This window comes from Methylobacterium sp. GC_Met_2 (assembly GCF_026540795.1).
Lineage (GTDB): Bacteria > Pseudomonadota > Alphaproteobacteria > Rhizobiales > Beijerinckiaceae > Methylobacterium.
The window spans coordinates 1-56,261 of sequence record NZ_JALNUM010000022.1; the positions used below are offsets into that span (position 1 = coordinate 1).

General features: G+C 69.0%; 50 protein-coding genes (1 of these 50 running past the window's edge). 34 read left to right on the top strand and 16 right to left on the bottom strand.

Features of this window, described 5'->3' with window-relative positions; translation table 11 throughout:
* Both ffh and OXS49_RS10380 read right to left on the bottom strand, forming a co-directional pair.
* Positions 1-1,277: signal recognition particle protein (ffh, locus tag OXS49_RS10375; protein WP_267423944.1), on the bottom strand; the 1,277-nt coding region annotated here is incomplete at its 3' end.
* Between the two features lie 15 nt (positions 1,278-1,292).
* Positions 1,293-1,511, bottom strand: coding sequence for a glutathione S-transferase (locus OXS49_RS10380; RefSeq protein WP_267423945.1), 219 nt, complete (start codon positions 1,509-1,511; stop codon positions 1,293-1,295).
* 278 nt (positions 1,512-1,789) lie between these two features.
* On the opposite strand from OXS49_RS10380, the gene OXS49_RS10385 reads away from it, so the two are divergent.
* The 8 genes from OXS49_RS10385 to OXS49_RS10420 all read left to right on the top strand — a co-directional run bounded on the left by OXS49_RS10385 (position 1,790) and on the right by OXS49_RS10420 (position 8,666).
* Positions 1,790-2,356 carry an ATPase gene (locus OXS49_RS10385; RefSeq protein ID WP_244007428.1) on the top strand — a complete coding sequence of 189 codons (567 nt, stop codon included), beginning with the start codon at positions 1,790-1,792 and terminating at the stop codon, positions 2,354-2,356.
* A gap of 412 nt (positions 2,357-2,768) precedes the next feature.
* Complete coding sequence (locus tag OXS49_RS10390) at positions 2,769-3,806, top strand: aromatic ring-hydroxylating dioxygenase subunit alpha (RefSeq protein ID WP_244007523.1); 1,038 nt, start codon at positions 2,769-2,771, stop codon at positions 3,804-3,806.
* A gap of 322 nt (positions 3,807-4,128) precedes the next feature.
* Entirely contained in the window at positions 4,129-4,365 is a 237-nt protein-coding gene (locus OXS49_RS10395; protein ID WP_244007425.1) for a hypothetical protein, read from the top strand.
* A 60-nt stretch (positions 4,366-4,425) separates the two neighbouring features.
* A complete protein-coding gene (locus OXS49_RS10400) occupies positions 4,426-5,487 on the top strand; it encodes an MBL fold metallo-hydrolase (protein WP_244007423.1) in 1,062 nt (353 codons plus the stop codon).
* A gap of 147 nt (positions 5,488-5,634) precedes the next feature.
* A complete protein-coding gene (locus tag OXS49_RS10405) occupies positions 5,635-7,254 on the top strand; it encodes an ABC transporter substrate-binding protein (protein WP_267423946.1) in 1,620 nt (539 codons plus the stop codon).
* A 99-nt stretch (positions 7,255-7,353) separates the two neighbouring features.
* Positions 7,354-7,596, top strand: coding sequence for a hypothetical protein (locus OXS49_RS10410; RefSeq protein ID WP_267423947.1), 243 nt, complete (start codon positions 7,354-7,356; stop codon positions 7,594-7,596).
* Between the two features lie 198 nt (positions 7,597-7,794).
* Positions 7,795-8,208 carry an EF-hand domain-containing protein gene (locus OXS49_RS10415; protein WP_244007521.1) on the top strand — a complete coding sequence of 138 codons (414 nt, stop codon included), beginning with the start codon at positions 7,795-7,797 and terminating at the stop codon, positions 8,206-8,208.
* A gap of 188 nt (positions 8,209-8,396) precedes the next feature.
* Positions 8,397-8,666, top strand: a complete 270-nt coding sequence (locus OXS49_RS10420) for a hypothetical protein (protein ID WP_267423948.1) — start codon at positions 8,397-8,399, stop codon at positions 8,664-8,666.
* Positions 8,667-8,683: 17 nt separating this feature from the next.
* On the opposite strand, the gene OXS49_RS10425 is transcribed toward OXS49_RS10420, so the two are convergent.
* Positions 8,684-9,046, bottom strand: coding sequence for a hypothetical protein (locus OXS49_RS10425; RefSeq protein ID WP_267423949.1), 363 nt, complete (start codon positions 9,044-9,046; stop codon positions 8,684-8,686).
* Positions 9,047-9,141: 95 nt separating this feature from the next.
* Here OXS49_RS10425 and OXS49_RS10430 point away from each other — a divergent pair, with 95 nt between their 5' ends.
* Positions 9,142-9,570: a DUF1810 domain-containing protein gene (locus OXS49_RS10430; RefSeq protein WP_267423950.1), complete on the top strand. Its 429-nt coding sequence runs from the start codon at positions 9,142-9,144 to the stop codon at positions 9,568-9,570.
* Positions 9,571-9,574: 4 nt separating this feature from the next.
* Here the strand turns inward: OXS49_RS10430 and OXS49_RS10435 are convergent, their stop codons facing one another.
* A complete protein-coding gene (locus OXS49_RS10435) occupies positions 9,575-12,049 on the bottom strand; it encodes a PBP1A family penicillin-binding protein (RefSeq protein ID WP_267423951.1) in 2,475 nt (824 codons plus the stop codon).
* A gap of 105 nt (positions 12,050-12,154) precedes the next feature.
* Positions 12,155-12,808, bottom strand: coding sequence for an HdeD family acid-resistance protein (locus OXS49_RS10440; protein ID WP_267423952.1), 654 nt, complete (start codon positions 12,806-12,808; stop codon positions 12,155-12,157).
* A 195-nt stretch (positions 12,809-13,003) separates the two neighbouring features.
* On the opposite strand from OXS49_RS10440, the gene OXS49_RS10445 reads away from it, so the two are divergent.
* Positions 13,004-14,269 (top strand): HlyD family secretion protein, encoded by a 1,266-nt coding sequence (locus tag OXS49_RS10445; RefSeq protein ID WP_267423954.1) that lies wholly within the window; start codon positions 13,004-13,006, stop codon positions 14,267-14,269.
* A gap of 5 nt (positions 14,270-14,274) precedes the next feature.
* Positions 14,275-15,903: a DHA2 family efflux MFS transporter permease subunit gene (locus OXS49_RS10450; protein ID WP_267423956.1), complete on the top strand. Its 1,629-nt coding sequence runs from the start codon at positions 14,275-14,277 to the stop codon at positions 15,901-15,903.
* Positions 15,904-15,916: 13 nt separating this feature from the next.
* Here OXS49_RS10450 and OXS49_RS10455 read toward each other — a convergent pair whose 3' ends face one another.
* Positions 15,917-17,218 carry a transglycosylase SLT domain-containing protein gene (locus OXS49_RS10455; protein ID WP_267424011.1) on the bottom strand — a complete coding sequence of 434 codons (1,302 nt, stop codon included), beginning with the start codon at positions 17,216-17,218 and terminating at the stop codon, positions 15,917-15,919.
* A gap of 437 nt (positions 17,219-17,655) precedes the next feature.
* On the opposite strand from OXS49_RS10455, the gene OXS49_RS10460 reads away from it, so the two are divergent.
* The 11 genes from OXS49_RS10460 (at position 17,656) to OXS49_RS10510 (ending at position 30,606) form a co-directional block, all read left to right on the top strand.
* Entirely contained in the window at positions 17,656-18,846 is a 1,191-nt protein-coding gene (locus tag OXS49_RS10460) for an inositol-3-phosphate synthase (protein ID WP_244007406.1), read from the top strand.
* Positions 18,847-19,074: 228 nt separating this feature from the next.
* The gene (locus OXS49_RS10465; protein WP_267423960.1) at positions 19,075-20,004 is read left to right on the top strand and encodes a hypothetical protein; all 930 of its coding nucleotides are present in this window, start codon (positions 19,075-19,077) and stop codon (positions 20,002-20,004) included.
* Positions 20,005-20,081: 77 nt separating this feature from the next.
* Positions 20,082-21,263 carry a methyltransferase domain-containing protein gene (locus tag OXS49_RS10470; RefSeq protein WP_267423961.1) on the top strand — a complete coding sequence of 394 codons (1,182 nt, stop codon included), beginning with the start codon at positions 20,082-20,084 and terminating at the stop codon, positions 21,261-21,263.
* A complete protein-coding gene (locus OXS49_RS10475) occupies positions 21,263-22,258 on the top strand; it encodes a Gfo/Idh/MocA family oxidoreductase (RefSeq protein WP_267423963.1) in 996 nt (331 codons plus the stop codon). Before OXS49_RS10470 ends, OXS49_RS10475 begins: the two co-directional genes overlap by 1 nt.
* 218 nt (positions 22,259-22,476) lie before the next feature.
* A complete protein-coding gene (locus OXS49_RS10480) occupies positions 22,477-24,078 on the top strand; it encodes a YcaO-like family protein (protein ID WP_267423965.1) in 1,602 nt (533 codons plus the stop codon).
* Entirely contained in the window at positions 24,075-24,947 is an 873-nt protein-coding gene (locus tag OXS49_RS10485) for a sugar phosphate isomerase/epimerase family protein (RefSeq protein ID WP_267423967.1), read from the top strand. The genes OXS49_RS10480 and OXS49_RS10485 overlap by 4 nt, the downstream gene beginning before the upstream one ends.
* Before the next feature lie 325 nt (positions 24,948-25,272).
* The gene (locus tag OXS49_RS10490; protein WP_267423969.1) at positions 25,273-26,511 is read left to right on the top strand and encodes a glycosyltransferase family 4 protein; all 1,239 of its coding nucleotides are present in this window, start codon (positions 25,273-25,275) and stop codon (positions 26,509-26,511) included.
* Between the two features lie 186 nt (positions 26,512-26,697).
* On the top strand, positions 26,698-27,456 hold the full coding sequence (locus OXS49_RS10495; RefSeq protein ID WP_267423971.1) for a PIG-L family deacetylase: 759 nt from the start codon (positions 26,698-26,700) through the stop codon (positions 27,454-27,456).
* A complete protein-coding gene (locus OXS49_RS10500; RefSeq protein ID WP_244007390.1) occupies positions 27,446-28,075 on the top strand; it encodes a uracil-DNA glycosylase in 630 nt (209 codons plus the stop codon). The genes OXS49_RS10495 and OXS49_RS10500 overlap by 11 nt, the downstream gene beginning before the upstream one ends.
* A 151-nt stretch (positions 28,076-28,226) precedes the next feature.
* Positions 28,227-29,312, top strand: coding sequence for a lysylphosphatidylglycerol synthase domain-containing protein (locus tag OXS49_RS10505; RefSeq protein WP_244007515.1), 1,086 nt, complete (start codon positions 28,227-28,229; stop codon positions 29,310-29,312).
* Positions 29,313-29,331: 19 nt separating this feature from the next.
* A complete protein-coding gene (locus tag OXS49_RS10510; RefSeq protein WP_267423973.1) occupies positions 29,332-30,606 on the top strand; it encodes an ATP-binding protein in 1,275 nt (424 codons plus the stop codon).
* On the opposite strand, the gene OXS49_RS10515 is transcribed toward OXS49_RS10510, so the two are convergent.
* Positions 30,588-31,199, bottom strand: a complete 612-nt coding sequence (locus OXS49_RS10515) for a glutathione S-transferase family protein (RefSeq protein WP_267423974.1) — start codon at positions 31,197-31,199, stop codon at positions 30,588-30,590. The two genes, OXS49_RS10510 and OXS49_RS10515, sit on opposite strands and share 19 nt — an antisense overlap.
* A gap of 534 nt (positions 31,200-31,733) precedes the next feature.
* Here OXS49_RS10515 and OXS49_RS10520 point away from each other — a divergent pair.
* Positions 31,734-34,214 (top strand): heavy metal translocating P-type ATPase, encoded by a 2,481-nt coding sequence (locus tag OXS49_RS10520; protein WP_267424014.1) that lies wholly within the window; start codon positions 31,734-31,736, stop codon positions 34,212-34,214.
* Here the strand turns inward: OXS49_RS10520 and OXS49_RS10525 are convergent.
* Together OXS49_RS10525 and OXS49_RS10530 are read right to left on the bottom strand one after the other, a co-directional pair.
* A complete protein-coding gene (locus tag OXS49_RS10525; RefSeq protein ID WP_267423976.1) occupies positions 34,189-36,066 on the bottom strand; it encodes a hypothetical protein in 1,878 nt (625 codons plus the stop codon). The genes OXS49_RS10520 and OXS49_RS10525 overlap by 26 nt on opposite strands.
* Before the next feature lie 435 nt (positions 36,067-36,501).
* Positions 36,502-36,858 (bottom strand): helix-turn-helix domain-containing protein, encoded by a 357-nt coding sequence (locus tag OXS49_RS10530; RefSeq protein WP_244007384.1) that lies wholly within the window; start codon positions 36,856-36,858, stop codon positions 36,502-36,504.
* 104 nt (positions 36,859-36,962) lie between these two features.
* On the opposite strand from OXS49_RS10530, the gene OXS49_RS10535 reads away from it, so the two are divergent.
* Positions 36,963-37,709 carry a glucose 1-dehydrogenase gene (locus OXS49_RS10535; RefSeq protein ID WP_244007382.1) on the top strand — a complete coding sequence of 249 codons (747 nt, stop codon included), beginning with the start codon at positions 36,963-36,965 and terminating at the stop codon, positions 37,707-37,709.
* Between the two features lie 252 nt (positions 37,710-37,961).
* Here the strand turns inward: OXS49_RS10535 and OXS49_RS10540 are convergent, their stop codons facing one another.
* On the bottom strand, positions 37,962-38,315 hold the full coding sequence (locus OXS49_RS10540; protein ID WP_244007379.1) for a DUF3761 domain-containing protein: 354 nt from the start codon (positions 38,313-38,315) through the stop codon (positions 37,962-37,964).
* Between the two features lie 403 nt (positions 38,316-38,718).
* On the opposite strand from OXS49_RS10540, the gene OXS49_RS10545 reads away from it, so the two are divergent.
* Positions 38,719-39,891 carry a M20 aminoacylase family protein gene (locus tag OXS49_RS10545; RefSeq protein ID WP_244007377.1) on the top strand — a complete coding sequence of 391 codons (1,173 nt, stop codon included), beginning with the start codon at positions 38,719-38,721 and terminating at the stop codon, positions 39,889-39,891.
* A complete protein-coding gene (gene chrA / locus OXS49_RS10550) occupies positions 39,849-41,216 on the top strand; it encodes a chromate efflux transporter (RefSeq protein ID WP_267423981.1) in 1,368 nt (455 codons plus the stop codon). The genes OXS49_RS10545 and chrA overlap by 43 nt, the downstream gene beginning before the upstream one ends.
* A gap of 8 nt (positions 41,217-41,224) precedes the next feature.
* On the opposite strand, the gene OXS49_RS10555 is transcribed toward chrA, so the two are convergent.
* Positions 41,225-42,625 carry a leucyl aminopeptidase family protein gene (locus OXS49_RS10555; RefSeq protein ID WP_267423983.1) on the bottom strand — a complete coding sequence of 467 codons (1,401 nt, stop codon included), beginning with the start codon at positions 42,623-42,625 and terminating at the stop codon, positions 41,225-41,227.
* Positions 42,626-42,743: 118 nt separating this feature from the next.
* On the opposite strand from OXS49_RS10555, the gene OXS49_RS10560 reads away from it, so the two are divergent.
* The 3 genes from OXS49_RS10560 (at position 42,744) to OXS49_RS10570 (ending at position 47,582) form a co-directional block, all read left to right on the top strand.
* Positions 42,744-43,544 (top strand): CDC27 family protein, encoded by an 801-nt coding sequence (locus OXS49_RS10560; RefSeq protein ID WP_267423985.1) that lies wholly within the window; start codon positions 42,744-42,746, stop codon positions 43,542-43,544.
* Positions 43,545-44,033: 489 nt separating this feature from the next.
* Positions 44,034-46,733, top strand: coding sequence for an aconitate hydratase AcnA (gene acnA / locus OXS49_RS10565; RefSeq protein ID WP_244007371.1), 2,700 nt, complete (start codon positions 44,034-44,036; stop codon positions 46,731-46,733).
* A gap of 162 nt (positions 46,734-46,895) precedes the next feature.
* Complete coding sequence (locus tag OXS49_RS10570; RefSeq protein WP_244007369.1) at positions 46,896-47,582, top strand: metal ABC transporter permease; 687 nt, start codon at positions 46,896-46,898, stop codon at positions 47,580-47,582.
* A 90-nt stretch (positions 47,583-47,672) separates the two neighbouring features.
* Here OXS49_RS10570 and OXS49_RS10575 read toward each other — a convergent pair whose 3' ends face one another.
* Both OXS49_RS10575 and OXS49_RS10580 read right to left on the bottom strand, forming a co-directional pair.
* The gene (locus tag OXS49_RS10575) at positions 47,673-48,335 is read right to left on the bottom strand and encodes a 3-oxoacid CoA-transferase subunit B (protein WP_267423989.1); all 663 of its coding nucleotides are present in this window, start codon (positions 48,333-48,335) and stop codon (positions 47,673-47,675) included.
* A 118-nt stretch (positions 48,336-48,453) separates the two neighbouring features.
* Positions 48,454-49,194, bottom strand: coding sequence for a CoA transferase subunit A (locus tag OXS49_RS10580; protein ID WP_267423990.1), 741 nt, complete (start codon positions 49,192-49,194; stop codon positions 48,454-48,456).
* A 331-nt stretch (positions 49,195-49,525) separates the two neighbouring features.
* On the opposite strand from OXS49_RS10580, the gene OXS49_RS10585 reads away from it, so the two are divergent.
* Both OXS49_RS10585 and OXS49_RS10590 read left to right on the top strand, forming a co-directional pair.
* On the top strand, positions 49,526-51,376 hold the full coding sequence (locus tag OXS49_RS10585) for an AsmA-like C-terminal region-containing protein (RefSeq protein ID WP_267423991.1): 1,851 nt from the start codon (positions 49,526-49,528) through the stop codon (positions 51,374-51,376).
* Between the two features lie 223 nt (positions 51,377-51,599).
* Positions 51,600-52,379, top strand: a complete 780-nt coding sequence (locus OXS49_RS10590; RefSeq protein ID WP_267423992.1) for a DUF1499 domain-containing protein — start codon at positions 51,600-51,602, stop codon at positions 52,377-52,379.
* A gap of 21 nt (positions 52,380-52,400) precedes the next feature.
* On the opposite strand, the gene OXS49_RS10595 is transcribed toward OXS49_RS10590, so the two are convergent.
* Together OXS49_RS10595 and OXS49_RS10600 are read right to left on the bottom strand one after the other, a co-directional pair.
* Positions 52,401-53,321 carry an MBL fold metallo-hydrolase gene (locus OXS49_RS10595; RefSeq protein ID WP_267423993.1) on the bottom strand — a complete coding sequence of 307 codons (921 nt, stop codon included), beginning with the start codon at positions 53,319-53,321 and terminating at the stop codon, positions 52,401-52,403.
* Positions 53,322-53,473: 152 nt separating this feature from the next.
* Positions 53,474-53,644, bottom strand: coding sequence for a hypothetical protein (locus tag OXS49_RS10600; RefSeq protein WP_244007356.1), 171 nt, complete (start codon positions 53,642-53,644; stop codon positions 53,474-53,476).
* Positions 53,645-53,851: 207 nt separating this feature from the next.
* Here OXS49_RS10600 and OXS49_RS10605 point away from each other — a divergent pair, with 207 nt between their 5' ends.
* Positions 53,852-54,028 (top strand): DUF1328 domain-containing protein, encoded by a 177-nt coding sequence (locus OXS49_RS10605; RefSeq protein ID WP_003599466.1) that lies wholly within the window; start codon positions 53,852-53,854, stop codon positions 54,026-54,028.
* Positions 54,029-54,162: 134 nt separating this feature from the next.
* On the opposite strand, the gene OXS49_RS10610 is transcribed toward OXS49_RS10605, so the two are convergent.
* Entirely contained in the window at positions 54,163-54,498 is a 336-nt protein-coding gene (locus OXS49_RS10610; RefSeq protein WP_244007353.1) for a NepR family anti-sigma factor, read from the bottom strand.
* Positions 54,499-54,670: 172 nt separating this feature from the next.
* Between OXS49_RS10610 and OXS49_RS10615 the strand changes: the two genes are divergently transcribed.
* Both OXS49_RS10615 and OXS49_RS10620 read left to right on the top strand, forming a co-directional pair.
* Positions 54,671-55,477, top strand: coding sequence for a response regulator (locus tag OXS49_RS10615; protein ID WP_243919026.1), 807 nt, complete (start codon positions 54,671-54,673; stop codon positions 55,475-55,477).
* 457 nt (positions 55,478-55,934) lie between these two features.
* Positions 55,935-56,261 carry the 5' portion of a hypothetical protein gene (locus OXS49_RS10620; protein ID WP_267423997.1) on the top strand. It continues 12 nt past the right edge of the window, so the window shows 327 of its 339 coding nt (coding positions 1-327); the start codon lies at positions 55,935-55,937; the stop codon falls past the right edge of the window.

Sequence of the window (56,261 nt, forward strand, 5' to 3'; positions counted from 1 at the left end):
ATGTCGGCCATGGTCCGGTGCATCTTCAGGAGCTTGTTGATCTCCGAGACGTCGACGCCCGAGCCCGCCGCGATGCGCTTCTTGCGGCTGTTCTTGAGCAGATCGGGGTTCTTGCGCTCCTGCGGGGTCATGGACGAGATGATCGCCCGCTGGCGCTTGAACATCTTCTCGTCGAGGTTGGCGCCCTCGACCTGCTTCTTGATCGCGCCCATCCCGGGCAGCATACCCATCAGGCCGCCGATGCCGCCCATCTTCTCCATCTGGGCGAGCTGCATGGACAGGTCTTCGAGATCGAACTTGCCCTTGCGCATCTTCTCCGCGGTGCGGAGCGCCTGCTCGTGGTCGATGGTCTCGGCCGCCTTCTCGACCAGCGAGACGATGTCGCCCATGCCGAGGATGCGGTTGGCGACGCGGGACGGGTGGAACTCCTCGAGCGCGTCGACCTTCTCGCCGACGCCGACGAGCTTGATCGGCTTGCCGGTAACGGCGCGCATGGAGAGCGCCGCGCCGCCGCGAGAATCGCCGTCCATCCGGGTCAGTACGATGCCGGTGACACCCAGCCGCTCGTCGAAGGCCCGAGCGGTGTTGACCGCGTCCTGGCCGGTGAGCGCGTCGGCGACCAGCAGCACCTCGTGGGGCCGCGTCGCGGCCTTCACCTCGGCGGCCTCGGCCATCAGGGCCTCGTCCACGGTGGTGCGGCCGGCGGTGTCGAGCATGACCACGTCGAAGCCGCCGAGTCGGGCCGCCTCCATGGCGCGCTTGGCGATCTGCACCGCGGACTGACCGGCCACGATCGGTAGGCTCTCGACGCCGACCTGCTTGGCCAGCACCGCGAGCTGCTCCATCGCGGCTGGGCGGCGCGTGTCGAGGGAGGCGAGCAGCACCTTGCGCTTCTCGCGATCGGAGAGGCGCCGGGCGATCTTGGCGGTGGTGGTGGTCTTGCCCGAGCCCTGCAGGCCGACCATCAGGATCGGCACCGGGGCGGGTGCGTTGAGGTCGACGGTCTCGGCATCGGTACCGAGCATCGCCACCAGCTCGTCGTTGACGATCTTCACGACCATCTGGCCGGGCGTCACCGATTTGAGCACAACGGCGCCGACCGCCTTTTCCTTCACCTTGTCGGTGAAGCCGCGCACCACTTCGAGGGCGACGTCGGCCTCCAGCAGGGCACGACGCACCTCGCGCATGGCGGCGGTGACGTCGGCCTCGGTGAGCGCACCGCGGCGGGTGAGCCCCGAGAGGATGCCGGAGAGGCGATCGGACAGGCCTTCGAACATGCTCTGAACCCGCGCTTACTGTTCGAGCCCGGCGCGCTCGACCCGGCGCGCCTGGAGATCGGCCTCGAAGCCGCGGACAGCCTTGGCGAATTTGTCTCGGCAATCCGGGTTGCAGAAGCCCACCACGGCACCGTTGTAGAGCGTCAGCGAGTCGGCCGAGATCGGCTTGCCCGACCACGGGCAGATCTCGTTGATCGCGTCCTCGATGTTCAACGCTTCTTGATCTCGCGTCATGGGGGTGCCTCGGCCGGCGGATCCCGTCATCGCACATCGGCCAACACCTATCGCGCCCGAGGGCGCACACGCGCTGTCGGGCGTTGACCTCCGGTCTCACGGGACCGGTCGGCTTGGCATCGGTCGATCTGCGAAGGATCGGGAGCGCGGGGCGTAGCCGCGATGGCGCGGAAAGTCAATTTCCGGGTTGCGGCTCCCGTCGTGGCCACTGCCACCTTTACCGATCGTTAAGCATGTTCCGATTGTCTACGAGGCGAATTCGTTCAGGACGCCGCCCCATGTCGGAACCCGCCCGCTCCCTGCCGCCCGAGTCCAGCGGCCGCCCCGCGCCCGGGCCGCTTCGGGACTGGCTCTCGGCGATGAAGACCCACAGCCCGGCTGACGCAGCGCGCCCGGACCAGAAGGCCGGCCCCGGTGCCGCCGAGACCGCGTGGTCGCCGCGGGTCGTGGCGCCCGCTGGGCCGTCGCAGGCAGCCGAGACCGAGGATGCCGACATCTCCGAGCTGATGGCCGAGAACCTGATGCTGAAGGCCAAGCTCCGCCTGGAGGCCGAGCACCAGGACCAGCTGCAGGCGCTCCTCGCCGAGGAGATCCGCACCCTGCGCGCGCATATCCAGGACGAGATCGGCTCCCTCGACGATCTGCGGGCGGAACAGGCAGAGATCCGCGCGGAGCGCGAGCGCTTCAAGACCGAGCGCGCAGCGACGCAGGCTGAGCGCGAGCGGGCCGCGGGCGAGCGTTCCGCCCTGATGGCCGAGCGTGACGCCCTGCGGGAGGAGCGCGACGTGTGGCGTGCCCGGACCGAAGCTTTGGCCCAGCCGCTGTTCCAGATGCAGAAGCGCTGAGCCCTAAAAAGCCGAAGGGCCACCCGCGAGGGTGGCCCTTCCATTGCCGAACCATGTCGTCCGGCGGAACTGTCCCGATGATCGGGTCTCTAGCGCGTCTTAGAACGACACGCCGGAGGCGACGGTCCAGGTCCGATGAGCCGAGACACACGGCTGATGACAATGAGACACTGGATCACCTCCTTTCGTTGGTTGCGGATGAACGGAAGGTAGGCGGTGCGAGGCGGCTTGTGAAGCCCCGCGCCTGCGCCCGTTTGTCCTCCCGAAATCTGGGCTTTACGGGCCCGTACTTTCCCGCACCGGCCGGCGGGCGTAAGACGGGGTTGTCCCGCCCGCAGCCCGAGCCGCCTTGAACGCGCCCTTCACCAACCCGCCGCGTCCCGCCGACGAAGCCGCCCTCGATCCTGACGCGATGCGCCAGCCGCTCGGGAACGCGTGGTACTGCGTCGGCCAGTCCCGCAACCTCAGCAAGGCCGGCGGCAAGGCGGGTCTGCGTGCGGTGGAGCTGAACGGCGAGCAGATCGTGCTCGGCCGCGCTCCGGACGGTGCCGCCTTCGCGCTGCGGGATCGCTGCCCCCACCGTGGCATGGCCCTGTCCAAGGGCCGGTTCGACGGCGACACGCTCATGTGCCCGTTCCACGGCTGGCGTTTCGGCACGGATGGGCGCTGCCGCGACGTTCCGACCCTGTCGGAGCATGACGTCGCGGATTACTCGCGCATCCAGGTTCAGCGCTTCCCGATCCGCGAGAGCGCCGGCTTCCTGTGGGTCAACCCCCATATCGGCCCGGCTGGCCGCGATATCGCGGCTGTGCCCGAGCTTGATTTCACGCCCGCCGGATCCCTGGTGGTCGAACTCGTGGTCCAAGCTTCCTTCGATCTCACGACCCTGAGCCTCGTCGATCCCGGCCACGTCGCCTTCGTCCACGATTCGTGGTGGTTCCGGCCCTCGAAGCAGCTCCGCGAGAAGGTGAAGACCTTCCAGCCGGTGCCCCACGGCTTCGTCATGACGAGCCATGCCACCACGACGAGTTCCCCGGTCTACCGGTTGCTCGGCGGCGTGCCGGAGGTCGAGATCGAGTTCCGCCTGCCGGGCGTGCGCCTTGAGCGGATCCGTGCCGGCGAGAAGCGCGTGGCGAACTACACCTTCGCGACGCCGCTCACACCGGACCGGACGCTGCTCACCAACGCCCTCTACTGGAGCATGCCGACGCTGAACCTGCTCAAGCCGGTCGCCCGCCCGTTGATGCGGCAGTTCCTGACCCAGGACCAGCAGGTGCTCCAGCACGCGCAGGACGGCCTCGACCGCAAGCCGACCATGGTGCTGTTCGGCCAGGGCGACCTGCCGTCGCAATGGTATTTCCGCCTGAAGCGCGAAGCGCTGGAAGCGAGTCGCGACGACCGCGCGTTCACGAACCCGCTGGAGCGCAGGGAGCTGCGCTGGCGCTCCTGAGCGCGTCGCGGGCCGGCACCCCTTATCTCTCGCACCGGAGAACGGACCCGCGCAGTTCCAGGCTGGCGTGCGCGCTCTGGCGAGACAGCAAAGCTGTGAAGCCCGCAGCCCGCGTTGCGGGGGAGGGCGCGCGGACCGCAATCGACTGAACCCGCGTCATATCCGAGCCGGTTATGGGGATCTGAGAACCCATCGCGAGGTGAAGGCGAGCCGCGGATTGGATGCGCGGTAAGATCAATCGAGATCCAAATTTAAGATCCTATTAACCATACACAGAGCAGTAATATCCGCGCAGTACCTCTTTTCGAGACGCTTCGCGCCGATGCCTCGCTTCTTCATCGATCTTCACGACGGCTCGCAGCCGATCCGCGATGACGTTGGCTTCGAGCTGCCGGACCTGCCGGCCGCCCGCGCCAAGGTCACCCGGATCATGTCGGCCATCGCCCGCGACATGCTGCCCGATGTCGAGCGCCAGGATTACGTGGCCTGCGTGCGCGACGGCGTCGGCAAGGTCGTCTTCCGGGCGCGCCTGTCGCTGGCCGCCGAGGCGGTGGACTGAGGCTCGCCGTCGCAAGGCGGAGAACTTGACCGGCGCGCGCCACCCGCCATTTCCGGGGGTATGAAACGGCGAAGCCTGCTTACGGTCGCGAGCGCGGCCACGGTGATGACGCTCGGCGGCGTCGGCTATGCCGCCCACCGGCGTGGACGGAACCCCTATTATCGCGGCCCGGTCTCGGACCATTTCGACGGGCTGCGCTTCTTCCTGCCGGACCAGGCGACCGACAAGTCGCTGCCCGACGTGATCCGCTGGCAGGCCAAGCGCGCCCGGGAGCCCTGGCCGACGAACTTCCCAAGCCCCTTTCCGGCGGAGCGGCCGCCCGAGCGCGTCGGCGGCCTGCGGGTCGTGCTGATCGGCCACGCGAGCTACCTCGTCCAGGTCGCGGGCCGGAATATCCTGATCGATCCGGTCTTCGCCAAGCGCGCGAGTCCGGTCCGTTTCGCTGGACCGAAGCGGGTCAATCCGCCGGGCATCGCCTTCGCCGACCTGCCGCCGATCGATGCGGTGCTGATCACCCACAACCATTACGACCATCTCGACGGGCCGAGCGTCGCGCGAATCTGGCAGGCGCATCAGCCGCTCATCGTCGCGCCGCTCGGCAACGACGCGATCCTGCGCGGCTTCGACGATACGATGCATGTCGAGACCCGCGACTGGGGCCAGTCGGTCGATCTCGGCGACGGGCTGCAGGTTCACCTGACCCCGGCCAACCACTGGTCGGCCCGGGGCGTCCGGGATCGGCGGATGGCCCTGTGGTGCGCCTTCGTGATCACCTCGTCCCGGGGCGTGCATTATCACGTCGGTGACACGGGCTTCGGCGATGGGGCCCTGTTCCGGGACATCCGCGCCCGCTTCGGGCCGCCGCGGCTGGCGACCCTGCCGATCGGCGCCTACGAGCCGCGCTGGTTCATGCGCGCGCAACACGTCGACCCTGCCGAGGCCGTGCAGGCCTTCCGCCTCCTCGGCGCCGAGCAGGCGCTCGGACACCATTGGGGCACGTTCCAGCTCACCGATGAGGGCATCGAGCGGCCCGTGGAGGCGTTGAATGCGGCGCTCGGGGCCGCCGGCCTCCCGCCGGAGCGGTTCCTGGCCCTCAGGCCTGGTCAGGTCTGGGAGGCCTAAGAGCAACGCCGCGCGCTGCCGCCCGATTGGGCATGATGCGTGCATGATACTGTATGCAGCATGGGGTCACGGTGGGAGAACGCCGTTGCGCGCCTGGAGAGCGGGCGCCGCTCCATGCGGCGCATCCGCTTCCAGCCGAGAGACACGATGGACTCGATCAAGCCGACACGCCGCTCGCTGATGGTGGGAGGCGTGGCACTGGCCGCCTTGGGAGCCCCGGGCCGGGCCGGCGCGCAGGGTGTGACGCCGGGTAGCCTGACCTACGGCATCTCGATGACCGACCTGCCGCTCACCACTGGCCAGCCAGACCGGGGCGCCGGCGGCTACCAGTTCACCGGTTTGACCCTGTACGATCCACTGGTTGCCTGGGAGCTCGACGTCGCCGATCGGCCCGGCAAGATGGTGCCCGGGCTCGCTACGTCCTGGGAGGTCGACACGGCCGATCCGAAGGTCTGGACCTTCCACCTGCGCGAGGGCGTGACGTTTCATGATGGCTCGGTCTTCGATGCCGACGCGGTGATTTGGAACTTCGACAAGGTGCTCAACAAGGAGGCGCCACAGTTCGATCAGCGGCAGGCCGCGCAGGTGCGCCCGCGCCTGCCCGGCGTCGCGAGCTACCGCAAGCTCGACGGTAGGACCGTCCAGGTGACTACCAAGACGCCCGACAGCCTGTTCCCCTACCAGATGCTCTGGTTCCTGATCTCCTCGCCCGCCCAGTACGAGAAGGTCGGCCGGGACTGGGCGAAGTTCGCCTTCGAGCCGTCGGGCACCGGGCCGTTCCGTCTGGGTCAACTCGTCCCGCGGGTGCGCCTCGAACTCCTGCCGAACGTGAGCCACTGGAACCCCAAGCGGGTGCCCAGGCTCGCCAAGCTGACGCTCAGCTGCGTGCCCGAGGATCTCGCCCGGGTGAACGCCCTCCTGTCGGGCAACGTCGACCTGATCGAGGCGCCGGCGCCGGACGCCGTCCCGCGCCTCAAGGCGGCCGGCATGCGCATCGTCGGCAACGACACGCCGCATGTCTGGAATTACCACCTGTCGATGTTGGAAGGCTCGCCCTGGCGGGACCTGCGCCTGCGCAAGGCCGCCAACCTCGCCATCGACCGCGCCGGCGTCGTCGAGTTGATGGGTGGGCTGGCGCAGCCGGCCGTGGGACAGGTCCAGCAGTCGAGCCCCTGGTTCGGCAAGCCGAGCTTCCAGATCAAGACCGACGTCGATGCGGCGCGTAAGCTCGTTGAGGAGGCGGGTTACTCGGTGAAGAACCCGGTCAAGGCTACGATCCTGATCCCGACCGGCGGAACCGGGCAGATGCTGTCGCTGCCGATCAATGAGTACGTGCAGCAGAGTTGGGCGGAAATCGGCATCCAGGTCGAGTTCAAGACGGTGGAGCTTGAGGTGGCCTACACGGCCTGGCGTCAGGGGGCGGCGGATCCAACCCTGAAGGGGGTTTCGGCCGGCAACATCGCCTACGTCACCTCGGATCCGTTCTACGCGATCCTGCGCTTCTATGATTCGAAGCAGATCGCCCCGAACGGCGTGAATTGGAGCCACTACCGTAACCCTGAAGTCGATGCCCTCTGCGACAAGGTCAAGGCGAGTCTCGATACCGATGAACAGAATCGGCTGCTGGCGCGCATCCACGAGATTGTCGTGGATGACGCCGTGCAGGTTTGGGTGGTGCACGACACCAATCCGCACGCCCTGTCGCCGCGGGTGAAGAGTTATGTTCAGGCCCAGCACTGGTTCCAGGATCTTGCGACGCTGGCCTGACCACGGTCGATAGCCTTGAGGTGGCCGGAAGGATTGGGATTTTAGGGGAACGATCTTCGCGAGGATGTGTTGATTCTTCAACGCACGAAGGTGTGTCCCATGAAGACCCTGCTTGCCGGCGCCATTCTGGCTGCCTCCCTCGCGAGCGTCGTTCCTGCAGCGGCGCAACGCATCGATATCGGGCCGGACGGCCCCAGCGTGGATTTGCGCTCCCGTGGACAGCGGGAGCGGGATTTCCGGCAGGACGAGTATCGCCGCGACCGCGCCGACGAGGACCGCATGTACCGTCCTCAGCGCTACGACGATGACCGGCCGGTCGTTCGTCGCGGTTATGGCTACTGATCTGCGCCGACCACGACGAAGCCAACGATGATTGAACACGGGAGGGGTCGGTGAAAGCCGGCCCCTTTTCACATGGACGAGCCCAACGACGAGGCTGTCGAGACTTCCCGAGTTGCTGCAGTCCTGTGATTTCGCACTTGCAGCAAAGCGAATCGGCGATTAGGAAGATCACGCATCATATTTCGGGAGAATTTGGCAATGACCCTTCGTGTTCTCAGTGGTTTCGCTGCGGTTGCCTTCGCCGTGTCCAGCCTGTCGGTTCCGGCCGCGCTGGCCAAGCCCGTCAGTGGCGCGAGCGCCGTCAAGATGATCGACACCGACAATGACGGTACGGTGGACATGAAGGAAGTCGAGGCCGTGGCCTCGTCCACCTTCGACCGGCTCGAGAAGGATGCCGACGGCACCCTCGACGCCCGTGAGCTGAAGGGCCGCCTGAGCGCGGCCGGCGTAAAGCGGGCCGATCCGGACAGCGACGGCACCCTCGACAAGAAGGAATACCTGGCCGCGGTCGCTGAGCGCTTCAAGATGGCTGACCCGGACGGCGACGGCACCCTGGACGCCAAGGAGTTGAACTCCAAGGCCGGCAAGGCGCTGACCGCCCTCATCAAGTAAGCCGACCGGGCGACACGTACGGTCGCCAGAGATCGAAGAAGCCCCCGCGGATCCGTCCGCGGGGGCTTTTCCGCTTCTGGCATCGCCGGGCCGATCGCCGGATCGTGTCGGCGCAATCAACATGGGTCAATGCGGAACGCCCTGAGGTTCCCGAGAAATCCTGCCTGTGCGGCAGGAGGGAACGCGCGATGCACGAGCCTTCGATTCGGGAACCCACAGATTGGCCGCCCGAGTTCTGGGACACACTCGGCGGCACGGTGACCGCCAGGGTCGAACCGGTCATCGGCCGGGGCGAGAAGCAGCGCAGCCCGGTGATCGACTATCTGCGGGATCTGGAGGCTGTGGCCCGGCGTCAACGCGGCAGCCGCGACACGGTCCACATCATCGCCTCAGGGCGGCGGCTGCTCGGCGACTGCAGTGAGATTGGCCCCTCGGACGGTCCCTTCACGCGGACCTAAGGTCAATGCGGCATCGATTACCCGACCGCGCCGCCCCGCTGCGACCGGGAGCGGAGCCATATGATCACGTCGGCGACCGCCCAGGCCGCGCAGGTCGGCGCCAGCCATTGCTGAAGGTTCGGCAGGGACCATTCGTACAGGAACTCGGCGCCCAGATGCGCCTGGAGGGCATCCCAGCCCGCATGCTTGACGTCGTGCTCGCGCTGCCCGGCCTCCCGGCCGTAATAGTCGGTGGAGGCGAGGAGCGCGGCGGTACCCGCCGGCCGCGGCGTGCGCAGCAGGGTCAGGGCGGCCGCCATGCCGGCGGTTTCGAGGATGGCCGTCAGGGCGTGACTGGTTGCGGGGTTCGCGACCATGAAGGCGACGAGCGTACCGAGCATGAGTGGCGCTTACACCAGGGCGGCCGAGGCGTCACCGACCGGGGATGTGGTGCGGCGCGGGCATAACGGAACCGTACGATCAGGAGCGGGTGGGTATGGATGACCCTTACGATCTCGGCCGCTTCGTCGCGGCGCAGGCGGACGTCTACCCGCGCGCCTTGGCGGAACTGGAGGCGGGGCAGAAGCGGAGCCACTGGATGTGGTTCATCTTCCCGCAGATCGCGGGCCTCGGCTCCAGTCCGATGGCCCAGCGTTACGCGATCAGTTCTCTGGACGAGGCGCTGGCCTATCTCGCACACCCGACGCTCGGCGCGCGCCTGCGGGCCTGTACGGCGGCGGTGAACCGGGTGTCCGGGCGCTCAGCGCACGCGATTTTCGGATCCCCCGACGACATGAAGTTCCGCTCCAGCATGACGCTGTTCGGAGACGCCGCCCCCGGCGAGCCCTGCTTCGCCGAGGCGCTGGCCACCTATTTCGGGGCCGAACCGGACACGCTGACCCTCGCCAGATTGGGGAAACGCTGAGCTTTCAGCGGCCCCAGAGCCCGACGCGCTCAGCGCGCGCCTGCTCCTCGGCACCAAGCAGATCCTGCGGTGCGTCCTCCGCGGCGCGAGCGCCGCCGGCGGCCAGGATCAGCCCGGCCAGATCCTCGCCATCGATCTGGCAGCGCGCGGAGGCGCCGTCGGAGAGTCCGGAGCAGACCACCTCCCGCCGCCGCAGATAGTTCGCGAGTTGGCGGGCCAAATGGCCGCGCTCGCCTTCCACGCCGAGGAGATGCACGACGCGCCCCCGCAACGAGAGGGTCCCGGTGTCGATCACATCCGGGACTCCGCGTACCTCTCCTGTTGCTGCCGGAGTCGGGACCGCAGCCGGAACGGGTGTGGCCCGGGTCGGCTCCGCCCGCTCGGCCGAGGGACGCAGCTTGCCCTTGGCCAGCTTCTCGGCCGCCCGCTGGACGAAGTCGTGGAAGATGCCCGCGGGCATCTCGCCGCCGAACATCCGGTTCATCGGGCTGTCGTCGTCGTTCCCAATCCAAACTCCGACCACGAGGTCCGGCGTCATGCCGACGAACCACGCATCGCGAAAGTCCTGACTCGTGCCGGTCTTGCCGCCGATGATCTGTCCCGGAACCCGCGCAGCCTTTCCGGTCCCGGATTCGACCACCGCCTGGAGCGAGTCTAGCATCATGGTGCGCGGCTCCTGGGCGAGGCCGGACGTGGGGGTGGGGTCGGTCTGGACGTAGAGCGGCTGCGGCGCCGAACCGCGGATCGCCTGGATGCCGTAGGCCTGGAGCGGGGTGCGGCCTGACAGGACCGAGCCGTAGGCCCGGGTCATCTCCAGCAGGCTCACGGCGCCGGAGCCGAGCACGAGGCTCGGCACGTTGGGCAGGTCGGACTGGATGCCGAGCTTGCGCGCCGTGGCAATGACCGCCGGGATGCCGACCTCCTGGCCGAGCTGGGCCGCAACCGTGTTGATCGACAGCGCGAAGGCGGTCCGCAGCGGCACCGACCCGCGGTAGCGGCCGTCGTCGTTCTCGGGCTCCCAGTCGCCGATCTTCACCGGCCGGTCGACCACGACGGAATCCGGGGTGTAGCCCTGCTCGTAGGCGGTCAGATAGACCAGCAGCTTGAACAGGGAGCCCGGCTGGCGCTTGGCCTGGACGGCGCGGTTGAACTGGCTGTCCTCGTAGTCTCGCCCGCCCACCATGGCGAGGATCGCGCCTTCCTTCGACAACACCACCATGGCGGCCTGCCCGACCTTGCGGCGACGCCCGTCCTTGTCGAGGCGCCGGGCCACGACGCCCTCGGCGAGGCTCTGGAGGTCGAGGTTCAGGGTCGAGCGGACGGTGAGGTCGCCATCCTTTCCGGCCAGCCGCTTCACGTCCCCCGCGATCATGTCGAGGAAGTAGTTGGTGCCCGGTGGGGCCTCCGGGGGCGTCTTCAGTTTCACGCTCTGCCGGCGGGCCGCGTCGGCCGCGGCTTGCGTGATCGCGCCGGTCTCAACCATGGCCTGGAGCACCACGTCGGCCCGCTCCTTGGCACCGCCGAGGTTCCGCGTCGGCGCGAGCTGCGAGGGCGCGCGCACCAGCCCGGCCAGCATGGCGGATTCGGGCAGGTTCAGGGCCTTGGCAGGCTTGCCGAAATAGCGCCGCGCCGCCGCGTCCGCCCCGTAGGCCCCGGCGCCGAAATAGGCCGTGTCGAGGTAGCCGAGCAGGATCTCGTCCTTGCTCATGGTCGATTCGACCCGCAGCGCCAGGATCGCCTCTTGGACCTTGCGCCAGAGCGACTTCTCCTGGTTCAGTGAGGTCAGGCGCGCATATTGCTGCGTGATCGTCGATCCGCCCTCGCGCACGCCGCCGCCCAGGGCATTGCGGTACGCGGCCCGGGCGAGCCCGCGCAGATCGATGCCCCAGTGGCTGTAGAATCGCCGATCCTCGATCGCGATGATTGCCTGGGCGAGGTGTGGCGGCAGGTCGGCGGCGGTGAGCTTCTGCCCGCGGAAGCTGCCCCGGGTGGCGAAGACCCGCCCGTCATCGGCCTCGACCGTGATCGCCCTTTGGCCGCTCTCGACCACGGCTCCGCCCAGCGGCGGGAGGGTGAGGAATGCGGCGAGCAGGTAAAGAAAGAGCGCCACAGCCGGCAGCAGGATTGCGGCCCCGGCGGCGAGTACGATCGGCCGCCGGCGCAGGCGCGCGGCGAGCGGCGATGCGGCGCGGGTATTCGGTGCGGCCGCAATCAGCTCCCGCGATACAGGCTCGGGTCCGGTGCGCTTCCGTCGTTCCAGCAGCTTGCGCAACCGAGCCGCTGCGGCCCGACCCGCGCCAGCGGCACCCAGCCCGCCTGCCACGATTAGGGACCACAGGCTGCGAGTCAGGTCGCCGGCGGCACGGCGGGCTTCCCGGGCTGCCGAGCGGGGATCCGGCGGTCCGGATCCCTGGTCGTGCCCGGCGTTCTGCATTGACGGCCTGTCGACCGGGGCGCTCTCCGGCGCGTCAGGTGTCATCGCGTGCGGATTCCAGGGCCGATCATGCCGGACGAGGATCTATACTAAGCCTCATCGGGCGCCTTGTCCTTTCGTCGCCGCGACGCAGACCATTGGTCGGCTAGATTAACGCCCGGATGGCGGCAGGGGCTGACCCGCAGTGCCGTGCCGACTGCGCAGCTTGAACGCGAGGATCAGGAGCAGCACGCCGAAGGCGAAGCTGTAGCTGCCGATCCACCACGTCAGCACCAGGGCCGAGATGCCCGGCTCGATCAACAGCGCAATCCCGAACAGGATCGAAACGACGCCTCCGAGGATCAGCCACCAGCGCCCGTAATGGAGATGCAGGCGGAACGCCGCCGCGATCATCAGGCCACCGGTCACAAGCGCCCAGCCCGCGAGCAGGAGGACGAAGGCCCAGACAGCCGCCGCGGGTATCAGTACGGCAGCGACGGCCACGACGATGTCGACGATCCCCTCCAGAAGCAGGAAGCCCCAGCGCTCGTGATGCTGCGCGGCCCGGATCGCGCCCAGGATGGCGAAGATGCCGTCGGTCAGCATGTAGGCTGCGAAGAACAAGACGAGGGACAGCACGAACGCGCCCGGTGCAATGAAGGCGAGGGCGCCGAACAGCATCGCGACGACGCCGCGCAGGGCGACGAGCCACCAGTTGCGGGCGAGCGCCGCGCTCATCGCGTCGAGGCGCGCCACGCCGACCAGCGGGATGCCGCTGGGGGCGTTTCCTGTCGGTCCGCGCTGCGGTGCAGTACTGCTGGTCATCGCAAAACTCCGAAACTCCGATGCCGTGAACGGCACAGGTTCCCGGCGCAGAACGCCGCACTGCGGCAAGCGTTCCTGGGTCTCGGCGAACCGTCACGGAACCTTGAGCCGGCCCCGGGCTTGTGCAGGTCGAGGCGGGCGATGTGCAGTGCCCGGTCGCCGCGAGGCGATCGGCCCATCGGGCGACGACTTCCCATGCTTGACGATCAGCGGCAGGCCTCCGACGCCGAGGCGCGCCCGCGGCCGGCCGACGGCGGGACTGGAACCGGCGCCCGCGACGCCCCGGATCGCGATGTCCTGGATCTCGGTGGATCCGAAACGGCGCGCAAGCCCGGCTCTGAAGACGAGGATCCGTCTGTCCAGGCCGATGGCAAGGACGACGGTGGCGCTACGCACGACGACGGGCAGGACGAGGCCGAGGGCGGCCAACGCCCCAACATCCTGCGGCGCCACCCTTTGGCCTTCCTGCTCGGCGGTCTCGCGGTCATTGCCCTGGGCGTGGGAATCTTCTTCTACTGGCTGCTGTACATGCACCCGTACGAGAACACCGACGACGCCTTCGTCGATGCCCGGAGCATCTCGCTCCAGCCCAAGGTCGGCGGCTACCTCGTGGATGTGCCGGTCACCGACAACCAGCACGTCGACGCTGGCCAGATCCTGTTCCAGATCGACCAGCGCGACTACGAGATCGCCCTCGATCAGGCCAAGGCGCAAATCGAGGCCGATCAGGCCGCGATCAAGAACATCGATGCCCAGATCCAGGCCCAGAACGCCAATATCGACGTGTCGAAGGCGCAGGTCGCCACCGCCGAAGCGGCCCTGAAATTCGCCCAGGAGGATGCAGCCCGCTACAAGGACCTGGCCGAGCGCGGCTCGGGCTCGATCCAGCAATCGCAATCGGCAACCTCGACGCTTCAGCAGCGTCAGGCCTCGGTCCAAAGCGCCAATGCCAGCGTGGTCGCCGCGCAGAAGCAGATTGGCTCGCTGGAGGCTCAGAAGGCCTCGACCCAGGCGCAGCTTGCCCGCGACAAGGCGCAGGTCGAGCAGGCCGAACTCAACCTTGGTTACACCACGGTCCGGTCCGTCCAGTCCGGCCGCGTCGTGCGGCTCACCGGCGGCATCGGGCAGCTCGCCCAGGCCGGCCAGACTCTCGCGACCTTCGTACCCGATGACATCTGGGTCACCGCGAATTTCAAGGAGACTCAGATCAATGACATGCGCCCGGGGCAGCCGGTCGCTCTCGCGATCGATGCGTATCCGGGCCGCACGATCCACGGCACCGTGGCCTCGGTCCAGCCGGGATCCGGCACCGCCTTCAGTTTGCTGCCGGCCCAGAACGCCACCGGCAATTACGTGAAGGTGACGCAGCGCATCCCGGTGAAGATCGTGGTCACAGACTGGCCGAAGGACATCGCGATCGGCCCGGGCATGTCGGTCGTCCCGACCGTCACGGTGCGGTGAGCCCCGTGGCCGGCAAGTCCGCCTCGGGCAAGTCCGCCTCGGGCAAGTCGTCCTCCGGCAAGGCGCCGGGCGGCCACAATCCTTGGCTGATCGCGGGCGTCGTGGCGCTCGCGACCTTCATGGAGGTGCTGGACACCACCATCGCCAACGTCGCGCTCCGGTACATCTCGGGCGGCCTTGCGGTCGGGCCCGACGAGGCAGCCTGGGTGGTGACGAGCTACCTCGTAGCCAACGCGATCACGTTGACGGCGTCGAGCTTCCTGGCCAAGCGCTACGGCCGCAAGGCCTTCTTCATGTGGTCGGTGGGGCTGTTCACGATCTCGTCGATCCTGTGCGGCTTCGCCTGGAGCCTGGAATCGCTCCTGTTCTTTCGCGTGCTGCAGGGGCTCGGCGGCGGCGGTATGGCGCCGCTCGCACAGTCGATCCTGGCGGATTCCTTCCCGCCTGAGAAGCGCGGCCAAGCCTTCGCGCTCTACGGCGTCGCCATCGTGGTCGCTCCGGTGATCGGCCCGACGCTCGGAGGCTGGCTGTCTGACAACGCCTCCTGGCATTGGTGCTTCCTGATCAACGGACCCGTCGGCGTGCTCGCCCTCGGGCTGATGTACTGGCTGATCGAAGATAGCCACGCGGCCAAGAAGGAACGCCGCGCCTTGGTGCGCAAGGGCATCCGCTTCGACATCGTGGGCTTCGTGCTGGTTGCCCTGTTCCTCGCGTCCCTGGAGGTGATCCTTGATGAGGGACAGCGGAAGGACTGGTTCGGCACCTCGATGCTGATGAACGTCTCTGGCGTGCTGATGGTGGTCTCGTTCGTCGCCATGATCCCGTGGCTGCTCAACGCGAAGAATCCGGCGGTCGATCTGCGCCTCATCGGCAACCGTCAGTTCGGATCCTGCTTTGTGGTGATGATGTTCACCGGCGCGATCCTGATTTCGACCACCCAGTTCATTCCGCAGATCACGCAGGAATATTACGGTTACACCGCGACTCTCTCTGGCCTCGTCCTCGGCCCCGGCGGCATCGTCACGGTGGTGATGATGTTCCTGACGGGACGCGCCTCGGCTTACGTACAGCCGAAATGGCTCATCGCCGCCGGAATGACCATCGTGGCGCTCGGGATGTACGACCTGACGCGGCTCAACGGCACCACGACCTTCGCCTTCTTCGCGTGGTCACGAGTCTATATCGGTCTCGGCCTGCCGATGGTGTTCCTGTCGATCACCTCGGCTTCCTACGAGGGAATCCGCAAGGATCAGACCGATCAGGCCTCTGCGCTGATCAACGTCGCCCGCAACGTCGGCGGCTCGATGGGTGTCTCGCTCGCCCAAAACATCCTGGCCTATCGGAGCCAGTTCCATCAGAGCCGGCTGGTCGAGAGCGTCAACCCGGCCGCGCCCGCCTATCAGGACACAATGCGGCAGGCGACGCAGTATTTCTCCGAGCACGGCTATGTTGGCGTCGAGGCGCAGAACCAGGCGACTGCCTGGATTGGCAGCGTGCTGAGCACGGAGGTCGCCTACTGGGCGTATATCGACGTGTTCTGGGTGCTCGGGCTGGTAGCTGCCTGCGCGGTGCCGATCGCGCTGAGCTTGAAGAGCGTCAAGCTCGGAGGCGGGGCGCCAGCCGGAGGACATTGAGGCGAGATGATCGTCACACCCCGTCCCGCGGCAGCGCCTCCGTCACCTCGACGCGCCGGGTGGTGTCTGCTTCGCCAGAGGCTTCGGTGGTGGCAACGTCGGTCTGCGCCTCCGCCTTGTCGAGGGCCTCGGCCACCGCTGCGACCCCCTGGTAGCGGTTGAGCCGCCGGTCGATCATGCCGTCGAGCCGGTCGTGCAACTCGGAGACGGTTAGGCTGCGACGCTTGCCGCCGTCCGCCTCGGTGAACAGGCTGCGATTGGCCCGGGCGGCGTTGCGGAAGGCGCGGCCGGCCACCTCGTCGGGCTTCTCGGAGGAGAGCGAGAGGAAGCGCCCGGCGCTGGCCGTGCCGAGGAAATGCGCGAGGTAGAGTTCGGTCGTGGTCAGGGCCCGGCCGACCCGGGCCTCGATCCGCTCGCGATCGCGCTTGATCAGCTCGGCCGCCATCAGGGCCGCGACGCGCGGATCGTTGCGCAGGCCGAGCACCCGCGCCCGCATGGCGCCGGCGACCGTGATCGCGGAGCCCCGGCCCTTCACGGCGGCGGCCTCCTCGGCGAGCCCGTATCGGGCGCCGTAATCGCGGATCATCTCCAGCCACGTCCGGGCGACGAACTGGAACAGACCCTGCGCCGAGGAGGTCGCGGCCTTGGCGTCCGTGTCGAAGCTCGATTCCTTGTCGGCCAGCGCCATCATGTAGACGGGATCGACGCCCGCTTGGTCGGAGGCCTTCACGATCGTGTCGACCACCTTGCGCGGTACGGTGCGCTCGCCGAACCGCACGGTGTCGGAGCCTTGATCCTGCGTCACCCGCGGAAGAGCCGCGAGGTCGTCCTGAATCAGCGCGGTCGTCGCAGGCTCCTGTTCCGGAACCGGCAGACCATTCCACCGGAGCGCGGCATCGGGCGAGGCGTCCTGCTGTTGCGCGTCCAGCGGCAGATCCTGATCGAGCGTCGAGCGCAGGGCCATGTCCTGAGCCGAGAGTTCCGGCGCCACGACTTCCGGCGCCGGTACTTGGGCCGCAAGGGCCTGGGCCGCGCGCGGGCTTGTGTCGACCCGGTCGTGGGCCTGGGCGGCAGGCGCGAAATAAGAGGGCGCGAAGGCGGCCTGTGGCAATCCGAACCCGGCCATGAGACCCAGGGCCAGCGTCCCCGAGACCTGACGAAGCCGGTCCCGGCCCGAGCGGCGGCCCGATCGGCACCGTATCCCACGGCCGGCCTGCGGCAGCCACGCCACGGCTTCGGTCTCGAAGCAGCTCGCGTTCGGCACGAGTCGGCTCACGTCGTCGGCGCGCTGCGCCGGCTCCGGGAAAACCCCCATCATTGGTCCTTCTCAGATCGGCCCTTGCGTCGGCCCGGATTCTCGCGGCCGGGCTTCTTTGATCGGCGGCCGTATCGGCGCCGGCCGTGACCAGAATGGGACGACGTCGTGATCCAAGCGTGGCACGGTCAACGAAGGGTTAACCGTGCGCTTTAGGGGCGCCTTAAGGACGCGGACCGCCGCAACCCGCGTTGAAACCGCTCCTGATCCGTCGCGATTATCGCCAGCGCCAAGGTCTTGTTCTGGCGTGTTGTCTCGCGATGAGAGCGCCGACCGCTCTCGCGAAATGCGTGTCATGAAGGGGCAATGTTGTCGCATTTGGCTTGGAACGCCGCAGCGATGAGCCAGTTAGGTACGACCCCGGGGGGGTGAACTTTCCGTCCCGTGACGGACCCTTCAAGACGCCACCCGCGTCCCCACAAGGACAACTTTTTCCAATGAGCATGCAGTCCGGTCGCCGTGTCGGTGTCGCGTTCGTTGGCATGGGTGGCGCCGTCGCCACCACCGCCATCGCCGGTATCGAAATGATCAAATCCGGTTCGAACCGGCTTGACGGGCTCCCGCTCGCCGGCCTCTCCGTAGCGGGCTTGGCCGATTACAAGGATCTCGTCTTCGGCGGATGGGACCTGAACGGCGACGATCTCGCGACCGCCGCGAGCGGTCACGGCGTCCTCTCGAAGGACGACATCGAGGACGGCGCCGGTGCTCTGAAGGGCATCACGCCTTGGCCGGCAGTCGGCAGTGCCAAGTTCTGCAAGAACATTGACGGCCAGAATCGCATCGTCGCCAAGGACCACCGCGAGGCGGTCTCTGTCATCGCCAACGACCTGCGGCGCTTCCAGAAGGAAAGCAACCTCGACGACGTCGTCGTTGTGAACCTCGCCTCGACAGAGCGCTGGCCCGACCTGAACGACCCGACCCTGAACTCGACTGACGCCTTCGAGAAGGGCCTGGATTCGAGTGACGAGGCGATCTCGCCCGCAATGCTCTACGCCTACGCGGCGATCAAGAGCGGTATCCCGTACGCCAACTTCACCCCGAGCGTGGCCGCCGATGTTCCGGCGCTCCTCGAACTCGCCAAGGAGCTGAACGTGCCGGTCGCCGGCAAGGACGGCAAGACCGGCCAGACCATGATGAAGACCGTGCTGGCCCCCGCTTTCAAGGCCCGCGCGCTGCACGTCGACGGATGGTTCTCGACCAACATCCTCGGCAATCGCGACGGCCTCGCGCTGAACGATCCGAACTCGCTCCAGTCGAAGCTGAACACCAAAGGCACCGTGCTCGACTCGATCCTCGGCTACCCGGTCGAGGACCACCTCGTGCATATCCACTATTACCGCCCGCGCGGCGACGACAAGGAAGCCTGGGACAACATCGACGTCACCGGCTTCATGGGTCAGCGGATGCAGGTGAAGGTCAACTTCCTCTGCAAGGACTCGATTCTGGCGGCGCCTTTGGTGATCGAGATCGCTCGCGTGCTCGACCTTGCCCACACGCGCGGCGATGGTGGTGTGCAGGAACAGCTATCCACCTTCTTCAAGGCCCCGATGGTCAAGAACGGGCGTGGGCCGGAGCACGCCTTCGGCAAGCAGGAGAAGATGCTGCACGATTGGCTCGGCGTTCACTGAACGAGGCTGCCGCACCGCCCTGTACGCTCCTCCTCCATGTGGGGGAGGAGCTGAAGGTGGGGGTGGTTCAGGACTGAATGCGGCGGTGCCGTCTGCACCACTCTTGACCCTTTTCCAGACGGGGAGGGGACCTGTGCTTCGGCCTTAAAAGGTTGGCGAACAGGGAAGGGCTTCATGGAGTCCGATGAAGGCTTCGCCCGAACTGCTGCCCGCTGTCTGAAAGAGCTTATGACCAGCGAGAACCCAGGATCCCAATCCGGCACCGCCGCACCGGAGGCACTCCGCGACCTTCTGGTCGAGATGAACGACCTCAAGCGCGTGCGTTCCGCGGGCCGTACCGGTTCGATCGCGGAGCGGCTGTTCGCGCAGGGGTGGGGGCGTCTCACCGGTGGAGCCTCGCCCGACGACGTCGCCCTCGACATCACCGCTACGACGCTTGCGGCCACGCGTCTCTGCGATCTCGACGCGGCCTTCCTGACCGCGGCCGGCCTGTCGGAGGAGGCGGCGTCCGCGGTGCTGATCGCAGGCTTCGACGCCGTGACCGGCGAACTCGATCCGGATCTGAGGGCACGCCTGCGGGCGCGGCTCGCTCCGCGTCCGGCAGCCGCGTTCGGTTCCCTCCCGGGCTTCGTCGCCGCCCTGGCGCAGCAGCCACGGGCCGGCGTCACCTGCCCGGGTCGTGCCCGCATCCTGCTGGAGCCGCCGGAGAACCACGCCGAGCATTGTCTGATCGTGGCGGCCTACGGCGTGTGCCTCAGCCCGTTCTACCGGGCCGATCCCGGCACCGTGTTCCTGGCCGCCATGGCCCACCATTTTCACAACGCCGCCATGCCGGATGCGGGCTTCACCGGCGAGATGCTGCTCGGCGACCATCTCGGGCCGATCATGGCCACCACCACGGCCTGGGCGCTCGCCGAACTCGACGAGCCCCTTCGGACCCAGGTCGAGCGCGCCCGCGCGGTGCTGCCGGACGATGCCACCGGGGAGGGGCGTGCCTTCCATGCAGCGGACTGCATCGACCGGGTGCTCCAGATCGCCCAGCACCTGCGCGGTGCCTCGACCACCATGGGGATGGTGCTCGACGAGTGGGAGCTGGTCCATGCCGGACCCGTGAAGGGCTTCCACGATCGCGTCCTCGCCGACATGCGCATTCCTTGATCGCACCTGCCTTGATCGCACCTGTTGCCTTGATCGCCGGACCCGGTGGCCCATCTGCCCGGTCGGTCCCGAGAGCCATGATCCCGTTCGAACTTACCTCGCCGCAGACCGGCAACCCACTGAAGGCCGACGGCCCGCACGCCCTGCGGGACGCCGGGACGGGTGCGCGTTGGCCCGTGATCGACGGGATCCCGTATCTGCGGGTGAACCGCGAGGCGCTGGTCGAGCGGGTCCTGGTCCATCTCGACGCGGGCGAGGCCGACGAAGCGCTGGCCGCCCTGCTGGTCGATCAGGACGATTGGTGGAACGGCCCGCCTGCCGACCCCGCGGGGATCATCCAGCTCATCAAGGATCGGCGCACGGCCACCCTGCGCGATGCCGTTCACCGTCTCGGCTGGGGCCGCGTCGGCGATTATTTCCTGCACCGCTGGAGCGATCCGACCTTCCTGGCCGGTCTGTCGCTGCTGGAGGCGCACTGGAACGAACCCGTCTGCGTCTTCGAATTCGCCTGCGGAATCGGCCACTACCTGCGCGAGCTGCAGCGGCGCGGTTGCAAGGTCTCGGGGGCCGACGTGGTCTTCGCCAAGCTGTGGGTCGCGCGCCACTGGGTCGTGGGCGAGAAGGCGCAGCTCGTCTGCTTCGACGCGGGCTCGGCCCATTGGCCGATCCCGGGTGCGCCGGTCGATCTCGTGGCCTGCAACGATGCCTTCTACTTCCTCGACGACAAGGCGGCCCTGCTCGAATGTCTGCGCCAGAACGCCGGAGACGACGGCTGGTTGGCGCTGAGCCACATCCACAACCGCGACTGCCCCGGCTTCTCGGCCGGACGGGCGGTGACGGCCGAGGAGATCGCGGAGCTCTTCCCCGACGCCCTCGTGTATGACGATGCGGAGCTGACCCGGGCGCTCGTCGAGGTCCGGGCACCGGCGCCGCGAGAGCCCACCGCCCTGCGAACCTGTGAGGCCTTCTCGGTGGTGTGCGGACCCGGGATGCGTCCGGCGCCCCGCGCTTTGGTCGACGGCCTCACCCTGCCGAAGCCCGGCACCGTGCTGCGTATGAATCCGCTCTACGCGCTCGAGGGTGATGACTACGTCATCCGCTGGCCGTCGGAGCGCTACGAGGCGGAATACGCCCCCCGCGCCACCTATCCGCTGCACTCGGCCGGCCCAGAGCACCTGACGTTCGAGGGCTCCCTCGATACGCCGGAAACGCAGCGCGTCCGCGTCCGCGAGTTCGTCGACTTGCCGGAGCGCTGGTGATGGACGGGGTGGGTTGGGGCATCGTCGGCTACGGCTGGGTCGCCCGCGACTATATGGAGCCCGGCATCCGGGCCGCTGGCCATCGTCTCGTCGCGGTCTGTGATCCGGATCCGACCAGTCGCGCGGCGGCTGAACAGGCGGGCGCCCGAGGGCATGCCGACCTCGCCAGCCTGATCGCCGAGCCCGAGGTCGAGGCGGTCTACGTGGCGACGCCGAACCATCTGCACCGCGGCGCCGTCGAGGCGCTGGCCGCCGCCGGCAAAGCGGTGTTGTGCGAGAAGCCCATGGCCGCCACCCTCGCTGACGCGGAGGCCATCGCGCAGGCGGTCGAATCCCAAAAAATCTTCTACGGAACCGCCTTCGACCAGCGGCACCACCCGGCACACCGGATGATCCGTGCCCAGGTCGAGGCCGGGCGGCTCGGCACGCTGACGGCCGTGCGGATCGTCTACGCCTGCTGGCTCGGACGCGATTGGTCGGAGGCCGGTCAGCCGAACTGGCGGATCGACGCCGCCCAGGCCGGGGGCGGCGCGCTGATGGACCTCGCGCCGCACGGGATCGACCTCGTGGATTTCCTCACGGGTGAGCCGATCACCACCATCGCGGCCCTGACCCAGACCAAGGCCCAGGATTACGCGGTCGATGACGGTGCCCTGCTGATCGGGCAGACCGCGGGCGGTGCGCTGGCGAGCCTGCACGTCGCCTACAATTGCCCCAACGCGCTGCCCCGCCGCCGCCTGGAGGTGGTCGGCACGAAGGGGATGCTCGTGGCCGAGAACACGATGGGCCAGACCGCCGGCGGTTCGCTGACCTTTATCGACGGCACCAGCGGCCGCGCGGAGCCAATGGTGTTCGACACCGACAGCTCGCCCTTCACCGAGCAGGTGCGCGCCTTCGGCTCGGCCCTGCGCCGGCCCGAGGAACGGGCCGCGTACGCGGCGTCCCGCGACCTTCACACGATGCGGCTCGTCGCCCGCGCCTACGGGCAGGGGTAGCGACGGACGAGACACTCACGGAACCAACACCGGCATCTCCCACCCACACCCTCATCCTGAGGTGCCGGAGCACAGCGGAGGCCTCGAAGGAGGGCTCCAGCCGGCCACGCGATCCCTGGAGCCCTCCTTCGAGGCCCGCCTCGCGGGCACTTCAGGATGAGGATGTGTGTTGGGATTAGGCATCGGCATCGGCGGTTCGAGGAAGACGGAAACACGACGTGAGCAACCCAGACGCCTTCCACGATCAGGACGACCGCGCCCGCCACGAGCGGATCAGGGCACCGCGCCCCTACCGCTTCGGTGCCAAGCGCCAGATCGAGGGCCTGCCCGCGTCGCTGCCCGATCCGGTCAAGGCTTATCTCGACGTCCTGCCGGAGGGCCGCATCGTCGGCTTCCCGCTGGCGCCGCTCGATCGCACCGGCGTGCCGGTCTGGTTCGTGGCCCTGTTCCTCGACGACCCGTACTTCGTCGGCGCCATGCCGTCCGGGATCGGCTACGGCGCCACCGACGACGAGGCGCTGATCGGCGCCGTCGCCGAGATCGCCGAGAACCTGATGCCGTCGCTGGCCGTGCTGCCGCGGGCCAAGGAGCGGGCGAGCTACACCGACCTCGCCCGTGTCTACGGCGAAAAATCCGTCGCCGACCCGCTGACCCTGTGCCTGCCCGCCGGCTCGCCGGTGGACCGCGACACGGTGCTCGAATGGACGCCCAGCGTCCGGCACGCCACGGGCGAGATCGTGCTGATGCCGCTCGACATCGCGGCCACCGATTATTTCGAGCTGTCGGAGGGCTACAAGTCCTTCACCAACCTGATCACCAACGGCCTCGGTGCCGGGCCGGACGTGCCCTTCGCCCTCGGCCACGGCGTGCTGGAGTTGCTCCAGCGGGACGGCAACGGCCTACTGTTCCGGGCGCTGGACCAGGGCGTGATGCTCGATCTGGACGGCATCGGGCCGGAGAACGCCGCGATGCTGGCGCGGCTGAAGGACCTCGGCATCCGGGCGCTGCCGAAATTCGCCACCGATCAGTTCGGCCTGACCAACCTCTACGTCGTCGGCTACGACGAGGACCCCGCGCGCACGCCGGCGCCGATCGCCCTCTCGGCCTGCGGCGAGGCCTGCGATCCGGACCGGGACAGGGCTTTGCGCAAGGCGCTGCTGGAATTCCAGGCCGCGCGGGTGCGCAAGACCTTCGGGCACGGCCCCCTCGACATGGCCGCCACCGTGACCCCGCCGGGCTACATCGATGCGTTCATCCAGAAGGCGCTGCCGAGCCTGGACCTTGAGGAGAGCCGTGCCCTCCAGGCGATGCTCGAATGGATCGAGCTGCCGGCCGCCGACCTGCGCACCGTGCTCGCCGACACCGTCTATTCCGAGCGGAGCACCAAGCGCTTCTCGGAGCTGCCCTCCACCCCGGCGGCCGACGGCCATGCGCGCGGCAAGATCGCCTGCGACCGGCTGCTGGAGGCCGGGTTCGACGTGCTCTACGTCGAGTGCTCGCCCCCCGGCGGCGGGGTCGGTGTGGTCAAGGCGATCGTGCCGGGGCTCGAGGTCGAAACCATGAGCTACTACCGGATCGGCGCGCGCAATACCCAGAAGCTGATCGACCGCGACCATCCGCTGATCCGGTTCGGAACCGAGAGCGAGACCCTTCGGCCGGTGCGCCTCTCCCCGGAAGCCCTGGAACGCTTCGGCGGCCAGCCGCTGTTCAACACCGCCCTGGCCGAGCGGATCGTCGGGCGGCATTATCCGCTCTATCGCGAGCCGGAATCGCACCACGCGCCGTTCCGTCTCGCTCAGCGGAAGGGGAGGGCGGCGTGACGCTCCGGTTCGCCTACAACACCAACGGCGCGGCCAACCACCGCCTCGACGACGCGCTCCACCTGATCAAGGCCGCGGGCTACGACGGCGTGGCACTGACCCTCGATATCCACCACCTCGACCCGTTCTCCGATACCTGGGCAGCGGAGGCGGGCCGCGTGGCCAGCCTGCTGGAGAAGCTGGAGCTGACCTGCGTCATCGAGACCGGCGCCCGCTTCCTCCTCGACCCGAACGCCAAGCATGAGCCGACGCTGGTGACCGCCGACGCCGTGGGCCGCGCCCGGCGGGTCGGCTTCCTCAAACGGGCGGTCGAGATCGGCGCGATGCTGTCCGCCGAGGCGGTGTCGTTCTGGGCCGGCGTGCCGAAGCCTGGGGTCGATCACGACGAGGCGCTGCGCTGGCTGGTCGAGGGGCTGCACGACGTTGCGGGCTTCGCCGCCGAGGCCGGGGTCGTGCCCTGCCTGGAGCCCGAGCCCGGCATGCTGATCGAGACGCTCGACGATTACGCCGCCCTCGACGTGCCGGGGCTGAAGCTCGCCCTCGATACCGGGCACTGCCTCGTGACGGGCGAGCGGGAGCCGGCAGTGGCCGTGCGGGAATTTGCCGACCGGATCGGTACGGTGGCGATCGAAGATATGAAGCGCGGCAGCCACATCCACCTGCCCTTCGGCGAGGGCGACATGGACGTACCCGGGGTGCTGGAGGCGCTGGAAGAAATCGGCTTCGGCAAGCTGATCTGCGTCGAGCTGTCCCGCGAGAGCCACCGGGCCGACGTGATGATCCCGCAGGCGCTGGACTATCTCCGCGGCTGCCGCCGCCCGGGGCCGGTCCTCGCCAGCGGGCAGGAGACGCGGCGGCAATGGCAGTGAGGGTTGCGGTTCCCGTCGGTGGCACGCAAGCCATGGTCCTAGCATGGCGCGGGTTCCGGCTCCCGGCGAGCATGGCAATTCCAACATCCGCTCTGACCGCGCGCGTTCAAGATCGGGCGCAGGTCCCCTTTCCCGTGTGGGAGAGGTCTGCTTTCGCAGAAAGCCGGGTGAGGGACGAGAAGTGGCCGGAAGAGGCTCGTCCCGACCGCACGTCGATGGCGTGTTCAGTTCTGAAGCTTCTCAGCCCTCTCCCCAACCCCCTCCCGCACGGGAGAAGGGGCAGGTTGCGCTCCGTCTCCAACGGAAAGCGCCACACGGTGCAAGCATGAGAATCCTCTTCCTCAGCCGCCGCTACTTCCCGGCCATTTCCGGCATGAGCGTCTACGCGCAGAACCTCCTGCGCGAGCTGGTCGACGCCGGGCATGACGTCACGATGATCTCGCAGTACCGCGGCGACGCCTTCGGCACCCGGGTCTACGGCGGCGGGCCGCCGCCGCCCGTGCCGGGCGTGCGGGTGATCGGCCTGGAGCAGCTGGGGGAGCAGACCTCCGGCGATTTCGAGCGCGACATCGCCACGATGGTGGACGCGATCGCCCAAGAGCACGCGCGGAAACCCTTCGCCATCCTGCACGCGCAGTACGGCTACCCGACCGGCTGGGCGGTGCTGCTCGCCGCCCGCAAGCTCGGGGTGCCGAGTGTGGTGTCGATCCAGGGTGGCGACGGCCATTGGGTCGGCTCCTGCTGCGAGACCCATCGCGTCGCCATGTGCGAGGTGCTGGCCCACGCCAATGCGCTGCTGATCGGCGGCGCTTCCTTCGTGGACGAGGTCTGCGGGCGCCTCGGTTCGGACCCGGACCGGTTCACAATCGTGCCCGGGGCGGTCGATACTGACCGGTTCGCGCAGGGCACGCCCGACGGGCTGCCGGCGCCCCATGCCGGGCCGGTGCGGCTGTTCTATCACGGCCGGGTCGACCGCCGAAAAGGCGTGCTCGACTTCATCAACGCCCTGGCGATCCTGCGGGAGCAGGGCACGCCGTTCGCCGCGACCATCTCGGGGATCGGGCCGGACGTGGAACCGGCCAAGGCGCTCGCCGCGGAGCACGCCTTCTCGGAGCGCGAGATCGCCTTCACGGGCTACGCGGAATACGGCTCCGTGCCCGATCTCTACCGCCGGGCCGACGTGTTCGTCTCGCCGACCTACGCGGAGGGGTTCTCCAACACGATCCTGGAAGCGCTGGCGGCCGGGCTTGCCACGGTCTCCTGCCACGCGGTCGGCGTGTCGGACTGCCTGCGCGACGGGGAGAACGGGCTGCTCACCAATCCGGGCGACGTGCCCGCGCAGGCCGCCGCCCTGACTCGGGTCATCACGGATGCGGATCTGCGCCGCCGCCTCGCGACCGCAGGGCTGGAGGAGTGCCGGCGGGTCTATTCCTGGCATGCGGTCGGGCGGCAGATCATGGATGTCTACGCGCAGGTGCGGGGCGAAAGCCCGGCCACCGATTTCGCGACGGACCTGCCCGGCGATCCGACCTGCCGCTTCCGGGCCGAGCCGCACCTGCTCTGAGGACCGACCCATTCGCGGATATTTCACCCGCCCCTCGTCCTGAGGTGCCCGCGCCAGCGGGCCTCGAAGGAGGCCTCCAGCGAATGCGGCGATCCCTGAAGACCGTCTTCAAGGCCTCCGCTGCGCTCCGACACCTCAGGATGAGGTCAGGGGTTGGATTTCCCCTCAGCCGACAGGCCGTGAACCATGCCCACTGCGCTCGCGCTCTCGCCCCATCTCGACGACGCAGCCTTCTCGTGTGGCGGCCTGCTGGCGCGTCTCGCGCAGGGCGGCTGGCGGGTGGTGATGGCGACGCTGTTCACCGGGAGCGTCGCCGACCCGAAGGGGTTCGCGCTCGCCTGCCAACTCGACAAAGGGCTGTCATCGGAAATCGACTACATGGCTCTGCGCCGGGACGAGGATGTTCTGGCCGCCGCCGCACTCGGCATTACCCCGCCGGTGCACCTGCCGTTCCGCGAGGCGCCGCACCGCGGCTACGGCTCCGCGCCGGAGCTGTTTTCCGAGACCCGCGCGGATGACGGCATCGCGGCCGACCTCGCCGCCGCCTTCGCGGAGCTGATCGCCGCGGAGAAACCCGATCTCCTCCTCGCCCCGCAGGCGATCGGCGGCCATGTCGATCACGTCCAGACGGTCCAGGCGTTGCGCAGCCTCGATCCGCGTCTGCCCATCCTGTGGTGGCGCGACTTTCCCTACACGGTGCGCGAGGCTGCGCCCCGGGAGCCGCTCGTGGCCCTGTTCGCGGAGCACCCCGAAGCCGCAGTGACACTCGATTCGGATGCCCAGGCCCGGAAGCGCGCCGCCTGCGCCGCTTATGCCAGTCAGATCGGCTTCCAGTTCGGCGGCACGGCGGGCCTCGATGCGCGGCTCGCCCGGGAGGAGGGCGTCGAGCGCTTTCGCTTGTCGGGCCGCCTCGGCCCCAGCGTTCCAGGGTTCGATGCCGCCTGAGCCGCAGGCACCCAAATCGCTGGCCGATCCGGGCGCCCTCGCGGCCCGCCGCGCGCTGCTCGCGGCGCCGCACATCGCGCCGATCCGCGCGCTCGCCGCGCGGATCTCCGCCGAGCGCGGCGCCCCGGTCCCCGTGCCCGACCCCCTGGACGGCGGCGTTGGGGCTCGGATGCTGCTCCTGCTGGAGACACCCGGCCCGGCCGTGCTGCGCACCGGCTTCGTCACCCGCGACAGCGCGAACGGCACCGCCGCCAACCTGTTCCGCTTCCTCGCCGAGGCCGGGCTCAGCCGGGCCGACACGCTGATCTGGAACGCGGTCCCCTGGCTGATCCACGCCGAGGGCGCTCTCAATCGGGCGCCCCGCCGGGCCGAGGTCGTGGCGGCGGCGCCCTATCTTGCGCCGCTGCTCGATCTGCTGCCGCATCTTGCCGTGGCGGTCCTGGCCGGTCGCTATGCCGGGGACGCGGCGCCCGCGATCACCGCGCTGCGCCCCCGCCTGCCGATCATCCGGATCCCGCATCCGAGCCCGACCTATGTCTGCACCGCGCCGGAGGTGCCCACCCGGATCCGGCGCGGCTTGTCGGACGCCGCCGCGCTCCTCGATCGGTCAGCCGGCTGAGGATAGAACGCGCGTTCCGGTGGTCCCTTCCCTGGCCTTGCGCGTGCGTTCGGCCTACATGCGGGGCAACGGGCCGCGGTCCGGGACCATCCGGTACGGGCCCACGGCCTTGCGCCGGGCCGCGCAGCCGGAAGGGCGGACGCCGAACGGCATGAATTTTCAAGGTCAGCACCGGAAGCAGGCTGATCCGGCCGAGCCGGTTCAGCAGGAGGCCGCGGCTGCAAAGCGCAAGAGCCTGGCCAGCCGCTATGCCTGGATCGGCACGGCTGCCAGCATTGTGCTGTTCGCGGTCTCTCTCGGCGTGCTGTGGAAGCTCGTCCAGAGCGTGAGCTGGGCCGAGGTGCGCGCCGCGATTGCGGCGGCGACCGGCCGGCAGCTCGGCTTCGCCTTCCTGTTCGTCGGTATCAGCTACCTGTTCCTCACCGGCTACGACGCGCTGGCCTTGCGCCAGCTCAAGATCAAGGTTCCGTACCGGATCACCGCGCTCGCCTCGTTCACCAGCTACGCGGTGAGCTTCACCCTCGGCTTCCCGCTGCTGACAGCCGGCACCATCCGCTACTGGATCTATGCCCGACAGGGCCTGAGCACCGCTAAGATCGCGGCGCTCACGGTGATCGCCGGCTTCACCTTCTGGCTCGGCATGGGCGTGGTTCTGGGGCTCAGCCTGATCATCGAGGCGGGGCAGCTCGCCGGTCTCGCCTTCACGTCGATCCGGATCAACCAGACGGTGGGTCTGGCGGCACTCGCCCTGGTGCTGGGCTACCTCGCCTGGGTCTCGGCCAAGAAGCGCAGCATCACCGTCAAGCAATGGCGCCTGGAACTGCCGGGCGCCTCGGTCTCGATCGGTCAGATGCTCGTCGGCATCGGCGATGTCTGCGCGGCGGCGGCGGTGCTCTACGTCCTGCTGCCGCAGGAGACGACGATCGGCTTCACCACTTTCCTGGCGGTCTACGTCCTGGCCGCCATGCTGGGCATCGCCTCGAACGCGCCGGGCGGCATCGGCGTGTTCGAGGCGACAGTGCTGCTGGCCCTATCGAGCCTGCCGCGCAACGAGGTGCTGACCTCGCTGCTGCTGTTCCGAGGCTGCTACTACGTGGTCCCGTTCGTGACCGCGCTCGCGATGCTCGGCCTCTACGAGATCGTGAAGCGCGCAGCCGGCGCGCGCGATCCGGGCCCTCCGGAAGGTACCGCGGGCCCCTCCGGCCAGGCGTGGCGCGACGAGCCCGGACCGCGCTGACGGAACCGGACGGCCCGCCATGTCCGACCGCCTGCGCAGTTCCCCGGCCTGGACCGGTGCCGCGATCGCCGCGGGTCTGCTCGGTGTCGCGGTCGCGCTTGCCGGACGCCTCGATCTCCCGCTGATCCTCGCTGGGCTCGGTGCGATCTGCCTCGGCGGCTGGCTCGGCGGGCGCGGTCCGGTTCAGGCGCCGCCGCGGCCGGCCGCAACCACGCAGCGCCACGCTGTGGCCGAGGCGCTGCTCGCCCATGTGCCCGATCCGGTCATCCTGGTGGATCGGCGCACCCTTGTGGTGGAGGCCAACCCGGCCGCCCGTGCGTTGCTGCCGGCCCTGCACCAAGCCCGGCCCCTGTCCTTCGCACTCCGCGACCCCGAGGTGCTCGACGGCGTCGAGGCGGTTCTGAGTTCGGGCCTGCCCCGCCGCGTGGCCCTCTCGACGCGTGTGCCGCTGGAACGGACCTTCGAGGTGCAGATCGGCGCCCTGCCGATGCCCGACGGATCCGGCGTGAGCGCGCTGCTGTTCCTGCGCGACCTGACCTCGGCCCGGCGCCTGGAGGCGATGCGGGTCGATTTCGTGGCCAATGCGAGCCACGAGCTGCGCACGCCGCTCGCCACTTTGATCGGCTTCATCGAGACCCTGCAGGGGCCAGCCCGCGAGGACGTTCCGGCCCGCGAGCGCTTCCTTGAGATCATGCGGGTCCAGGCGCTGCGCATGACGCGGCTGATCGACGACCTGCTCTCGCTCTCGCGGATCGAGCTGCGCGAGCACGTGGCCCCAACCGGCGTGGTCGATCTCGGCGCTCTGGCCCGCCAGATGGTCGATGCCCAGGGCCCCCCCGCCGAGGCGCGGGGTGCCACCATCGGGTTCACGGACGGCCACGGCCCCTATCGCGTTGCCGGCGATGCCGACGAACTCGTCCGGGTGGTCGAGAACCTCATCGAGAACGCCGTGAAGTACGGTGGCGGCCGGATCAGTGTCGGGTTGAGCCGCGAGGAGGATCCCCGGCTCGGCCGCCGGATCGTCCTGTCGGTGGCCGATGACGGGCCCGGTATCGCGCCGGAGCACATTCCGCGGCTGACCGAACGCTTCTATCGGATCGACGTGGCGTCGAGCCGGGCGCGCGGCGGCACGGGCCTGGGGCTCGCCATCGTCAAGCACAGCCTCAACCGCCACCGGGGGCGGCTCACCATCGAGAGTACGCTCGGCCAGGGGACCGTTGCGCGGGTCAGCCTGCCGGAATACGGCGCTGCCCATGCGGGACCGGCCGCCGCCGGTCAGGCCGGCCCCCCATAGGCTCCGATCCCGAGCGCGGCCTCGACACGCCTGATCCAGCTCCGGATCGCCGGATAATCCGCGAGGTCGAAGCCGCCCTCGTGGGCCATGCGGGTGTAGGCCACGAGCGCCACGTCGGCGAGGGTCAGGGCGTCGCCCACGAGGAAGGCGGAGCGTTCGAGCGTCTCCTCCATCAGCCGCAGGGCGTCGGCGCCCCGTTCAGCGAGCTTCGGATCGAGTTCGTCCAACGCGCGCTTGAGGTAGTGAAGCTGGTAGCGGCGGACCGCGATGTAGGGCTCGTGGCTGTACTGCTCCCAGAACATCCATTGCAGCATCCGCGCTCGGGCGAATGGGGCCTGCGGGATCAGGGGCGAGCCCTCCGCGAGATGGATGATGATGGCATTCGATTCCGACAGGACGGCGCCGTCGGGAAACACCACGATCGGCACCCGGCCGGCGGGGTTGAGCGCCAGGAACTCGGGCCGGCGCGTCCCGCCCCCCGGCACGTCCACGTCGCGCCACGTCGCCGGGAGGCCAAGATGGGCGGCGACCCATTTGACCTTCAAGCAGTTTCCGGAGCCCGGATCGCCGTAGATCGTCAGTGGCTCGGTCATGCTTATCCCCCCTCCGCTTGTGGCCTGAGCTTGGCCGACGGCTTCCGATGTCACAACACGGCTGGAGGAACGCAGCCGCTTTGCGACGAATCTCATGCCCTTTCCCGGACGGGCTGCGATATTCACGGATCGCGTTTCGATGCGTTCGACGGCTGCAGAACGATCCGGTTCGATGGCCGACGCGCTCTCCCTCCGGCTTGCAGCTTTGGGCTATACAGGTGCGGGTCTTGGGGCTGATGAGAGCGCGCGACCGGCCCCCTCTCCCGCTCGGGAGAGAGGACCCGCGCGCCTTCAAGCTCGCGACTGAGCCTTCTGAGACTTCAAACCTGTGTAGCCCGTAGCTCGCACAGGGGAAGGGAGGTGCCCGGCCGCCCGTCTGGCCTATCCAACACCGATATGTGGATCCGCGAGCCCGCAGGGGCGTAACGACGTGGAACCTGATCGGGGATCCGGCGCATCGACATGCCGCCCATGCGGCTCAACTTCTGGCGAGCCCCTGGTCGACTCACCCGGGGGATCCCCATCTTGGACCTCATGAACACCGCGATCCGACCCGGTGGCCTGTCGGCCCCCATCGCTTTGAACATTCCGGTCGAGGGGATGTCCTGCGCGTCCTGCGTTGGGCGGGTCGAGCGGGCGCTCGCTGCGCTTCCGGGGGCCCGGGACGTGGCGGTCAACCTCGCGACCAATCGGGCCAGTTTCGTCCTCGGCGGAGACGCCGGCCCGGCCGAGGCCGCGGCGGCGCTGGCGGATGCGGGTTATCCGGTGCCCGAGGTGCAGAGTCTGCTGGTCATCGACGGGATGTCGTGTGCGAGCTGCGTCGGCCGGGTCGAGCGGGCCCTTGCCGCGGTGCCGGGCGTGACCGAGGCCAGCGTCAACCTCGCCGCCGGGCGCGCCGCGATCCGGCATCCCGAGGGGCTGGTGGCGATCCCCGAGCTCGTGGCCGCGGTGGCGGAGGCGGGCTACGACGCTCACCCCCTCGACGCCGCGACATCCGCCGATCCGGCAGCCCGCCGCGCCGAGGAGGCCCGGGTGCTGCGTCGCGACCTGATCGCGACGGCGCTCCTCTCCGCGCCCGTGGTGGTCCTCGACATGGGCGGCCACGTCCTGCCCGGCCTGCACGGCGGATCCGTGACGGCCCTGGTCCAGGCGGTGCTGGCGACCCTGGTCCTCGCCGGGCCGGGCCGCCGCTTCTTCCTGCGCGGGGTGCCGGGCCTGCTGCGCGGGCATCCCGACATGAACGCCCTGGTCGCCCTGGGGGCGGGAGCCGCCTACCTCTACTCCCTGGTCTCGACCTTGGCGCCGGGCCTCCTGCCCGCGGGGGCGGCGCATCTCTATTTCGAGGCGAGCGTGCTGATCGTCACGCTCATCCTGCTCGGCCGCACCCTGGAGGCGCGGGCCAAGGGCCGGACCGGGCAGGCCATCGCCCGGTTGATCGACCTTGCGCCGAAGACCGCCCGGGTGATCCGGGACGATGCCGAGATCGAGGTGCCGCTCGCCGCGCTCCGCCTCGGCGACGTGGTGCGGGTGCGCCCCGGCGAGCGCGTCGCCGCCGACGGCGTCGTGGTCGCCGGCACGAGCGATGTCGACGAGAGCATGGTGACCGGGGAGCCGGCCCCGGTGCGCAAGGCGCCGGGCGACCGGACGGTCGGCGGCACCCTCAACGGCCGCGGCAGCCTCGACCTGACGGTCGACGCGGTGGGCGGCGCCACGGTGCTCGCTCAGATCACCGCCCTGGTGGAACGGGCCCAGGGCGGCAAACTGCCGATCCAGGCGCTGGTCGATCGTGTGACCGGGCGCTTCGTGCCGGTGGTGATCGCGATCGCGGTGGCGACCTTCCTCGGCTGGCTGCTGCTGGGGCCCGCACCCGCTTTGGGAACGGCGCTGGTCAACGCCGTGGCGGTTCTGATCATCGCCTGCCCCTGCGCGATGGGCCTCGCCACCCCGACCGCCATCATGGTCGGCACTGGGCGGGCTGCCGCCCGGGGCGTGCTGTTCCGCGACGGAGCGGCCCTCCAGCGCCTGCGCGACGTGCGCATCGTGGCCCTCGACAAGACCGGCACGCTGACCGAGGGCCGCCCGCGGCTGACCGATCTCGTCGCCCGGCCCGGCCTTTCGGAGACCGAAGCCCTCGCGCTTGCTGCCGGCCTGGAGACGCGCTCCGAGCATCCGCTGGCCGGCGCCGTCGTGGCGGCGGCGCGGGCGCGTGATCTCGAAGTCGCCGCGCCCGACGATTTCGAAGCGGTCGACGGATTCGGCGTGTTCGGTCGGGTCGGGGGCCGGAACGTCGCGCTCGGTGCGCCGCGCTTCCTCGACCGCCTCGGCATTGTCCCGGACCCGGACCTCACGGCCCGCGCCGGGCAACTCGCGATGGAAGGCCGGAGCCCGATCCATCTCGCCCTCGACGGCCGCCACGCCGCCGTTCTGGCGGTGGCCGACCCTGTCAAGGCCGGGGCCCGGGAGGCGGTGGCGCATCTGAAGGCGCGGGGCCTCGCGGTCGCGATGGTGACGGGCGACGATCCGGGTGCCGCGGCCGGCGTCGCGCGGAGCCTGGGCATCGATATCGTGGTGGCCGGGGTTCTGCCGGGCGGGAAGGTCGAGGCGGTCCAGCGGTTCCGGGCGGAACACGGGCCCGTCGCCTTCGTGGGCGACGGGATCAACGATGCGCCGGCCCTGGCCGAGGCCGATGTCGGGCTCGCCATCGGAACCGGAACCGACATCGCGGTCGACAGCGCAGACGTGGTGCTGATGTCGGGATCCCTCGACGCCTTGGTGGAGGCGCTGGCGCTGTCCCGGGCGGTCATGGCCAACATCCGCCAGAACCTGTTCTGGGCCTTTGCCTACAACGCCGCGCTGATCCCGATCGCGGCGGGTGTGCTGCCGCCCTTCGGCGGGCCGGCCCTGTCGCCGGTCCTGGCCGCGGGCGCGATGGCGTTCTCCAGCGTGTTCGTCCTCGGCAACGCCCTGCGCCTGCGCCGGGCCGGCGGTTCTACGACCCGTTCGAGCGTGGCCTGAGCGTGTCGGATCCGTCGCGCCGGATGCGCCAGATCCGGAGCGCCGAGCCGTCCGGCAGGGCGGCGAGGGGCGTGAGCCAGTCCGGGGACGGTACGGTGCCGAGGGCGAGATCCGTAACGAAGGGTTCGGGCCTGCCGGCGTCGGCCCGGTCGAGGGCGGCCGTGCAGAGCAGCAGATAATCGGCACCGCGCGCCAGGGTGACCCGCCGCAGCGTCGCCTCGGACCCCTCCGCGGCCTCGATCGCGGCCCGCATCCCCACGAGGTTGCGGTGGTACGGGGCGGCGACGACCGCATGGTGCGTCATCAGCAGGAGGGGCGGCCCGAGATCGATGCTGCCCAGCACGATCCCCGGCGGCAGCCGATCGAGGGCCGCGTAGGCGGCGGGCGCCGTGCAGGCCCGCCAGTTGGAAACGGGCACGCTCTGCGACCCGATGGTGGCCGGAGCCAGCAGGCGCGCCGGCGGAGCGGTGACGAGAACCCAGGCCTTGCTCAGCATCGCCATGGCCAGCACGACCAGCGCCAGCCGGTGCAGTCCCGATCCGGGCATCCGCAGCGCCGTGATGGCACGGTCGAGCGCGATCGCGCCGAGCAGCGGCACGAAGGCCCCGGCGACGTACATGCCCCGCGCCTGCCCCAGCGCGATCAGCGCGCCCGGGACGATGAGGGCCGCCACAACGATGAAGAAGCGGCGGCGGTCCGGCGCCCGCTCGCGCAGGGCCATCGCGACGGCGTAGAGGGCCGCCACCAGGATCGGCATGATGTTGGACAGCGCGACATCCGGCTCGCTGCGCAGGAAGTGCGGAAAGCTGCGCATCTCGTCCACTTGGTCGAGCCAGGACGTGCGCACGAGGTCGTCCATGCCGGTGAACGGGCCGGACAGGCAGGACGGCGCGATCCGAAGGAAGCCGGCCGCCATCCCGGCACCGACGAGGCCCGTGACGAGGCAGCGCCCGGTCCGTCCGACCGCCCGCTGCCCGGCCACAAGGGCCGCTCCGCCGACCGTGGCGGCGCCGGCGGCCAGCAGGAGCCAGGGCGGGGACAGAGCGTCGCAGACCGGCACGCCCCAGAGATCCGGTGCCGTCTGCAGGCCGAACAGCGGCAGGCTCGCCCCGAACAGGCCGAACCCATAGCCTGCGAGCAGGCCGGCGGCGCGTTCGCCGTCGCGCACCCAATCGGCGAGGACGAGGAGTCCAGCCGCCGCGATCACCGGCAGGGTCTCCAACCCGATCGCCAGCGACAGGCCGGCGACGGCCCCGGCCAGCAGCCCGCGCTGCAGCCGCCGGGCCGGATCCGCCAGCGCCAGGGCGATCGCCAGCACGGCGCAGAGTTGTGCGTTGTGATGGTCGATCCGCCCGAACTGGAACACGTTCATGAACACGGCGGTCTGCGGCGCGACGAACAGGACCAGCAGGGCCGTGCGCCAACCGAACAGGCGGCGCATCCCGAACCCCGCCAACACGCTGTAGAGGACGAACAGCAGGACCGGCCACAGGGCTGCGGTGGCACCCTCCGCGGCGGCGCGCCCGAGGATCGGCGTAAAGGCCAGAATCAAAGTCGCGATCGGCAGATCGATCAGGCGGGACCAGTGCGAGGGGATGCCCGCTGGCGGCAGCATCCGGTGCTGTACGGCGTCGAACCAGCCCTGGCCGGCCAGCAGGTCACGTACGCCGACGAGGCGCATCATGTCGTCGGTATCGGGCAGGCGCAGGTGATCGAAGATCGGCGCGAGGTTGCGCGGATCGTAGAGGCCGAACAGGGCGACCAGGACCAGCACGACCAGCAGCGCCGGGCTTTCGAAGGGCGAGCGGTCGACTTGCGCGCGGCGCGGCGGCGTTCCGGCAAGACTCGTCATTCAGGGATCCCGCGCTCGGCGGCATGGTCGCACTCCGCGCTTACCGGGGTATGAACCGGGGGTCGGCTTCCGTTGTCGAGATCAGGCCGGGCGACCCCGCCTTTCTCCCTCCTCCACAAAGGCTACGATGTTCACGCATCTCCAGTCGGCACAGATGCTGGCCGCAGAGCGCGACCTGCCCCCTGTCCCGCACGGAAGAGGGGACCCGCGTTCGACCCTAACCTTCGGGTCAAAACTCAATCCGCTTGAACATGTGAGGGCAGCTTTCGACCCTTGCGGGTCGCCGTCGATGCATTGGAGCATTCTCGGAAGCGGACCTAGTGCTCTGACGCATTCACTTCGTTCATGCGAGCGAGCGCTAGTTCTTTGGTTTTGCATCAATTTTTCCGGACTCGGCTGACGCCTCCGTCTGGATAGATGCACTAGGTCGCGTATTTATGGTGTCTCCGCAGCATGCGAGTGGGAGCCCTCATCGGAAGCGTAGGCATTGATGATCCCTGCCAGCAGACCGGGAAAGCGTGCCTCCACCTCCATCCAGCGGGAATGGTTGCGCACCTCGACGCCGTGACGTTCGCTGCGGATCAAACCAGCCTCGCGCAGAACCTTGAAGTGGTTGGACAACGAGGATTTTGGGATGACCCGGTCTCCAACTGCCGAGACTGCCGAGCAGGCCTCGACACAGCCCGCCTGCATGATTTTGGCGAAGATGGCCGCCCGGCTCGGATCTGCCAGCGCGTGCAGGATCGCCTCTGGACGCACGTCCTCGATGGCGGGGTGAAACAGGGGTCTCATATTTCGTCCATATGGGGCCTTGAACGACGCTCCGTTAGTTCCGAAGTTCCGAACTATGGGTCAAAGGCTGCCATTCGGGAGCCTCCATGTCGGAGATAGCACACATGTCCAAGCTTGAGGGCAAAGTCGCCGTCGTGACCGGAGCATCCAAAGGCATCGGTGCGGGGATCGCCAAGGCGTTGGCACAGGAAGGCGCCGCCGTGGTGGTGAACTACGCGTCCAGCCGGGCCGGGGCCGACGCCGTCGTAGCGGCGATTACCTCGGTCGGCGGCAGGGCCATCGCTGTCCAGGGCGACGTGTCTCAAGCCTCCGAGGCGCAGAGTGTGATCGAGGCGGCGGTGCGCGAGTTCGGAAGGCTCGACGTGCTGGTCAACAACTCCGGCATCTACGAGTTTGCGGCGATTGCGGAGGTCACCGAGGAACACTATCGGCGCCAGTTCGACGTCAATGTGCTCGGCGTCCTCCTGGCGACCCAGGCGGCAGCGAAGCATCTCGGCGAAGGTGGGAGCATCGTGAACATCTCCTCGGCGATCACGCACGTGCATACGCCTGCGGCGGCGGTCTACGCGGGCACGAAGGGCGCGGTGAACGCGATCTCGGGCGTCCTCGCCAATGAGTTGGCCCCGCGCAAGATACGCGTGAACGTGGTCAGCCCCGGCTACGTGGTGACCGAAGGCACGCACACGGCCGGCATCTCCGGCTCGGAGATGGAGGCCGGGATGGTCGCGCAGACACCGCTCGGCCGCGCTGGCCACCCGGATGACATCGCGGGCGTCGTGACGTTCCTCGCGTCCGATGACGCGCGCTGGCTTACTGGCGAGAACATCACCGCCAGCGGCGGTATCCGCTGATACATCACGACCATACCTGCGCGCGGCCCGGACAGACTGCGCGCAGGACGAGTGTTATCGAACTACGTCAACTATTAAATAGATTTTGCTTTGCTGTCTTTCGCACCGGAAGCAGACCCTCGGCTTTCCACCCTCAGCGGTCCTTTCACACGATCACGCTGATTGGGTTTTCACCCGAATCGGTGTTGCCGGACCCGATATGTGAATCCGCAAGTCCACTAAGGGGAGGGTGACGCACCGAGATGTCTCGATTCAAGCGCGCGGATTCGCTCCGCCGCCGGGCAGCGGCTCCATGAGGCCCCCGCTCTCCCAGCGCTCGACGCCCTTGTGACCCGAGCAGGTCCCGCTGCGGGAGTGGCTGAAGCTCCACGTGCCGTCGCGGCATCTGGCCGAAGCGCCGTCAGGCTTGCCGCCGTCGAGCGACTTCGCCGGGCCATGGACCTCGCAATCGTCCCGCCGGCTGCGATAGTGCTGGTGGCTTTCCAGTTTCCCCTCGTCCGGCTGGAAGCAGGCGCGGGCCAGCGCGGCATTGGGCGCGAAGGGTGAGATCCACGCCGGCGCCGTCAGAGCCGCGAGGGGGAGGGCGATCCCGAGACTGACGCGCATCGCGGCGCCTCAATCCCGGAAGAAGCGGCCGGCGCCGTCATGCCGACCGCGCCGGTTGGTCCGCCATTCCCAACGCGGATGGCAGTGCCGCGGGCGGCTATGGCAGCCTCGGGCCTTGCGTATCCCGGGCGTCGCCGAAGCCGGCGCGGCCGACAGCAGCGGTGGCGCCACCGGAGCGACCAGGAACAGCAGCACGGGCCAGCGCATGGATGCATCCTCAAGTTGAGGATCGCGACCCTATCGCACCATGATCATAAGGCGAAGCTTGGCAAGTGCGTAACGCAGTGATTGAAACCCGGGCGTGGCTGCAGACCTGGGTCCTCAAGCGGAGCCGTTGACGCCGGCTCTGGCCCCGGCTTTGCTGGTCGTCCTGCGACCCGCAGGCTCCGAGAGTTCCGAACCGATGCCCGTCCTCGAACGGATCCGCGATTTCGCCGACGAAATGCAGGCGTGGCGGCACGACCTGCACGCCCATCCCGAGCTGCTCTACGACGTGGAGCGCACGGCCGGGTTCGTGGCCGACCAACTGCGATCGTTCGGCTGCGACGAGGTCGTAGCAGGCATCGGCCGGACCGGAATCGTAGGAGTGATCCGCGGCAAAGGCCGCTCTTCCAACCGCGCCATCGGCCTGCGCGCCGACATGGACGCGCTGCCGATCCAGGAGGTGCGCGATCTGCCCTACCGCTCAACCGTGGCGGGCACGATGCACGCCTGCGGCCATGACGGGCACACCGCCATGCTGCTCGGGGCCGCCAAATACCTCGCCGAGACCCGCGATTTCGACGGCGCCGCCGTGCTGATCTTCCAGCCCGCCGAGGAGGGCGGCGGCGGCGGCGAGGCGATGGTCGAGGACGGGATGATGGAGCGGTTCGGCGTCGAATCGGTCTACGGGATGCACAATATCCCCGGCATGGAGGTCGGCACCTTCGCGATCCGGCCGGGGCCGATCATGGCCTCCACGGACCGGTTCACCCTCACCATCGAGGGGCGGGGCGGCCACGCGGCCCTGCCGCACAACGCCGTCGACAGCGTGCTGGTGGCAAGCCACGTCATCATCGCTCTGCAGAGCATCGTGGCGCGCAGCCTCGATCCCCTGCAATCGGCCGTGGTGTCGGTCTGCGCGCTCGATGCCGGCGAGGCGTTCAACGTGCTGCCGCAGACCGTGACCATGCGGGGCACGATCCGCACGCTCTCCCAGGCGGTTCGTTCCCAGATCAAGGCGCGGATCGAGACCCTGGTGGCGGAGATCGCGGCCGGATTCGGCGCCACGGGGGTGACCGAGTTCGGATCGAGCTACCCCGTCACCGAGAACCACCCCGCCGAGACCGAGTTCATGGCCGACGTCGCGGAGGCGCTCGTGGGCGGGGAGAACGTCGACCGGGCGGTGGCGCCGATGATGACCGCGGAGGATTTCTCCTACATGCTCGGCCGCCGCCCCGGCGCCTACATGTTCATCGGCAACGGCGACAGTGCCTCGCTCCACCACCCGCATTACGACTTCAACGATGCGGCCGCGCCCTACGGAGCGTCCCTGTGGGCGCGCCTGATCGAGACGGGGCTGCCGCTGACGGCCTGAACGCGCCGTCGCTGGCCGAGACGGTCCCGGTCTGGGCCCGGGTGGCGGCGTTGTCCTTTGGCGGTCCGGCCGGTCAGATCGCCGTGATGCACCGGATCCTCGTGGAAGAGCGGCGCTGGGTCTCGGAGCGGCGCTTCCTGCACGGGCTCGGCTTCTGCACGCTCCTGCCCGGCCCGGAGGCCCAGCAGCTCGCGACCTATATCGGCTGGCTGATGCACGGCCCGGCGGGCGGGCTCGTCGCCGGCGGCCTCTTCGTGCTGCCGGGGCTCCTCGCCCTGATGGGGCTGAGCTGGCTCTACGTGCTGTACGGCCATGTCGACGTGGTCGCCGGCCTGTTCTTCGGACTGAAGGCGGCGGTGCTGGCGATCGTGCTGCACGCCCTGTGGCGCCTCGGCGGCCGCGCCTTGCGCAATCGGACCGATCGGCTCGTCGCGCTCGCCGCCTTCGCGGCTTTGTTCGTGCTGGCCGTGCCGTTCCCGCTGGTGGTGATCGCGGCGGGACTGCTGGGGCTCGCGCGCCGCGGGCCCGACGCGACCGCCGAGGAGGCGGGGGCGGACGAGGCCGGCTTCCTCATCGGCGCCGCGATGCTGCCGCGGGAGCGGGATGGCGCTGCGGTCTCCCTGCGCATGGGTGCGCTCTGGCTCGCGCTCTGGCTCGTGCCGGTGGCGGCGCTCTGGCTCGTGCCCGGCGTGCCGCCGGTCTTTGGGCAGGTGGCGCTGTTCTTCTCCAAGATGGCGCTGGTGACCTTCGGGGGCGCCTACGCGGCGCTCGCCTACGTGGCGCAGCAGGCGGTGGAACATTACGGCTGGCTGAGGCCCGGCGAGATGCTCGACGGGCTCGGCCTCGCCGAGACGACGCCGGGCCCTCTGATCATGGTGCTGCAGTTCGTGGGCTTCCTGGCGGGGTTCCGGGCGCCGGGGGCGCTGCCGCCGCTGCTCGCCGGGACGCTCGCCGGGTTGCTGACCACCTGGGTGACCTTCGTGCCCTGCTTCCTGTGGATCTTCGCCGGCGCGCCGCTGATCGGGCGCCTGCGCGAAAGCCGGCGCCTCGCGGGGGCGCTCTCGGCGATCACCGCCGCGGTGGCGGGGGTGATCCTGAACCTCGCGGTCTGGTTCGGGCTGCGGACGCTGTTCCGGCAGGTCGAAACGGTGCCGCTCGGGCCGCTGCGCCTGGACGTGCCGGTGCCGGCGAGCCTCGATCCGGCGGCGCTGCTGCTGACGCTGGCGGCGATCCTCGCCGTGTTCCGCTTGCACGCCGGGACGCTGCCCACCCTCGCGCTCTGTGCCGGGGCGGGGGTGGGGCTGCGGCTGGTTGGCTTGGCCTGACCGCCCGTTCAGCGCCCGTAGCGCGCCTTCAGCAACGCGTAGGTGAGCCGCGCGGTCTGGACCTCGCCGCCCTCCGGCCGGCCGGGCTTGGCGGAGGGGTTCCAGCCGTAGAGGTCGAAATGGCCGTGCGCCTTCGTGTTGGGGGCGAAGCGGCGCAGAAACAGGGCGGCGGTGATCGCCCCCGCGAACGGGCCGCCCGAGACGTTGTTGAGATCGGCCACCTTGGAATCGAGCAGGCTCGCATAGGGCGCGTGCAGCGGCATCCGCCAGATCGGGTCGGCGGCGCTCCGGCCAGCCTCCGCGACCGACGCCGCCAGGGCCTCGTCCTCGGTGAAGAAGGCCGGCAGGTCTGGTCCGAGCGCCACCCGCGCCGCGCCGGTCAGCGTCGAGTAATCGAGGAGCAGATCGGGTGATTCCGCCTCGGCCAGCGCCAGCGCGTCGGCGAGGATCAGCCGGCCCTCGGCGTCGGTGTTGCCGATCTCCACGCTGAGCCCGGCCCGGCTCGGCAGCACGTCGCCGGGGCGGAAGGCGTTGCCCGCGACGGCGTTCTCCACCGCGGGGATCAGCACCCGCAGGCGGACCTTGAGCCCTGAGCCCATCACCATGTCGGCGGCAGCCAACGCCGCGGCGGCGCCGCCCATATCCTTCTTCATCAGCAGCATCGCGGACGACGGCTTGATGTCGAGCCCGCCCGTATCGAAGGCGACACCCTTGCCCACGAGGGTCACGCGCGGCGCGTCCTCCGGTCCCCAGGTCAGGTCGATGAGACGCGGCGCCCGCGGCGAGGCGGCGCCGACCGCGTGGATCAGGGGATAGTCTCGGGCAAGCGCGTCGCCGTCCGTGACCGCGATCGAGGCACCGTGGCACCCGGCGAGCGACCGGGCGGCGGCCTCGATCTCGGCGGGCCCCATGTCGTTGGCGGGCGTGTTGATCAGGTCGCGGCCGAACGCCACCGCGGCGGCGATCCGCTCCACCTCGGCGGCGTCGATGCCCGCCGGCGCCACGAGCCGCGCCTTCGGGCCGTTCCCAGCGCGGTAGCGGCCGAAGCGGTAGCTGCCCATCAGCCACGCCAGAGCAGCCTCGGCAGGGTCCGGGGCGTTCTCCAGGCGGAAGCTGCCCTCCGGCAACAGTCCCGGCAGCTTGCCGACGATCAGCCGGTCATAGGCCGCCGCCTCCGGATCGCCGAGGCCGAACAGGACCCTGGCGATCCCGCCATCCGGGCCGGGCAGCAGGGCGAGGCTCCCCGCCTTCGGCTGGAAGCCGAGGGCCTCCGCGAAGCGACGCTGGGTCGGGTCCAGGTCTGCCTGCGCTGCGCTCCACGATCCGGTGGTGACGAGCGTCACCGGCACGGAGGGCGCATCGCCGCGCAGGAGGGTGGGGATCGTTGACGGGGACGCGGCCTGGGTCATGGGCCTCTTGCAGGTTGGAGGGCTTAACCGGTGATTAGGGTTAACGCTCTATCACCGGCCGGCCGGAGGGGTGAAGCACAGGCCCGCGCCCTCGGTCTGCCCGGAGGCGACGCGTACCATGATGACCGCCCTGATCCGGATCGCCCGCCCCGAGATTCCGGCCGGACGCCGCGCCACCCTGGCGGTGGCCCTGTTGGCACTGGGGCTGGCCGGCTGCAACACCTCGGGACCCGAGACCACCGGCTCGATCGGCGACCGCCCGGCTGCATCCCAACAGAACGTCGAAGCCCTGGCCGAGCGCTTCAACGCCAATCCCGACGATGGCCGCGCGGCGGTCGCGTATGCGCGGGCTCTGCGCGCCAACGACCAGATCAGCCAAGCCTCGGCGGTGCTGCAGCAGGCAGCCCTGCGCAACCCGCGCGACACGTTCCTGCTCGGTGCCTACGGCAAGTCGCTGGTCGAGCTCGGCCGCTACCGCGAGGCGATCGATGTGCTCGCCAATGCCCATTCCCCGGCCGCGCCCGATTGGCGCATCCTGTCGGCCCAGGGCTCGGCTTCGGCCCAGCTCGGCGATCAGGTGCGCGCGCAGGGCTTCTACGAGGCCGCGCTCAAGATCCGGCCGAACGAGCCCTCGCTGCTGTCGAACCTGGGCCTGTCCTACGCGCTCTCGCGGAACCTCGACCAGGCCGAGCAGACCCTGCGGCTCGCCGCCGACCAGCCCGGCGCCGATGCCCGGGTGCGGGCGAATCTCGCCCTGGTGCTGGGGCTGAAGGGCCGCACCGCCGATGCCGAGGCGATCCTGCGCCGGGACATGAGCCCCGCGGAAGCCGCCGCCAACGTCGCCTCCCTGCGCAAGGCCGCCGCCGAGCCGAATCGGCTGAAGGCGCTGTCGAAGGGCGGCATGCCGGGGGAGGGGTGACGGCGCCGGCCGTACCGCGCTTACATTTCCGAGACAGAACTCTCTGAAAAAGAACGCCTTTTCCCTCCCCCTTGCGGGGAGGGCCCAGGGGTGGGGGTGGTGCAGGATCGAGCGTGATGGTGCCTCCTGCGCCACCCCCACCTCCAACTCCTCCCCGCAAGGGGGAGGAGAACGCGTCGGCGCTCCTTGAGTGAACGTCGATAGCCTCCACGGTGGAGCGAGAGTTCGCGCCCTTGCAACGGCGCGCGCCCGACAGGAAAACGCACCTGTCATCGCAACCCGGTAGCGGCCAGATTCGAAAAGTTCTATATCCCTGCTTGGCTGCGCCGCGCGGCATCACGGGCGTCCAAATCGCCCCCGCGCATCGTCTCCTACCCGGGCACTCCCGGGGCGGCGCGCGCCCGTTGGGCGCTCACAGGCCGAACACAACTTCGTAGCGCAGGTCTTGCCTGTGCGTGTTCGACAACCGCAGCGAGGATAGAACCAGCCGTGCCATCACTCGACAGCTTCAAGGCCCGCCAGACGCTCGAAGCCGGCGGCAAGACCTACACGTATTATTCGATCCCCGAGGCCGAGAAGAACGGCCTCGCATCCGCCGCCGCGCTGCCCTTCTCCATGAAGGTGATCCTGGAGAACCTGCTGCGCTACGAGGACGACCGCTCGGTCAAGAAAGCCGATATCGCGGCCGCCGTCGGCTGGCTCGAGCAGAAGGGCAAGGCCGAGGTCGAGATCGCGTTCCGCCCCGCCCGCGTGCTGATGCAGGACTTCACCGGCGTCCCCGCGGTGGTCGATCTGGCCGCCATGCGCGACGCCATGGTGGCGCTCGGCGGCGACCCGCAGAAGATCAACCCGCTGGTGCCGGTCGACCTCGTGATCGACCACTCGGTGATCGTGGACGAGTTCGGCACCCCGAAAGCGTTGGCCGACAACGTCGCGCTGGAATACCAGCGCAACGGCGAGCGCTACACCTTCCTGAAGTGGGGCCAATCGGCCTTCGACAACTTCTCCGTCGTGCCCCCGGGCACCGGCATCTGCCACCAGGTGAATCTGGAATACCTGTCGCAGACCGTCTGGACCAAGTCCGAGGACGGATCCGACGTGGCCTACCCGGATTCGCTGGTCGGCACCGATTCGCACACCACCATGGTCAACGGCATGGCGGTGCTGGGCTGGGGTGTCGGCGGCATCGAGGCCGAGGCGGCGATGCTCGGCCAGCCGCTGTCGATGCTGATCCCCGAGGTCGTGGGCTTCAAGCTGTCGGGCAAGCTGCCCGAGGGCACCACCGCCACCGATCTCGTGCTCACCGTCACCCAGATGCTGCGCAAGAAGGGCGTGGTCGGCAAGTTCGTGGAGTTCTACGGCCCCGGCCTCGACGACATGGCGGTCGCCGACCGGGCCACGATCTCCAACATGGCGCCTGAGTACGGCGCGACCTGCGGCTTCTTCCCGGTCGATCAGAAGACCATCGACTTCCTGAAGGTCACCGGCCGTTCTGACGACCGGATCGCCCTGGTCGAGGCCTACGCGAAGGCGCAGGGCATGTGGCGCGACGCCCAGACCCCTGATCCGGTCTTCACCGACACGCTGGAGCTCGACATGGGCGAGGTCCGGCCCTCGCTCGCCGGGCCGAAGCGTCCGCAGGACCGGGTGCTGCTGGACGGCGCCAAGCCGGGCTTCGCGGCCTCGATGGAGACCGAGTTCAAGAAGGCCGCCGATCTCGCGCGCCGTTATGCCGTCGAGGGCACCAACTTCGACATCGGGCACGGTGACGTGGTGATCGCCGCGATCACGAGCTGCACCAACACGTCGAACCCCTCGGTGATGATCGGCGCAGGCCTGCTGGCCCGCAATGCCGTCGCCAAGGGCCTGCGCTCGAAGCCGTGGGTGAAGACCTCCCTCGCGCCCGGCTCACAGGTGGTCGGCGAATATCTCGAAAAGTCCGGCCTGCAGGAGCCCCTGGACGCGCTGGGCTTCAACCTTGTCGGCTTCGGCTGCACCACCTGCATCGGCAATTCCGGCCCGCTGCCGGAGGCGATCTCCAAGGCGATCAACGACAACGACGTCGTCGCCGCGGCGGTGCTCTCGGGCAACCGCAACTTCGAGGGCCGCGTGAACCCCGACGTGCGGGCGAACTACCTCGCCTCGCCGCCGCTGGTGGTGGCCTACGCGCTGGCCGGCTCGATGCAGATCGACATCACCACCGAGCCGCTGGGCCACGATGCCGATGGCAAGCCGGTCTACCTGAAGGACATCTGGCCGTCCTCGGCCGAGGTGCAGCAGTTCATCGAGGAGAACATCACCTCGGCGCTGTTCAAGTCGCGCTACGCCGACGTGTTCAGCGGCGATCAGAACTGGAAGGATGTCGAAGTCACGGAGGCCGAGACCTTCGCGTGGAACCCGGGCTCGACCTACGTGCAGAACCCACCCTACTTCGTCGGTATGGAGAAGACCCCGAAGCCGGTGGAGGACATCGCGGACGCCCGGATTCTCGGCCTGTTCCTCGACTCGATCACCACCGACCACATCTCGCCCGCGGGCAACATCCGCGCGGCCTCGCCGGCCGGTGCGTATCTGCAGTCGCATCAGGTGCGCGTGCAGGACTTCAACCAGTACGGCACGCGGCGCGGCAACCACGAGGTGATGATGCGGGGCACCTTCGCCAATATCCGCATCAAGAACCAGATGGTGCGGGACGAGACGGGCAACGTGGTCGAGGGCGGGTGGACGCTCTTCCAGCCCTCGGGCGAGAAGATGTTCATCTACGATGCGGCGCAGAAATACGCCGAGCAAGGCACGCCGCTCGTTATCTTCGCCGGCAAGGAATACGGCACCGGCTCGTCGCGCGATTGGGCGGCGAAGGGCACGAAGCTTCTCGGCGTCCGCGCCGTGGTGGCCGAAAGCTTCGAGCGCATCCACCGCTCGAACCTCGTCGGCATGGGCGTGGTGCCGCTGGTGTTCCAGGGCGAGACCTCCTGGGACTCGCTCGGCCTCAAGGGTGACGAGACTGTCAGCATCAAGGGCCTGTCCGGTGAGCTGAAGCCGCGCCAGACGCTGATCGCGGAGGTCAAGTCCGCCGACGGCTCGGTCAAGGAGGTGCCGCTCACCTGCCGGATCGATACGCTCGACGAGCTGGAATACTTCCGCAACGGCGGCATCCTGCCCTACGTGCTGCGTACCCTGGCGGCCTGATCCGTCGGCGGCCCCAGGGCCGCCCCGTCACGCGATACGAGGCGGCGCCGGACTGGCGCCGCCTTTTTTGTTACTCAAGCCGAAGCATTTCACTTGCGCGCAACCTTGTTTGGCGCGCGCAACGCACCATAACCCGGGTCCTGAATCCGGAATGGGACTTCGATGAAGCACCTCAGCAAGACCCTCGTTACCGCCGGCCTGACAGCCCTGCTGTCGAGCGCTGCCTTCGCCGCGCAGGTCGAGCGCGTCCGCGGCACCATCGACAAGACCGATGGCAACACAGTCACGATCAAGACCGACGACGGCAAGTCCGAGACCGTCGATGTCTCCGGCGCCAAGTTCGCCTGGGTGGTCCCGTCGAGCCTCGATCAGATCAAGGACGGTGTCTTCATCGGCACCGCCACCAAGGGCGAGAACCCGATGACCGCCCTGGAGGTGGTGCTGTTCCCCGAGGCGATGCGTGGGACCGGCGAGGGCCATTACGGCTGGGATTCGATCACCGACCAGACCGCGGGTGCCGGCGCCAAGGTGAAGAGCGCGATGACCAACGGCACCGTCAAGGCCGAGTCGTCGAACGCCCCGAAGGTCAAGAGTGCGATGACCAACGGCACCGTGAAGGCCGACAAGGCGGCCACCGGCGGCGAGCGCACCCTGACGGTGAGCTACGGCAAGGACGGCTCCAAGGAGATCGTCGTGCCGGCCTCGGCACCGATCGTTGCCTTCCAGCCGGCCGACAAGGCGATCCTGACGCCGGGTTCCAAGGTCTTCGCCGTCGTGGCGAAGGACGGCAGCAAGGCCGAGGGCAAGCTGGTGGCGGTCGGCAAGGATGGCCTGACCCCGCCCATGTAAAACGAAACGGCCCGCGCGACGGGACGCGTCGGGCGGGCCGCTGACATGCCGAAGACTGCTCGGCGGCAACGCGCGCCGAGCATTGGCGGATCAGCCTTTCAGGGCTACCGAAAAATCCGCTTCGGTCTTGCTGCGGATCTCGTCCTCGGTGACGCCGTCGGCGAGCTCGACGAGTGTCATCCCGCCGTCGCCCTTCTTGTCGATCTCGAACACGCCGAGATCGGTGATCACGAGATCGACCACCTGGGTCCCGGTCAGCGGCAGGTCGCAGGCCTCGAGCAGCTTGGCGCTCTCCGTGCCGTCCTTGTTCTTGGCGACGTGCTCCATCACCACGACGACGCGCTTGACGCCCGCCACGAGGTCCATGGCGCCGCCCATCCCCTTCACCATCTTGCCGGGGATCATCCAGTTGGCGAGGTCGCCATTGCCGGCCACCTGCATGGCGCCGAGGATCGACAGGTTGATGTGCCCGCCGCGGATCATCCCGAAGGACTCGGCCGAGGAGAAGTAGCTGGTGGTCGGCAGGGCGGTGATGGTCTGCTTGCCGGCATTGATCAGGTCCGGGTCTTCCTCGCCCTCGTAGGGGAAGGGACCCATGCCGAGCATCCCGTTTTCGGATTGCAGCTGCACCGACATCCCGTTGGGGATGTAGTTCGACACCAGCGTCGGAATGCCGATGCCGAGGTTCACGTAGAAGCCGTCCTGCAGTTCCTTGGCGGCGCGCGCCGCCATCTGCTCACGGGTCCAGGCCATGATGGTCTCCTGATAGCGTGGTGCGCTCACGCGCGGCCGGATCTGGCTTTCCCCTCCCCGCAAGCTTGAGCGATCCCGGGCAAGCCCGGGATCGCCGGGGGAGGAGAGAAGCGTGTGACTAGTGGGTGCCGCCGCCGGCCGCCGCGGCCGGGGTGCTGTCGCCGCGCTTGCGCGTCGTGCGCTGCTCGATGCGCTTGTCGCGCACGCCCACGTCGATGATGCGCTTCACGAAGATGCCCGGCGTGTGGATCGTATCCGGCTCGATTTCGCCCGGCTTCACGAGGTGCTCCACCTGCGCCACCGTCATCTTGGCGGCGGTGGCCATCATCGGGTTGAAGTTGCGGGCGGTCATCCGGTAGCGGAGGTTGCCCTCGGTGTCGCCCGTATGGGCGTGGACCAGGGCGAGGTCGGCGAACAGGCCGCGCTCCATCACGTAGGGCTCGCCGTCGAACTCCCGCACCTCCTTGCCCTCGGCGACCTTGGTGCCGACGCCGGTCTTGGTGAAGAAGGCCGGAATGCCGGCGCCGCCCGCACGGATGCGTTCGGCCAGCGTGCCCTGCGGGTTGAACTCGATCTCCAGCTCCCCGCCGAGGTACTGGCGGGCGAACTCCTTGTTCTCGCCGACATAGGACGAGATCATCTTGGCGACCTGCCGCGTGTCGAGGAGCTTGCCGAGGCCGACCCCGTCGATGCCGGCATTGTTCGAGACGACCGTGAGACCCTTGACGCCCGAGAGGCGGACCGCCTCGATCAGCTCATCCGGGATGCCGCACAGGCCGAAGCCGCCGCACATCACCATCATGTCGTCACGCAGGAGGCCCGCCAAGGCAGCGGCGGCATCCGTGTAGACCTTCTTCATCGAAACGTCCTTTCCACGCCGGCCGCGACCGGCCGCACCTGGGCTACATCCGCGAAGCGCGCGTTTCCTCAGCGCCTGCTGTTCCCGATTCCGGGAGCGAAATCCAGTGCTGCACCGCGTGAGCCCGTACGCTCCCGGGCGATCCGTAACGCCGGTTGCGTGCGAGCTGGCGCCGGTGCCGGCGCGAGGCCCCCACGCAAGGCCAGCAGACAAATCCCGTCGCGGACGCTAAACAATCGTCTCGACATGCAGTCCCTGCTGGGCCGTGGCGGCTCGGCGAGCTGGCGTGGCACCCGGCTTCGGCCGCATCCGCGGTCCCGTTCAGAGTCAGATGTCGCTGCGTCGCCCGATCGTCCTCCTCGTTCCCGTGACTCTCGTCGCCGTCGGGCTCGGCCTGCACGACTGGCCGATCGATAGCGATCGCGCGCAGGCCTTCGCGGGGCGCGCGTTCGAGAATTACGGTCTGACCCTGAGCGTTGCGGGTCCGGCCCATCTGACGCCGCTGCCCCTGCCCAAGCTCAGCTTCGAACGTGTGCGCATCACCAGTGACGGGGGCGGTCCGCCCCTGGTGGACGAGGGGCGCCTGGGCATCGATCTCGATCCCATCGGCCTCCTGACCGGTCGCGCGGCGGCCGGCGGCCTGCATCTCGCGGGGGGAATCCTGTCCGGGCGAGAAGCGGCGTGGAGCGGTGTCCTCGCGCGCCTCGCCGAGCGGGCCCGATCCGGCGCGACGCCCCATCCCACCCGGCTCACCGTGACCGGCGGACGCACCGGGGATGACACGGCCCGGGACATCGACCTCGACCTGTCGTGGCCGTCCTGGAGCGCGTCCGCCGAAGGTAGCGCGCGTCTGACGTGGCGGGACGTGCCGACACAGTTCACAGTCGCGCATGTCCGCCCGAACGACGTCGTTCTCGGCCGGCGCAGCCCGATCACCGGCGCGGTCACGTGGCCGAACGGTAGCCTCGCGATCGACGGTACGGTGGAGCTGTCCGTGTCGGGGTCCGGATGGCCCAGTCTGGCCGGGCAAATGCGCGGCGAGACCCGATCCCTGCCGGAAAGCCTGGCCTGGGTCGGCCTGAAGGTCCCCCTGTCGCCGCTCGCCGGAGTGTTCTCGCTCGCCGGCCTGTTCGAGTCGACGGACCGATCCGTATCCTGGACCCGCCTGCAGCTCGGGCTCGGTCGGAGCATGCTGGAGGGCGCGGGCGCCGTCGCGCTGGGGCCCGGCCCCGCTCCGCGCCTCTCGGTGCAGGCGACGCTCGCCGCCGAGACGCTCGACCTGGGCCCCCTGGCGGATGACGCCGCGCAGCTTCTTGGATCCGGCCCCGTGCCACTGGCCTTGGCTCCGATGACCGGGGGCGATCTCGATCTGCGCCTTTCGGCCGCCGCAGGCCAAGCCGGATCTGTCGCGGTTCAGGATCTCGCGGCCAGCGTTCTGGTGCGGGATGGCGCGCTCGAAATCGCAGTGAACCGGGCGCGGATCCAGGATGGCTTGGTCAAGGGCCGCGTGACGCTCGCGCGTGGCGCCGACCCGGCCGAGACCGAAATGCGGCTGCAGGGTAGCCTCGACCGGATCGATCTCGGCGGTCTGCTGGGCGGGATCGGCGGCGCGCGTTGGCTGGTTGGCCCAGCTCAGGGTCAATTCAACCTCGAGGCCAGCGGCCGCGACACGGTGGCGTTGCTCGCGCATCTCGGAGGCCGGGCCGCCGTCACTGTCGCGAGCGGGGCGATCACCGGCCTCGATCTCGCTGATGTCGTCCACCGCAACGGCACTGTGGCCCCCGGGGCGCTCGCGCGGCGCAACGGCCGGACGGCCATCGAGCGCGCCGCCGTCACGGTCCGGTTCACGGACGGGGTCGGCGAGATCGTCGAGGCCGGGCTGCTCGGGCCGAACATCGGCGCGAACGTGCGCGGGCACGTTTCGCTGCCGGGGCGGCGGCTCGATCTCCAGGGCGATCTCGCCCTGCGCAGTCCAGCCGATCCGTCCCGCGGCCTGCTGTTCGCGGTGTCGGGGCCGTGGACTGCCCCGGCCGTCCGGACCGCTGCCCATGTCGAGGGCCCGGATGCGGCCGCCCAGGCGGGGGAGGGAGCGTCGCCGGCAGCCTTCGGACCGCCTGACCTGCAGGGCCTGGCCGCCGGTGCGCAGGACCTGCCGGTGAATGCCCGCGCGTACGCACCGTGAGTTTGCTTCCGGAGCACGCTACGGCATAGCGTGACAGAGGCATCGGGTGGCCCCATGCAGCAAGCTCCATCTGAGAGGGCAGGTCCGACGGCCGTTCCGGGGTTTCCTGGTTCTCCGCCGTGTTCCGCGATCACGTCGGTGAAGGGCGCTTTCGATCGCGTCGCGATGGCGTCGCGCACGGCCAAGCTCTAGGATCGGGCCGCGAACCCCAACCATGAGTGCCATGCGTCGTCTGCTCATCGAGGAACCCGTCACCCGCGCCGGGCCGCTGGCCCAGCGCCTTGCCGTGTTCTCCATCGTGGCCACCGGGATCGCCCTGATCCTGATTCGGGACCCGCGCGCCGACACGGACGCTGCGCTCGTCGCTTTGTTGGCCGGGCTCGCGGTCGCGCTGGCCGCGATCGTCGCGGCGGTGTTCGCGTTCGTGCGGGTCTGGCGCGAGGGTGCGCGCGGCTTCGGCGCCGCCCTGGCAGGGCTGATTTTGGCGCTCGTGGTGCTGGGCTATCCCGCCTATCGCGGGCTTCGTGGCCTGCGGCTGCCGGCCCTGTCGGACGTCACCACCGATATCGACAATCCGCCCGCCTTCTCGCGCTCGCGCGCGGCATTCGCGGCTCGCAGCGGCCGGTATCCGCCAGATCCGAGCCCATCCCTGCGCGAGCGGCAGCGGGACGCCTATCCGCAGATCGCCCCGCTGACCCTCGATATCGGCGCCGACGCTGCATTCGAACTGGCCCGTCAGGCCGCGCTGAAGCGCCATTGGCAGATCGTCGAGGCGATCCGGCCGGGCGGTCGCACCGGCAACGGTCGGATCGAGGCCGTGGCGCGCGGCCTCGTGCTCAACCTGCCCGACGATGTGACCGTCCGCATCCGCCCCCGCGCTGACGGAGCGCGGATCGACGTACGCTCGGCGTCCCGGCTCGGCGGGCGCGACTTCGGCGGCAATGCCGACCGGATCCGCACCTATCTCGACGACGTCGCCAACCTCGCCCTCGCGATGAAATGATCCAGTCCGGTCCGGCGCGGCTCAAGCCGGCGTAAAGGTGCCGTCGAGCTGCGGCGCCCCGTCGGTCGCCACCAGCCCGCGCCCGACCAGATCCTCGAGATGGGCAAAGACCGACAGAGCCGCCGCGCCGCGCAGGCGCGGATCGAGGTTCCGGTAAATCGCCGCGACGATCTGCGCGATGCCGGTGTCGCCGTCCGAGAGTCGCGCCCGGATCGCGGCCTCGCGCTGGCGACGATGACAGGCCAGCCCGCGGAGGAAGCGGGCCGGCTCGCGGACCGGGCCGCCATGGCCGGGCCAGTAGACCGTCTCGTCGCGTCCGCGCAGCTTCTCCAGCGACGCCATATAGGCCCGCATTGCGCCGTCCGGCGGTGCCACGATGGTCGTGGACCAGGCCATGACGTGATCGCCCGAGAACAAGGCCTGCGCCTCCGGCAACGCGAAGGCGAGGTGGTTCATGGTGTGGCCTGGGGTCTCGACAGCCGCCAGGGTCCAGCCCGGGCCCGAGACGAGGTCCCCCTCCACCATGACCCGGTCCGGGGCGTGGGCGCGGTCGGCGCTGGCGTCGAGCCGCGGGACCTCGCTCTCCGACACGGCCCGGGCCGCGCGATGCGGGCCGCATCCGACGATCGGCGCGCTGGTGCGCGCCGCGAGAAGCCGCGCGCCCGGCGAGTGATCCCGATGGGTGTGGGTGACGACGATCGCGGTGATCCGTTCGCCGGTCAGGTCCGCGAGCAGCGCGTCGATATGCGCCGGATCGTCGGGGCCGGGATCGAGGACCGCGACCTCACCCACCCCGATCACGTAGGTGCAGGTGCCGCTCGCCGTGAATGGACCGCCATTCGGAGCGATCCGTCGCCGGATCAACTGCGTGACGGTCTCCAGCCGCCCGGGGACGGGCATTGCAGGGTCGAGGGTCAGTCTGCTCTCGTCCGCAACCGCCATCGCTGCCCCGCACGTTGGTTCGGGGTTTTTTGAACGTCACCCAAGGGCGTTGCAACACCGCCGAGCCACGATCCTCGGCGATGTCTCAGTAGAGTCGTTCGGGTCACGTCCCCCGGTCGGCCGTTTAGTCCGGCGAAGTCAGGATCGTCCGGTCAGCCGAACTGGCCGGATCGGCGGTTGCGCACCCGCACCGGCACGAGGACAGGTGCAGGGGCCGGAACGAGCCCGATCACCGCGGCGCGTACGGCATCGCCTGCAGCCGCTACACCGGCTCGCATCGCGGCCACCTTCACTCGAACGGCGTTCTTCGCAGCTTGCAGCATTACGGATCCCGAATCGAACCGGTGGACCTACTCTTCGAACGCTACCCAGCCTGCACCGTTCCGTTGCTGATTGTCGCGCCCGGGCAAAACGCCCGTGCCGTCCACATCGGACTTTGTCGAAACGGCGGAACCAGAGCAAAACCTTGGCGTTTTTGTGTTCAGAACGACGCGGCCCGCCCGCGTTGATACTTTCGAGGGATACGAACGATGCTCGGTTGGGCCGTAACTTTTCTCGTGGTTGCCCTCGTCGCCGCGCTGCTCGGCTTCGGCGGCATCGCCGGCACGGCAATGGAAGCCGCCAAGCTGGTGTTCTTCGTGGCGATTGTCCTGTTCGCGATCTCGGCTGTGATCGGCCTGATGCGCGGGCGCTCGCCGACACTCTGACGACGTGTCGATAATCGCCAGCCCTGACCTGGGGCTGGCGCTAAAAAGCAACAAGGCCGTCGCCCCAAGTGACGGCTTTTTTAATGGACCTGCTTCTGAGCGCATGCGCGGACGGCTAGCCTCCAACCTTGGTACTATGGCTTGCCGTGCTCGCCGCTGTCGAGCTTCGCTATGAGTTCGGCAAACCGGTCAGGCACCGGCTGTTGGGTCATCGTATCGTACATCGCGCGCAACTGCGTCGCGAGGCGATTGCGGGTCTGTTCGCTGAGGCCGCCGCGGGGTTGAGCCTGGGACGCGCCTGCAGTCTGTCCCGTCGAGCGGTCCTGGCCGGGTGCATCGTGCGTCGAAGCAGTGCTTCCGTGCACTTCAGGCACACGAAGACCTGCCTCCTTCCCCTCATCGGCCATCCACACGCCCCTTGTTGCCGAACTTGGCCCGGCCACATTGTGCTGCGGCTCGACATACGCCATGGCTGCGCCGGCAACGCCTGCCCGAAGGGATCGGTTCCGCGGGGGGTGGAACGGAGTGCGGGCGTCCGCGTTGGGCGGAAAGCTGCGCAGGACAGAATGCCGGCCCCGGCACGCCATCGGTCACCGACCGGGCAATCGCGGCCGGGCAACACGGCGAGGCACAGGGGATCGAATGTCGACATCGCAACTCGTGGTACAGCACCTGCCGTACCTGCGCCGCTATGCGCGCGCGCTCACGGGGAGCCAAGTGGCCGGTGACGCGTATGTCGCCGCTACCCTGGAGACCCTCGTCAACGAACCGGACACGCTGGGCCGGAGCACCAACATCAAAGCCGACCTGTTCCGGGTCTTCACCCGGATCTGGAATTCGCTCTCGGTGAACGGTCGCGGCGAGCAGGTTCAGCACGATCTTCCCGCCGAGGTCCGCCTCGGCCAGATCACGCCACTGCCGCGCCAGGCGTTCCTGCTGTCGTGCCTGGAGGGCTTCTCCGAGGAGGACGCGGCGATCATCCTGGGCGTCGACGTCTCGGAGGTTCGCGATCTCGTTGATGAGGCTGGTCGCGAGCTTGCCGCCGACATGGCGACCGAGATCCTGATCATCGAGGATGAGCCGCTCATCGCGATGGATCTTGAGGCGCTGGTCGAGGGCCTGGGTCACAATGTCATCGGCGTCGCCCGGACGCGGACGGAGGCGGTCAAGATCGCCGGCGAGGGTGGCAAGCGCCCTGGTCTGATCCTGGCCGATATCCAGCTCGCGGACGGGTCGTCCGGACTCGATGCGGTCAACGACCTGCTGAAGACCTTCGAAGTGCCGGTGATCTTCATAACCGCTTATCCGGAGCGATTCCTCACCGGCGAGCGGCCGGAGCCGGCCTTCCTGATCGCCAAGCCGTTCCAGCCCGCCAATGTCTCCGCGGTGATCAGCCAGGCGCTGTTCTTCCAGCAGACGGCCCGTCGGCGGGAAGCCAAGACCGCTTAGGTCGAGGCTGCCTGGGCCCCGCGAGGGGCGCGGATCGAAGCATCAGCAGTTACATCGACCCCGGCGAGAGCCGGGGTTTTTTGTTGTCTGAATGGGGTGCCGGCTGCGCATAAAAAAACGGGCCGGAGAAAGCTCCAGCCCGTCGAAGAGGTTCCGGCCGATGCACAAGGGGAATGCGGGGGAGGACCAGGTGGCCGGGTGCAGGGAGAACGGTCATCGCGCTGCTGGGTTCCAAAAAACGCACTTTTCTGGCGATCGTGGCATCAATGGCACAGGGGATGGTTGTGGACAGCGTGGGTGCGCCGCCGCACCAACAACCGTTGTGGGTTCGAATACTCAGCATTCCAAGACACGCGATAGTTTAGGAACCTGCGATTGCGGAACGCGTTATTGAAACATCCTGTCAAGCTCTCGCAATGAGGTCGGGGCAATGTTGCGGTCTGGTTTCATCCTGGGCGTGAGTGCTCCCGCCGCTCTCCTGACCGTGCTGCTACAGCCCGTCGTGCGCGAGACGGCCGATCGCTGGGTGCCCCTGGTGCCGGTGGCTCAACTTGCGCCGGCGCCGCTGCCCGGCATGCGCCCGGTCTCGCTGGCGATCAGCCCGACGCGGGTTGCCGGTGTCCAGAAGATGGATGGGCACGGCGGCCCGACCGCCAGTGAAGCACAGGATCTCGGCATCAAGCCGATTCTGAAACAGCCGGGCCGCCGTTTCGTCCGCGAGGGTTGCGAAACCGCGCTGAGTTCCCTGGTGGGTCCCGAGGCCCGGCGCATGACCCCCGGTCGC

Excerpts from the sequence above, each read along its gene's own strand:
- OXS49_RS10610 (WP_244007353.1), bottom strand. The coding sequence starts at position 54,498 with ATGGCGTATGTCGAGCCGCAGCACAATGTGGCCGGGCCAAGTTCGGCA.
- OXS49_RS10425 (WP_267423949.1), bottom strand. The coding sequence starts at position 9,046 with ATGCTCGGTACGCTCGTCGCCTTCATGGTCGCGAACCCCGCAACCAGT.
- OXS49_RS10515 (WP_267423974.1), bottom strand. The coding sequence starts at position 31,199 with ATGACCGAGCCACTGACGATCTACGGCGATCCGGGCTCCGGAAACTGC.
- OXS49_RS10440 (WP_267423952.1), bottom strand. The coding sequence starts at position 12,808 with ATGACCAGCAGTACTGCACCGCAGCGCGGACCGACAGGAAACGCCCCC.
- OXS49_RS10500 (WP_244007390.1), top strand. The coding sequence starts at position 27,446 with ATGCCGCCTGAGCCGCAGGCACCCAAATCGCTGGCCGATCCGGGCGCC.
- OXS49_RS10470 (WP_267423961.1), top strand. The coding sequence starts at position 20,082 with ATGATCCCGTTCGAACTTACCTCGCCGCAGACCGGCAACCCACTGAAG.
- OXS49_RS10420 (WP_267423948.1), top strand. The coding sequence starts at position 8,397 with ATGCACGAGCCTTCGATTCGGGAACCCACAGATTGGCCGCCCGAGTTC.
- OXS49_RS10490 (WP_267423969.1), top strand. The coding sequence starts at position 25,273 with ATGAGAATCCTCTTCCTCAGCCGCCGCTACTTCCCGGCCATTTCCGGC.
- OXS49_RS10465 (WP_267423960.1), top strand. The coding sequence starts at position 19,075 with ATGACCAGCGAGAACCCAGGATCCCAATCCGGCACCGCCGCACCGGAG.
- OXS49_RS10540 (WP_244007379.1), bottom strand. The coding sequence starts at position 38,315 with ATGCGCGTCAGTCTCGGGATCGCCCTCCCCCTCGCGGCTCTGACGGCG.
- OXS49_RS10560 (WP_267423985.1), top strand. The coding sequence starts at position 42,744 with ATGATGACCGCCCTGATCCGGATCGCCCGCCCCGAGATTCCGGCCGGA.
- OXS49_RS10535 (WP_244007382.1), top strand. The coding sequence starts at position 36,963 with ATGTCCAAGCTTGAGGGCAAAGTCGCCGTCGTGACCGGAGCATCCAAA.
- OXS49_RS10405 (WP_267423946.1), top strand. The coding sequence starts at position 5,635 with ATGGACTCGATCAAGCCGACACGCCGCTCGCTGATGGTGGGAGGCGTG.
- OXS49_RS10445 (WP_267423954.1), top strand. The coding sequence starts at position 13,004 with ATGCTTGACGATCAGCGGCAGGCCTCCGACGCCGAGGCGCGCCCGCGG.
- OXS49_RS10400 (WP_244007423.1), top strand. The coding sequence starts at position 4,426 with ATGAAACGGCGAAGCCTGCTTACGGTCGCGAGCGCGGCCACGGTGATG.
- OXS49_RS10410 (WP_267423947.1), top strand. The coding sequence starts at position 7,354 with ATGAAGACCCTGCTTGCCGGCGCCATTCTGGCTGCCTCCCTCGCGAGC.
- OXS49_RS10455 (WP_267424011.1), bottom strand. The coding sequence starts at position 17,218 with ATGGGGGTTTTCCCGGAGCCGGCGCAGCGCGCCGACGACGTGAGCCGA.
- OXS49_RS10525 (WP_267423976.1), bottom strand. The coding sequence starts at position 36,066 with ATGACGAGTCTTGCCGGAACGCCGCCGCGCCGCGCGCAAGTCGACCGC.
- OXS49_RS10520 (WP_267424014.1), top strand. The coding sequence starts at position 31,734 with ATGAACACCGCGATCCGACCCGGTGGCCTGTCGGCCCCCATCGCTTTG.
- OXS49_RS10615 (WP_243919026.1), top strand. The coding sequence starts at position 54,671 with ATGTCGACATCGCAACTCGTGGTACAGCACCTGCCGTACCTGCGCCGC.
- OXS49_RS10430 (WP_267423950.1), top strand. The coding sequence starts at position 9,142 with ATGGATGACCCTTACGATCTCGGCCGCTTCGTCGCGGCGCAGGCGGAC.
- OXS49_RS10510 (WP_267423973.1), top strand. The coding sequence starts at position 29,332 with ATGTCCGACCGCCTGCGCAGTTCCCCGGCCTGGACCGGTGCCGCGATC.
- OXS49_RS10395 (WP_244007425.1), top strand. The coding sequence starts at position 4,129 with ATGCCTCGCTTCTTCATCGATCTTCACGACGGCTCGCAGCCGATCCGC.
- OXS49_RS10505 (WP_244007515.1), top strand. The coding sequence starts at position 28,227 with ATGAATTTTCAAGGTCAGCACCGGAAGCAGGCTGATCCGGCCGAGCCG.
- OXS49_RS10575 (WP_267423989.1), bottom strand. The coding sequence starts at position 48,335 with ATGGCCTGGACCCGTGAGCAGATGGCGGCGCGCGCCGCCAAGGAACTG.
- OXS49_RS10590 (WP_267423992.1), top strand. The coding sequence starts at position 51,600 with ATGCGTCGTCTGCTCATCGAGGAACCCGTCACCCGCGCCGGGCCGCTG.
- OXS49_RS10595 (WP_267423993.1), bottom strand. The coding sequence starts at position 53,321 with ATGGCGGTTGCGGACGAGAGCAGACTGACCCTCGACCCTGCAATGCCC.
- OXS49_RS10385 (WP_244007428.1), top strand. The coding sequence starts at position 1,790 with ATGTCGGAACCCGCCCGCTCCCTGCCGCCCGAGTCCAGCGGCCGCCCC.
- OXS49_RS10475 (WP_267423963.1), top strand. The coding sequence starts at position 21,263 with ATGGACGGGGTGGGTTGGGGCATCGTCGGCTACGGCTGGGTCGCCCGC.
- OXS49_RS10605 (WP_003599466.1), top strand. The coding sequence starts at position 53,852 with ATGCTCGGTTGGGCCGTAACTTTTCTCGTGGTTGCCCTCGTCGCCGCG.
- OXS49_RS10415 (WP_244007521.1), top strand. The coding sequence starts at position 7,795 with ATGACCCTTCGTGTTCTCAGTGGTTTCGCTGCGGTTGCCTTCGCCGTG.
- OXS49_RS10390 (WP_244007523.1), top strand. The coding sequence starts at position 2,769 with ATGCGCCAGCCGCTCGGGAACGCGTGGTACTGCGTCGGCCAGTCCCGC.
- OXS49_RS10555 (WP_267423983.1), bottom strand. The coding sequence starts at position 42,625 with ATGACCCAGGCCGCGTCCCCGTCAACGATCCCCACCCTCCTGCGCGGC.
- OXS49_RS10545 (WP_244007377.1), top strand. The coding sequence starts at position 38,719 with ATGCCCGTCCTCGAACGGATCCGCGATTTCGCCGACGAAATGCAGGCG.
- OXS49_RS10585 (WP_267423991.1), top strand. The coding sequence starts at position 49,526 with ATGTCGCTGCGTCGCCCGATCGTCCTCCTCGTTCCCGTGACTCTCGTC.
- OXS49_RS10530 (WP_244007384.1), bottom strand. The coding sequence starts at position 36,858 with ATGAGACCCCTGTTTCACCCCGCCATCGAGGACGTGCGTCCAGAGGCG.
- OXS49_RS10495 (WP_267423971.1), top strand. The coding sequence starts at position 26,698 with ATGCCCACTGCGCTCGCGCTCTCGCCCCATCTCGACGACGCAGCCTTC.
- OXS49_RS10580 (WP_267423990.1), bottom strand. The coding sequence starts at position 49,194 with ATGAAGAAGGTCTACACGGATGCCGCCGCTGCCTTGGCGGGCCTCCTG.
- OXS49_RS10600 (WP_244007356.1), bottom strand. The coding sequence starts at position 53,644 with ATGCTGCAAGCTGCGAAGAACGCCGTTCGAGTGAAGGTGGCCGCGATG.
- OXS49_RS10435 (WP_267423951.1), bottom strand. The coding sequence starts at position 12,049 with ATGACACCTGACGCGCCGGAGAGCGCCCCGGTCGACAGGCCGTCAATG.
- OXS49_RS10460 (WP_244007406.1), top strand. The coding sequence starts at position 17,656 with ATGAGCATGCAGTCCGGTCGCCGTGTCGGTGTCGCGTTCGTTGGCATG.
- OXS49_RS10570 (WP_244007369.1), top strand. The coding sequence starts at position 46,896 with ATGAAGCACCTCAGCAAGACCCTCGTTACCGCCGGCCTGACAGCCCTG.
- OXS49_RS10380 (WP_267423945.1), bottom strand. The coding sequence starts at position 1,511 with ATGACGCGAGATCAAGAAGCGTTGAACATCGAGGACGCGATCAACGAG.